Source organism: Niabella yanshanensis, assembly GCF_034424215.1.
In the GTDB taxonomy this organism is placed as follows: Bacteria; Bacteroidota; Bacteroidia; order Chitinophagales; family Chitinophagaceae; genus Niabella; species Niabella yanshanensis.
In genome coordinates, this window is sequence record NZ_CP139960.1 from 1,557,128 (window position 1) to 1,614,798 (window position 57,671).

A 57,671-nucleotide genomic window follows, 5' to 3' on the forward strand; every position below is an offset into this window, starting at 1 on the left:
CGTTGAGGGCATGAAAACTTCCAGTAACTTTCCATCTATAAAATCAGACCAGGTAGTTCCAGCCAATACGACAGCCGTTTTATTGCTCGACCAGTCTTACCTTACGAATGCATTCCTGACCTTACAATTTAGCGGTGGAAAAAATGCGGGTATCTCCATCAGCTATGCTGAATCGTTATTTGATGATATCGATAAGTTCGGTATGCGCAAAAGCAACAGGAATGAAATAGATGGGAAGGACTTCTCCGGACGAAAGGACAGTATTATTTCGAATGGCAATAGCGGGCAAATATTCACACCGTTTAATTTCAGAACCTACCGATATATCAGGCTATTAATTAAAACCGGTGACGATCCCCTTGTAATCAATGATATTTATGGCTTATACACGGCTTACCCCTTTAAGCAAAATGCAAGGTTTGTCAGTAATAGCGATACATTACAGCAAATACTGGACATTGGATGGCGAACCTGCCGTTTAAATGCCTACGACACTTATACCGATTGCCCTTATTACGAACAACTGCAATACATAGGCGACACCAGGATACAGGCGATGATATCGTACTACTATAGCGGAGACGACCGGCTGGCAAAGCACGCCTTAAACCTTATCGATAATTCGCGGTTGCCGGAAGGCATTACCCAAAGCAGATATCCAACACATGGCACCCAAATCATCTCCACTTTCTCACTGTGGTATATCGGTATGTTACACGATTTCTGGTATTATCGCAATGATCCAAAGTTTGTTCAGCAAAAACTGATGGGGGTAAGAGCCATATTACATTTTTTTGAAAATTACCAGAATGCGGACGGCTCGTTGCAGCATACACCCTACTGGACTTTTGTAGATTGGGCCAACGGCGCAGACTGGTTTGTGGGCGCTCCCCCAAAAGGAAAAGACGGCAGCTCTTCTATTATCGACCTGCAGCTTCTTTGGGCTTATCAGTGGGCGATGGAAATGGAACAACAACTGGGGGTTTCCTACTATGCCAGCTTCTACCGCCAAAAAGCGGAACAGCTAAAAGCAACTATTAAAACTAAATACTGGGACGCCACTAAAATGCTATTTGCAGACACCCCGGACAAAACAAGATTTTCGCAACATGCAAATACCCTGGCCATTCTTACCGGTACAGCAAATGAAAAAGACTACGAAAACATATCCCGTCAACTACTCAGTAACACCGCACTTACCCAATGCACGATTTACTTCAAATATTATCTGCACATGGCTTTGGTAAAATCAGGTAAAGGAAATGGATATCTGGACTGGCTCGACGTTTGGCGCGACAACATAAAAATGGGCCTCACTACCTGGGCTGAGATCTCCGACCTATACACTTCCCGGTCTGACTGCCATGCCTGGGGAAGTAGCCCCAATATTGAGTTCTTCAGAACCGTCCTGGGCATCGACAGTGACGCGCCGGGATTTCAAAAAATTAAAATAGTGCCTCACCTGGGCAACCTTACCAATGTTAGTGGCGAAATCCCGCATCCTGCTGGAAAGATAAAAGCTTCCTATCAGTTAAAGAGCAAACAATGGACTATAGCGGTTACCATTCCACCTGGCATCAAAGGCCGGTTCGTGTGGGGCGGAAAAAGCTATCCGCTCACAAAAGAAACCACCCATTTAAGACTGATTAAGTAATCAGCCCGATAGATTTTGTTATATAGCGAATAGCAGGGACCGGGCAGCTTTTGATATCTTATCAGTGTAAACCTAAAGAACGTTCATCCGGTTAAAATTCTTAAAGGCCCGTGAGGTGGCGGTTATCTTTTCGTTTATGATTTTTACATACCCGTCATCATACGCCAGAATGTTTTCTTTAAACTCATGAGTAGGTATATAGCGTGCACCTGTTGCTTGTTTTTTCAATTATTAATTCTGCTTGCTTGACTTTGATACTTGCGAGGGCTCCTTATTATGTTGCTGCTCTAAAGCTATTTTTTGGCTTAGCGTACAAATAACTGGTGAATGGGACATGTTTCAGCCCGTATATGTTATCCAAATAAGATACAAAATCTTTACGCAGAGATAATAGCCGGCTGTATGTCATCGCACGGGTATCAGACATCCAAAGAAATCTTTGATCTTTAAATATTCTATCGTGCCCCAAACGGGACAAAATCAGTTATACACTTCGCCTATCATTATGGCAAAGGCGGCACCTAAACCCAATTGGGGATCAAATATTACATGACAAAATGTGTCAAACGTATCGCAATCTTTAAGGGAACGGAGTACTATGCTCCTTTTTCAAGTGCAGCACGAAGGCGCCAGTGCGGAATACTTTGCGCAACTTGAAAACCTGGAAGCGCTAAAGACCCGCATTATTGTACAAGTTGCTCAGCCTACTATAACCTCATTAGTTTGGCTGAGCAACTCAATATTGCCCGTCAAAAATTGCGCTTAGCGATAGCACTTTGACCATGTTGCGACTGCAATTTAATGCGGGGCAAATCAATTCGCTTGCTGTAGAACAGGCAGAAGCACAAAAAAGACTGCCGAGCTGATTCTACCACTTTACAAGACAAAACATTACGGTTCAGGAAAGTGCGTTGAGCATCTTATGCGGTAGCTACCCCGCTGTGCTTGAACAATAAAAAATACGTATTGAAGCTAATGAAGGGACCGCCTCAAAAAAAAATAATTGTAAAAAGGACAAAAAATAATTTTTTAGGTTAATTTTAGGGAGTTCCTTGCTCATTGCATTTACATTATAAAGTGCATCGTGAGCAGATTAGATTGCTTATAATAATTTGTCGCCAATTCCAAATACTGATGACGCATATTAATACGATTGATGCATTAAAAGCAAGCGATGAAGTAGTATTCGGTGAACTTTTTCGCGATTATAACTTCAGGGTGTACTCCTACATTTTATCTAAAACTAATTCTCCTTATATAGCAGAGGAAGCTACCCAACTTACTTTTATAAAGTTGTGGGAACACAGAGATAGCTTACAGGAACAGCTTCCGTTATCGGGGCAAATATTTCGCATAGCTAAAACCACCTGTATCGATCTTTTAAGAAAGGAATCTGTCCGGCTGCGGCATTTGGCAAAGCAGAAATCTGGCGTCAAGCCAGGAGATGCAATGGATGTATTACATGAAAAAGAATTGCAGAATAAGTTGGATGTAGCTGTAAAGCAAATGCCACCGGTGAGAAGACTGATTTTTAACTTAAGCCGTTTTGAAGCCAAATCACATAAAGAAATCGCCTATATGCTTTCATTATCTGTGAGAACAGTTGAAAGTCATATTCATTTAGCTCTTAAGCAGTTAACTAATTTATTTTTCGCACTGCTAGCCCTATTGTTCCTTTTTTAAAAAATATTTTCCACCGCACTAAGTGTTTGCTTAATTTCAAACGTATTCATTATTGTTCATCTCAATCATCATTTTATAATAATTGCCAGTAATTATTCCGAAATGACACGCTGTTAAAATGATAACGCAGGATTTAATCAAAAAGTTTTTCAGGCAGGAGTGTACACCAGAGGAACGCGATGCTGTATTGAAATATTTTGAGACCAATCCTGAGGCGTTTGACGGTTATTGGGATGAGCAGGAATGGGAACATCTTGAGGGGCTGAAGGAAAGAGATGCAAGGCTTACAGAGAAGATGTTTTCAAAGGTGAGCAGGCGTACTACCAGGAAAAAGAGTTTGCTCTTACTGAAGAATGCTGGTATTGCTGCATCTGTTTTGTTGCTGCTATTGGTTGGTGGATCGATACTTTATAACACCCGTAATGATAGCAATGTAGTGTCAATGCGCGGGCAATCAGCGGCAATGTCTGGCAGGTGGCTGCAACGTGAGAATACCGGTAATACGCCGTTGGATATTTTGCTGGACGACGGATCTTTAGTCATTGTGAAGCCTGGTGGGTGTATCAGTTATCATCAACCGTTTGATAAAAATGGAGAAAGGGTAATTTGCCTGGAAGGAGAAGCATTGTTTAAAGTGGCAAAAGATAAGAACAGGCCTTTTCGGGTCTTTTCAGATGCATTGGTTACAACAGCGTTGGGTACATCCTTTACTATAAAAGCAATTGCTGGCAAAGAATTGATCACGGTTGCGTTACATGAAGGACGCGTTGTGGTGAAACCATCACGCATGCTCAAGGCAGGTTGGGAAAAGGACTTCTTTTTGCTGCCGGGGGATCAACTGCTTTATAATAAAACCTTGGAGACTGCAATCTTACAGGTAGGCAAAAAGGTTCGCCACCTTGCAATAACAACAGCTGTTGAGAAGCGGGATGCGGCTTCCGAAGTAGTAAAGCCCGATTGGTATAAGTTTGACGGAATGCCGCTCAAAAAAGTAATTGAACAATTAGAAGTTTATTATGGAGTTGACATACGATATGCTTCACCAGATATGGAAGATAAATACTTTACCATACGGATTGATAAACATGACTCCATTGAAAATGTCCTAAACGATATAGCACTGCTGAACGATTTTATTTTAACAAAGAAAAACGGCGTTTATTTTCTACTAAAAAAATAGTATAAGCCTTTAAAAATTTACTTCGTAATAGTTAAATCATTGTGTACCGCACAGTGACAGGTATCTTATTATATCATCTTAAACGAAAAGCTGCACATGAACACAAAATTGTTATTGGGGCCATATTTCTTATGCACATTATTTATCTTTCTTTTTATCCCGATGTTGGTCGGTGCCCAGGACGGTAGAACTGATGTCCGGGGCGTTGTTAGGTCGGAGGGCGGCGACTTACTGAGAGGTGTCACCGTTGTTATTAAAAATGCCAGGGCCGATTTTACAGTTTCAACCCAAACAGATAGCCTGGGAATTTTTCGCTTCTCTCAATTACCTGCCGGCGAGGGGTACAGTTTTTCTATTTCTTCCGTGGGTTTTGAGCCGCAGGAGCTAACCGGGTACCAGCTTAAAGCTAACGCTAACTTTACACTCTCAATTAAACTGAAAGAAACCGGGCAGTCGCTCAACGAGGTGGTAGTGATTGGTTATGGTACCCAGCGTAAAGGCGATATTACCAGTTCTGTGGCTTCAGTTAAGGCTGAAGATTTTATCAAAGGCGCGGTAAAAGATGCCGGACAGCTGATCCAGGGTAAAGTAGCTGGCTTAACGGTGATAAATCCCAGCGGTGATCCAACCGGTTCTACGCAATTGATTTTGAGAGGCCAGTCTACTTTAATGGGGGTTAATCAAAATCCTTTGGTATTAATAGATGGTGTTCCGGGAGATCTGAGAATGATAACACCGCAGGATATAGAATCAGTTGATGTGCTAAAAGACGGATCCGCAGCCGCTATTTACGGAACGCGCGGTACAAATGGTGTTATATTTATTACTACGAAACGGGCGGGAGCTAATAACCGTACATCCGTAGAGTACAGTACATACGCGGGGATTCAAAAAATTGCACGCCAGCTGACTATGTCAACGGCTGCCGATATGCGCGCGCAGATCGAATCGGGGCAACGTAAGAATGAGCTTATTGATCAGGGCGCAGCTACAGACTGGCTGAAAGAAATTACCCGTACTCCGGTGATTCAGGACCATAATCTTACTATTAGAGGTGGTAACGGTGTGACCAACTACCTGGCAAGTTTAAACTATGACAATGCCCAGGGTTTGTTTCTTAAATCTTTCAATCAAATATTTTCAGGAAGATTTGATATCAATCATAGCATGTTTGATAACAAATTAAAATTGAACGTTAACGCTTTTAGCTCATCAAGGCGTTTGAATGGCTTCAATTCAAATATTTACCGGCAGGCTTTGATGCAAAACCCCACGGCCCCGTTAAAAAATGAAGATGGTACCTGGTTTCAGGAGTTGACAAAGTTCGATTATCAAAGTCCTGTGTCGGATATTATGGAGTCAGATGGGGAAACCAGTGAGTCATTATCAAGGTATAATGGTACCATTTCATTTTTGCCGGTAAAAGGATTGAAATTTTCAGCCCTGTTTTCTTACTCAAAATGGATGCAGAAATATGGATATGCAGAAACCAAGCAGCATGCCTCCACCCTGAGAGATGGCCGCAACGGATATGCGAACGATGGCGGGGCTCAGTCTATTGACCGGTTGACAGAATTGACAGGCGAGTATACGAAGTCGTTTAACCGGCATAACCTTACGGCTCTTGCCGGTTATAGTTACCAGGAAAACGATTATACCAATCACTACATGGAAAATTGGGATTTTCCCACAGATATTTTTAGCTGGCATAATATCGGTCTGGGCAGAGCTATCAGCAGTGGCGAGTTTGTTGGCTTGATCCGTAATTACAAAACGGAAACCAATTTGGTAGGTTTTTTTGGTAGGCTATCCTATAATTACGACCAGAGATACTTGTTGATGGCAAGTTTGCGGAGAGAAAAGGCAAGCCAGTTATGGGGCACGCGTAATCCATGGGGGGTGTTTCCTGCAGTTTCAGCAGGTTGGAGAATCAGCCGCGAAAAGTTCATGCAAAATCAGAATGTCTTCGATGATCTTAAATTAAGAGTGGGGTATGGAGTTACCGGTTCACAACCATCCGACCTTTTTCGAGGTGTAGCATTGCTGGGCTACAGCGGTTTTGTATTGTCTGATGGCAAGTGGGTGCAAACAATTATTCCCACGCAAAATGCTAATCCGGATTTAAAATGGGAAGAAAAAAGGGAAACAAATATTGGCCTTGATTTTAGTATGTTAAAGGGCCGGTTGTCCGGCAGTATAGACTTGTACAACCGCCAGATACATAATTTGCTTTATTTGTTTGAAGTACCCAGCCCTCCTAATCTATATAACAGAACGCTTGCCAACGTAGGTACACTCGAAAATAAAGGGTTGGAAGTGCTGGTCAATTTTACCCCGGTGATGCGCAAAAACTTTCAATGGAATTCAATGGTTAACTTCTCCACGAATTCTAACAAGCTTAAAAGTCTTTCCAATGACTTGTATCGAACATCAACCGACTACCTGCGTGTAGGCGCTATTTTCCCTCCCATCCAAACTTTTTCGCATTTGTTAAGAGTAGGAGGATCTGTTGGCGATTTCTATGGCTATAAGGTGGTCGATATTGGTAATGATCCTGCAGATGCTGCAAATTATGGTCAATGGATATATGAAGGACGGGATGGAACTCCGGTAAAATATGCCGATTTTGCTCATGCCTTTGAAGATAAAAAAGTGATCGGTAATGGCTTGCCCCGCTACTATCTCACCTGGAATAACAACCTGCAATATAAAAGCTGGGATCTGGGAATAACACAAAGAGGCGCTTTCAAATTTCAGGTAGCTAACCTTCAGCGTATGATGTTTGAGAATCCCACACAGGCACAATATAATTTGCTAAAGAATGCTTACGACCCGGTTTATGGTAAAGCAGTATTGAAGTCGCCAGTTGAGTTCAATAGTTATTATATAGAAAACGGAGACTTCTGGAAGATTGACAACATAACCCTGGGATACAGTATAAAAACAGATAAAATCAAATACATTAAATCAGCAAGAATATATATAGCTACGCTCAACACATTCATCATTACAGGCTATAAAGGTATTGACCCGGAAGTGAGCCTGCGAAATGGTACTTCATCAGCCCAGTCCGGTGTATTGCAGGTTCCCACCTCTGGCCTCGATCCGGGTATGGACTCACCGTATAAGTATCCAACTACCAGAACATTCAGTATAGGCTTAAACGTTAACTTTTAACTGTAATAAAAATGAAAAAGAAATATTTCAATATAAAGTTTTGGATTTCGTGTACCCTTATTTCCCTGTCAATTTTCTCTGCATGTACTAAGTTAAAGGATACCTCATACAGCCAGATCATTTCAGGGGGCTTTTCACCTACAGCGTCAGATATAAGCGCGCTGGCCGGTGCAGCCTACGTAGATTGGCGTGGTTTACTTTTGCAATGGAATACCGTGTACAGGGCACAGGAGGTTTCGGCCGATCAGATGCTGACTCCTGCGCGGCCAAATGGTTGGGTAGACGGTGGTGTTTACCGCCGGATACATGAACATAAGTGGACTACCGAGGATGATATTGTTGTAAACGTTTGGACCAGGGCTTATCAGGGTATTACCAATTGCAATCGCATTATCTACCAGGTCCAGTCCAGTGCAATTCCTGTTGCTCCTAAAGACACCAGTTCTTTGGTGGCAGAGTTGAAGCTGTTGCGTGCATCTTATTACTGGATGCTATGCGACATGTATGGTAATGTTCCGATAGTTGACAGGTTTGATGTACCTGCAGGTTATTTACCGCAGCAGAATACAAGACGGGAGGTTTACAATTTTATTGTAAATGATCTGCTGGCCAACATACCTAAAGTAACTGACGAAGTAAGCGCTAAAACGTATGGCAAGTTTAATAAATGGGCAGGTCTTACATTACTTGCAAAAATGTATTTGAATGCTCAGGTTTATAGTGGTACTCCTGAGTGGGAGAAGTGTAAAGCAGTATGTGATACTATTATCAATTTTGCTACAACCAGTGGAAAGATTACTTTAGAAGCCAGCCAGAAAAGTGTTTTTGCTACAGAAAACGAGAATTCGAGGGAGATAATATTTGCGCTACCCTTCGATTCAAAGTATGTAAATGAGTGGAATTCATTCGATGTACATATGCAAACGCTGCAGCCGCAAAATCAAAAAACATACAATCTGCAATCCTCTCCCTGGGGGGGCGTTTGCGCGGTTCCTCAATTTATCAGCACCTTCGATCCACAGGATAGCAGGCTTACAGAGAATTATATATTCGGACAGCAATTTTCAGCGGCAGGCGACAGCCTTTTTGGCTCGATGGGGGCTTTTGTAGGTAAGCCACTGGCGTATCGTAATTATGTAGCCGGAGTTGACCAGTCAGAGGAGGTAGATGGTTATCGTCTCGGTAAGTTTGAAATAGCCATGGGAGCTACTAATCGACTAAGTAACGACTGGCCGCTTTTAAGATATGCCGACGTACTGATGATGAAGGCCGAATGCTTATTGCGTACCGGCGATGCCCCTGGTGCTGCAACGTTAGTAACACAGGTGAGGCAAAGAGCATTCCGTTCCAATGCGGCCAAGGCTGTTGTAACCGGCGCGCAGTTGCTGCTGGGAAGCGGTTACGATTACGGTTTAAGAAACCATTTGACATCAACCCAGGAAGGTGGCGCAGATGTTCAGTATGGACGTTTTCTTGATGAGCTGGCCTGGGAGTTCAATCAGGAGGCGCGGCGAAGAACCGATCTGATTCGGTTTGGTGTTTTTACAAGAAAGTCATGGCTATCTCACTCTCCCAATGGAGATTATCGCGCCCTGTTTCCCATTCCGAAAACAGAGATTGACAAAAATGCTAATCTGAAGCAAAATCCGGGCTATAACTAAAGCATTTTTATTTAAATGGATTTTCTGGTGCCGATTTTCCATGATAAATATGGGTTGCGTGACATCGTTTGGAAATAGTAAAAATAAATAGTTGAATGTATGGTATTTCATCTATGATAAAAACGCAGATAGAATTATCGCCGGCATGCGGGATCTCACAGGATAAGTACCCATGTTCCGCTTTGGGCCTGAAAAAATTAAGCAGCAAGGTCTGTGCTGGCAGATTTCTTACGGAACCGTTTGTCAAAACGCAGAAAAAGGATGAGCCAAATGAACCGGAAAAAAATGAAAAAATGAACGCAAACATTTGCTAAGTTCTCAAACCTGCTTTCATTCAGCATTGAAGGCAACCCCTATGATTTGAACAAGTAAAAATCGGACACACCTAAAATAAAAAAGCCTTGTAAATCAAATGATTACAAGGCTTTCTGGTGCCCCAGGCGGGACTTGAACCCGCACGGACATTGCTGCCCACAGGATTTTAAGTCCTGCGTGTCTACCAATTCCACCACCAGGGCAATGTTTAAAGAACTACTCCTACAATATCAGATTTTATAGGATTTTTACGCCTCGTGTTACCTCCCGAAGCTTCGGGACCACCACCAGGGCTGACGGAATTCGTCAAAAAAAGTCCTCCCTTTCGAGAGGACTTTTCAGAGCGGAAGACCGGGCTCGAACCGGCCACCCCGACCTTGGCAAGGTCGTGCTCTACCAAATGAGCTACTTCCGCTTATAAAGAACTTTTTGTTTTTGTGTTACTGTATTTCGTAACGGGATGCAAAAATAAGAGGTTTGTTTTAAATAACAAAATAATTTCAAAAATTATTTGTATTTCGGAGTATACAAAGTACTCTCCTGAATTTGCACTTTTGGTTTCTCAAATTTCTTGGTGTACAGCCTGTAGCAACCACCCCAGGTCATTAAAAAAAAGCAGGCAATACTCAGGTAAAAGATATATGCAGAAGCTCTAACCCAGCTTTGGCCAAAGTCTTTCTTTTCATAATTCTGTAAACTCTCCTGATACTCCTGTTCCTTTAACTTTTCTACATCAAACGGTTCCATGTAATTATAATGTTGTGGTGCAAAAATAAAGGAAACAACCTAAAATAAACAAGCATTTACTTCATTTTTTAAAGGTCACTATTATTGTCCTTCACTATTTCTGAAAACTTATTCTTACCTCCTGCAAAGTGAGCCCAAATGACAGATTTGCGAAGATAACCGTCAAGCGCTGCCTTCCTGTTTTTAGGAAACACACTTTTTTTCCGATCGGCTATTATCCATTTCGCAAAAGAAAGATGCGCACTGAATACCGCTACAAAGTATCCCCCATCCCCTTTCAGCAAACTTTTAAATGCAGATACCGCATCCAGAAAAAACCGGGCCAGCAAAACATACCCCTTTCGATATCCATACATGTTCTTATAGATCATGATATTGTTATTACGAAAGTTCAAATAGGTTTTTAAAGAATTACCTTTAGGTAAAGTGCCCCCTCCTACATGATACACTACGGCGGCAGGACAGCTGTAAATCCGGTATCCGAGTAACTGTATTCGCCAGCAAAGGTCAATTTCTTCCTGGTGTGCGAAAAAATAATTATCAAATCCGCCTGATTCGCGAAAGACGTGAGCACGTATCAGCAAAGCAGCCCCCGAGGCCCAGAATATTGGTACACTGGTATCATATTGCCCCTGGTCTTCCTCCGAAACATCAAAAACACGCCCCATTGCAAAAGGGTAACCATAATGATCCAGCCATCCTCCTGCAGCACCTGCATATTCAAAAAACCGGGGATGATGATACGACAGGAGTTTGGGCTGGCAGGCAGCCAGCTGTTGATCCTGCTCCAAAAGATCCACCATCGGCTCTATCCATCCAGGCGTAACCTTTACATCCGAATTCAATAACAAATAGTAATCAGCTTCCACCTGCTGTAACGCCAGGTTATACCCTTTTGCAAATCCGTAATTTTCGGCAAGCCGGATAATTTCTATTGAAGGATAGGCTTGCTGCAAAAAACTCAGTGAATCATCAGTTGAACTATTATCAGCAACGATGATCCGGAAATTTTCATAGGTAGACAACAGTAAGTGAGGCAGGAACTCCTCCAGGTACTTCTTACCGTTCCAATTCAAAATAACTATTGCTACTGATGAATGTTGCATGCTGTGGGCCGCAAAAATAGGAACTTGTGAACTTACTTAGGTTGTAGTGCATTTTTCTTGTTAAAAAACAAATGGTATAATTGAATCAGTGCTATTAGTCCGTTACTGATAATAATAGGCCATTTTAACCCAAGCAGCACCCCATAGACCACAAATACCAGGCATGCAAAAAAGTTAATCGTACGTATAAAGCGCACATTTCGGGGTAAAAAAGAAATAACCAAAAATACCGTAGCGAGGTACCCAACAATTTCGACAGTATGGTTCATAAACCAAGAGTTTAGGTTTTATAGCCCAACTTAAAACAAGTTATACTAATTTTGCGGGCAACGTTTTATTGAAAAAACTAATCTAAGAAAAATAAATAGATTTAGTCATGAAAACTCTTTTAATCGTACCACTATTCTTCTTAAGCACCGGTTTGTTCGCTCAAATAACGGGCAGCGTAAATGTTTACAAAGATCCGCGTATCGACATCCTGTTAAAAAAGCAGGCCGAAACCAATGATCTTTCTACCCGTAATACCTCTAAACGCCGCACGGCAAAGGGCTATCGGCTTCTAATAATAAGTAGTAATAACCGCGGTGAAGCATTAACAGCCCGCACCAAAATTCTCACCAATTTCCCTGAGCTAAAGGCCTATATGTGGTATCAATCACCCTACTATAAAGTAAAAGCCGGCAATTTCACTTCGAGAAGTGAAGCAGAATCTTATCAGAGAAGAATGTCTTCAATGTTTCCTGGCAATATATTTATTATGAATGATACGGTTGAAGTAAAGCCAGAAGAAGCCGATGCCCAGGAATAATCGGGAACCACTGTTTAATTTAGGCGGCACATGGTATACGGTAGCAAAAGTTCCGGAATATTGCTATCAAACATTTTTGCGAAACGCTTTAGCGCCTTCTGACTTTTAATGATCGTATGAAACTATGAGTCAACAAGAAACAAAGACATCAAGACCTACGCCGTACTTTATCATTAAAATCATTATTTCTTTAATATTATTTGCGGTTAGTGTTTACATCCCTTCTTTACAGCAACACAAATGGATCACACAGCTGATCAACGGCGCATGGACCTTTCTTATTCCCAGTACTGCCGTATCTGTCCTTCGGTTTATTTTGATTTCCTTTTACAATAGAAGGCATGCTAAAAAAACAGTCAGAGGAAATTTTGTCTTGGGCATCAGCCAGCTCACAGCTATATTGAATGTTGCCTTTTTCCTGTTGGCTTTCATGGTGGGCCTCGGCATTAATCCGGTTGAGTTTTTAACCAGCATGACCATCGTGGCTATGGCGATAGCGGTTACCTTCCGCGATTATATAACTAATATGATCAGTGGCTTGCTCATCATGTTTTCAGAGCAGCTTTCTATTGGCGACCGTATCAGAATAGGCAACGAAAAAGGCAGAGTGGAAGACATTACTTTATCCAATATCGTATTAAAAAATGAAGACGATGATATTGTTATGGTCCCCAATAATTTCTTTTATAACCAGTCTATCACCAACTTATCCGTTCACCGGTCTAAATTTTTCTATGTAAAGTTTGAGTTGCCTCTGACTGTGGCCCATCATTCGGATGAGCTGGAAACTGATCTGCAGGAATTACTTCGAACACATCCGGGGCTTGAAAAAGAAAATGAAGTAAAGCTCTCGGTAGAACAGATAGGAAAAGACTTTGTGAAGTTTAAAATGGAATTGATAGCCATTAATAACAGCGACCGGTTACACCGCCAGATAGAAAACGATGCTTTGAAAAGAATACTTCTTTTCAAATACAAATATGCCTAGACTTCCTGCCGGCTCACTTTATCACCCTTCATTTTAACACCCCGGGTAACAGCTATATTAAACAAACATTAAATTTTTCTGTACGTTTGCGACATGGTTGAAAAAATACAATCGCTGGCGAAACAGTATGCTCCTGAATTCATACAGGTAAGACGCCACCTGCATGCGAATCCGGAACTAAGTTACCAGGAGTTTAAAACGGCCGAATTTGTAAAGAGCCAGTTAGCTGCTTTAGCCATTCCCTTCGAAACCAAAGCACAAACCGGTGTGATAGGATGGATCAAAGGCAGGAATCCTGATAAAAAACTAATTGCGCTGAGAGCTGATATGGATGCGCTCCCGATATTGGAAGCTAATGAGGTTTCTTATAAATCACTGGATGAAGGGGTAATGCATGCCTGTGGTCATGATGTGCACACCACCTGTCTTTTGGGGGCAGCGAAAATATTAAGTGAGCTAAAAGATGAGTGGGAAGGTACTGTAAAACTGATTTTCCAACCTGGGGAAGAAAAAAACCCAGGAGGCGCCAGCCTGCTTATCAAAGAAGGTGTGTTAGAAAACCCCAGGCCTGATGCAATATTAGGATTACATGTTCATCCCGGTTTAGCTACGGGCAAAGTAAGCTTTAGAGCCGGCAAGGTGATGGCCAGTGCCGACGAGCTATATTTTACCGTCAAAGGAAAAGGAGGGCACGCCGCTGCTCCGCAATCAGCAGTCGATCCTATCCTGATCGCCTCTCATTTGGTAATAGCATTGCAACAGGTGATCAGCCGCAGAAAAAATCCCTTGAATCCATCGGTATTGTCAATAACTGCGTTTAATGCCGGTACAACCACTAATGTCATTCCGGGTGAAGTGAAGCTGATGGGCACTTTCAGGGCTATGGATGAAGACTGGCGTTTTGAAGCGCACGAAATAATAAGAACTATTTCGCACAACCTCGTTACAGCAATGGGTGGTGAGCTGGACCTGCATATTGACGTGGGTTATCCGAATGTATTTAATAACGAGGCTTTAACAACGAAAGCCAAACAAAAGGCCATTGACTTTTTAGGAACTCATTATGTAGAGGAGACTGAAATAAGAATGGGTGCAGAAGATTTCGGCTATTATACACAAAAAATTCCAGGCTGCTTTTATCGCCTGGGTGTGATGAGTGATCCTGCTAACATCAGGAATGTACACACTCCTACTTTCGATATCAATGAAAACGCCATTGAAACGGGCATGGGCATGATGGCCTGGCTGGCTGTGTCAGTTGACAAATATTAGCCAACCTTTTGAAAAATTTAAGCATCTGGTATAAAAGGACAAAAATGAAAAATTTATTATTGGTTGTACTATTTTCGACGGCGAGTTTTGTTACGCAAGCACAAACGGGTAAGGATTCTGGTAAAAGTGCCAGGGATTTTATTATAGAGAATGAGAATGGAAGAACCACTCGTCCGAATATAGTAAACCCTGAAGTAAAAAAATTAATGCCCCAGAATGATTCCGTTGTATTAGCTAATCAAAAAACAGAGAAAGCCAAAAATTGCTGCAATGGTTCCTGTTGCAAAAAAAAGAAGTCCAGGAAAAAAAATATGCGCTAATCACCTCTGCCTGGGAATAGCATATTATCCTTTAAATTTTGCTTGCGTAAGCGCTCTATAGGCCTTAAGCTTTGAACAGAGCGAACAGTAGTTTGCGACTCGGATTTAGCAGCAACCATTCCCCCATCAATCAATGTAATTGCGGCCGCAGTACAATCTTCGGTAATATCTCCCCAGTTTTTATCAACGCCATCATATACTTTATAATCAGGGGTAAAGCCATTGTAAGAAACCGAATCATTTACACTATTGCGTGTCATAAAAGACACTGTCCAAAAAGTAACTTTCTTGAATAAATCTATCGGGAAAAAACCAACAGGTTTTCCGCGTGTATTTTTATCACCGATAATAACAAGGTTGCTTCCTAATACCGGTTTCAAACTATTAATAAATAATTCACTTGATGAAGCAGTCATACTGCTCACTATAACATAAACTTTGGGTATGTTCAGTGAGGTCGATGTATTAAAATTAACCGTGAGGTACTGATTCCCCGTAAGTGAGAATTGCGATACAGAAGGATATCTGGTTTTTAACACATTAAAATTACCCGCCTGCAAATTACTATTATAATAATACTTATACATAATACTACCATTCGCCGAATTGGGTGCAATATGATTGGTTAAATAATCCTGTGTTTGAGTATAGCCGCCATTATTACAGCGCATGTCTATAATAATAGAAGATACCGACTGATTTTTAAATGATTGAAATACTCCATCCAGCTCAGACTGACTGTCTGATAGCTTGTCAAAGTTTTTATATACCAAATAACCCGCTTTTCTACCGCCGGGAGTTGATAAAACTGTTGAGTATAAAACTGATTTGATTGTATGAGAATTATCGCTAATAGTAATTTTTAAAGTATCTCCGTTAGCTTTTACAAATTGTGCCTCAACAGATTTTAATGTTTCATATGCAAACATATTATTTAGGATATCGATGGAGGCCTGCGTGTACCCCAAAGTTGTACCATTTACCTTTGCTAATTTCATACCACGTAGCACGCCTTTCTGCCCTGCATCGGAATTAGGGTAAACATAATTCACATACCATCCTGAAAAATCGGCCGGACGATAAGATGGCGTAACCGATCTGTTATTCCATGCATCTTTTACATCAAATCCGTAACCGGTTTCTGTGGCAGCCGAACTTATGTCGCCCCCACTATAGGCTTCAGCATAGCTGTACTTTTTTTGCTGATCGTATGTATTATAAGTACGGATGGTTGCCATAACTGACTCTGCCGTTTTCAATGGGTCACCCGTAGTAACATACTGCCTTGGATTAAAAGCATCGTACGTTACCGGCCCAATCTTATCTTGCCAGTAATACATCTCCTTGGAAAATAAAAAAATGGAATCTGCAATCAATTGTTCTGTTGTAGCAACAGGTCCTGTTGGTGTAGGATCAGGATCAGGTTTAACCGGATCTTTCTTACAGGAAAAGATGCTAATCGCAATAAAACACACCATCAATATCCTCATATATGAATTTATAAACATAAAATTAACTCTTCCTTTGCACTGAGAAATATTTTTATCTTTTATTTATGAGTCTCGGCTTTTGGCAAAAACGCTATTTTAGCGATCTATTTAGGTTATATGAGACACAAAGAAGAAATATTATCAATACGAAAAGCTAAAAATCAACCCAATATCCTGGTTATAGGAGACATCATGGCCGATCGCTACATATGGGGATCTGCCAGCCGCATCTCACCGGAAGCGCCTGTGCCGGTGGTGAATGTGAAAAATGAAACCGTTACATTGGGAGGGGCAGCCAACGTTGTCCAGAACCTTTTCAAGCTCAATGCGAAAGTGTCCATCTGCGGCATAATGGGCGATGACCCCATTGCTTCAACGGTATTAGATCTTTTGAAAAGCGGAAAAATTGATGCATCTGGTATTGTTGCAGATAAGTCAAGACCCACCACCTTAAAAACGCGTATCATGGCCGGCAATCACCAATTGTTACGTGTAGACAGGGAAACAACTGCCGATATCCAGGAAAACATCGAAACAAAGTTACTCAATAAGATAAAGGCAAAACTCAGGCATACCGACATAGTATTACTTTCTGATTACAATAAAGGCTTACTTAGCTACAGTTTCACGCAAAAGTTATTAACGCTCTGCCAGACCAATGGTAAAAAAGTAATGGTGGATCCCAAGGGCCTGCATTATGAAAAATATACGGGTGCCTGGTTAATCAAACCTAACAAAAGAGAACTGGCCGAGGCCACCGTTACAGAAAAAATTGAGACGAATGAGCAACTGATTAAAGCAGCACGTAAGCTTATTGCAAAAACCAAATCACAATACCTGGTAGTAACCCGCTCAGAAGAAGGCTTATCGCTGATTTCAAAAAAATCGCATGAGGATTTCCCCGTTAAAGCCAGGGAAGTATTTGATGTTACCGGCGCGGGTGACACTGTTTTTGCATCTTTGGGATATTTTGTAGCTTGCGGGCTGGACCTGGCCACTGCTTGTGAACTCGCCAATTATGCAGCAGCCATCGCTGTAAGTAAGGTAGGTAGCGTTGCGGTAACTATTGATGAAATACTATCTTTAATCAATGAGCATGAATAATCCTGTCGAAGCTGCTGTTGAAAGTAAAATTCTTTCCCTGGAAGATGCTGTGTCTTTACGAAAACAATGGAAAGAAGATAAACAAAAAGTTGTTTTCACAAATGGTGTTTTTGACATCCTGCATGCTGGTCATGTAAAGTCACTCACCAATGCAAGGGCTAACGGCGATAAGTTAATCATCGGCTTAAATGCGGATGCTTCGGTAAAAAGACTGAAAGGCGATGCGCGACCTATCATCAGTGAACGCGACAGGGCGATACTTTTAGCTGGACTACAGTTTGTAGACCTGGTAGTTTTGTTTCCTGATGATACTCCTCTTAAACTGATTGAGGCTTTATTACCTGATGTACTGGTAAAATCGGCAGACTACAACGTGGAGACTATTGTTGGAGCTAAAGAAGTAATAGCGAATGGCGGCGAAGTAAAGATCATGCCTTTTGTGCAGGGATTATCAACCACTGCTATTATTACTAAAATAAAGAACGAATAAGTATTAGCATCAAGTATCGGTATCTAATATCTAAATACTAATATCTATATCCTTTGTCATCTCCCCTTAAAATACTGGTCATCCGCTTTAGCTCACTAGGCGATGTGATTTACACCACTCCTGTAGTACGTTGTTTAAAACAGCAATTACCCGGGGCTGAGGTTCACTTTATCACGAAGCCACAATTCAAATATATTTATGAGGACAACCCCTACCTCGATAAACTATTATTATTAAAAGAAAAGCTGAACGATACTATAGCTGAAATCAAAGCTCAAAACTACGATTGTATTATAGACCTGCATAGTAATTTAAGAACAAGTATCATCAAGCTTAGAACAGGTATCAAATCGTATACCTACAACAAGCAAACCATACGTAAATGGCTTAGTCTTAAATTAAGAAAGCAACTAGTTCCACCAGTACACCTGGTAGACCGGTATTTGAAAGCTGTGGTTCCTTTGGGTATTGTCAACGATAATAAGCCAATCGATTATTTTGTAAAAAACAATTATGATATTGCCACCCTTTTGCCCGCTACGCATCATAACGGTTATATAGGGTTTATTATCGGAGCCGCACATTTTACCAAGCGTATGCCGAATGAGAAGATCATCTCGATATGCAGGCAATTGAATCGTCCTATCGTATTGCTGGGAGGAAATGATGTAAAAGGAAACGGATCAATGATTGCAGCCGCTGTCGGCCCCAACGTATATAATGCCTGTGGCGTAACAAGTCTCGACGAATCGGTTTTCCTGGTGTCAAAGGCGGAATCAATCATTGGTTTCGATACAGGACTCACCCATATTGCAGAAGCATTTAATAAACCCATTGCCTCTATCTGGGGGAGTACGGTTCCTGAACTGCTGGGCGTTCAGCCCTATAAGGTAGATAACGTACTTATTTCAGGCGTTAATCTTAGTTGCCGGCCCTGTTCGAAGTATGGCCTGGCCCAATGCCCGCTCCATCATTTTAAATGCATGAACGACATCAACGAAAAAGAAATAGTTGATTTTTGCAACGGATAGGTGCCTGATTCTGGATGCAGGATACTGGATGTTAACATAGTGTATCAAGCATCGCCTATCCAGCGGCTAATCTACGCTTCTTCGTAGTTCAGATCTTTATGAAAGGTTTCTTTAGAGGTAAGCACCGCGATAGTGCATACAGCAAAAACAATTATACAGGTATAAATTCCTCCGTTTATATAACCCACGCCGGGTAAGCTTCTCAGGAACTGGAATAACATCAGCATCAACGGTACCGTTCCTCTTACCATATTGGGAATGGTAGTAGCTGCAGTTGCACGAAGATTGGTGCCGAATTGCTCGGCGCCAATGGTCACAAAAATGGCCCAGAATCCCGATCCAAAGCCTAAGGCAGCACATAAGAAATACATTAAAGAAGCGCTGCCATTCCATTGAAGCGTAAAATACAAAACCATACACAAAGCAGTAATGGCATAAAAAACATATAATGCTTTTTTGCGGCTTTTCATCCACTGACTTACCAGCCCTATGGTTACATCACCTACGGCCAAACCCGCATAGGCAAACATAATAGATTTACCCGGGTCTATCTCCCCGGTGATTCCAAACTCCTTGGCGAACTCCTTACTAAAAGTAACGAGAATACCAATTACCAGCCAGGTAGGAACGCCAATCAAAATGCTCTGTATATAACGTGTCAGTCTTTCGCGGCTGTTCAATAACATAAAGATCCTGCCGCGTTTCACATCCTTCGCTTTCATTTTCTGGAACATTCCAGATTCCAGTACAGAAACTCTAAGTAACAACAGGGCCAGACCTAATCCGCCACCTATAAAATAGCAGGTTCGCCAATGAAAATTCTCTTTTATAAAGAATGCTACCACCGCCCCTGTTATACCAAAGCCTGCAACAATGGAAGTGGCTATTCCTCTTTTTTCTTTGGGTAATAGTTCGGCAACCAATGTTATGCCCGCACCCAATTCTCCCGCCAGACCAATACCCGCCACAAACCGGATCCATTTATATTGTTCTACGGTCTGTACAAAACCATTGGCAATATTTCCCAGTGAATACAACAATATCGATCCAAACAATACACTCGATCTTCCTTTTTTATCACCGATGATACCCCACACTATACCTCCCAGCATTAATCCAAACATTTGCCAGGAAAGAATGCTTTCACCATCTGTGGTAATCTGATCGGGCGTTAAGCCCATCTCTTTTAAACTGGGAATACGTATAATACCAAAAAGCAACAGATCATATATATCTACAAAATAGCCTAATGCGGCTACTACAACAGTTAGGTTAAAAATCGAGACGGGTTTATTACCGGGCTGCATCGTTTGTTAGTTTGTTTTATCCGCAATTTATGAAAGGGCATAATACCCTTAAACTATAATGCCTGGCTATTTCAGGATAGTTATTCATTTGAAGCTCTCCTCCATCTGCCAGCTATCAACTCCTGTTAATAAAATACTCAATTGCCAGCCTGTAGCCATCCAACCCTAAGCCACAAATAGTACCTGCGGCTTTGGCGCTTACATGAGATAATTTCCTAAAATCTTCCCTGGCATGCACGTTACTGATATGAACTTCCACTACCGGTGTTTTAATAGCCGCAATACAATCTCCGATTGCCACCGAAGTATGCGTATAGGCTGCGGGATTCAACACAATACCATCAGCTTCATTTCCAAATCGCTGAAGCGCATTAACCAACTCCCCTTCCACATTGCTTTGAAAGTACTGAATTGTCAAATCCGGGAAACGGGCTCTCATCGCTTCCAAAAATGAATCAAATCCTTGTGAGCCATAAATACCTGGCTCTCTCTGTCCCAGCAGGTTTAAATTAGGGCCATTTATAATTGCGATCTTCATCTAAAAGCTGTTTGTTTTATTTATGAAACGAACAAGCTAATATAGATCAATTGTTCGAAGTATATCAAAATGGTTAAAAATAAGAATGGTTATAGCCGCACAGACTGGTAAGCCCCCGGCGTAATACCTTCGATTTTCTTAAAAAGACGTACAAAATAATTAACATCATTAAAACCACACTGTAGACTCACCTCGCCAATACTGTTGTTTTTATCAGTCAGTAATTGTTTTGCAAGGCGAATGCGTTCCTGGTTGATATATTCCAAAGGCGTAATACCTAACTGCTCTTTGAACCATTTAAAAAAATGATTTCTGCCCAGGTAGGCTTTGCGACTCAACAGGTCTACAGATATTTTAGAACTTAAATGCTGCTGTATGTAATTAAGTACGTAATGCAGCCGGCTGCTGTTCGAGTGAGACAGGCTTTCTGCCGAGGCTACTTTCAGGTGCTGGCTTTGCATCAGCCGTATCAGCAATTCCTTCAGGTTCAGGTCTGCGTATACATTTTTTGCCAGGTCATCACTGCAACAAATGCGTATCAGCTTGTTCAATGATGAAGCGATCTCGTTGTTATTCCGAAAATGATAATGATCAAATGTCAGCTTCCAGGAACCAGCTTCGCTGGTGTTATTGTAATGGTGATTTAAGTACTGAACGGTTTCAGCTATGTAGCCTCCATCCAATGTCAATGCAATACACTGGCTCGGATTCAGCTCTGAAGCCTCAGGGAAATCGATCAGCATTTCCTCCCTGGCATTAGCTATAACTGTTTCTCCGGGTAAATAATCAAATGATGGTTTATTGGGTAGATGCATTACTTTTTTACCCGCGATCATACTGGTGATCACCACATCATTAAAAGTAAGCGGTACCTGGTAAGCGGTTTCATAGGATTCAAAAATATTAAGCTCACAACCGTTCAGGTTGTAGATACGCCTGTTCTCAACGAGTGTTTGCAACTCTTTGTGTTGCGTAAAAGCGATTTTATTTAAATGATGTACCATTGGGCATAAAGCAATCCTGCCAGTTAAGTTAAGAAATTTTATCGCTTTCAAACCATAAAAAAAATTTAAATTATTGAGGTACAATTGTGCTACAAATAAATACGATTATCACCGGTACTTGATCATAATAATTGAACCTTAGAGCATTATTTAACGATAAAAATTCTTGAAATATGAGCACTACAACTGCCGCAGCGCCTACGGTCTCTAACCCGGCCGCCCGGCCCCAATTTAAAGATCGCTATGAACACTATATCGGTGGCGAATGGGTAGCACCCAGCAGCGGTGAATATTTCGACAACATCTCTCCTATTGATGGCAAAGTGTTTACACAGGCAGCGCGCGGTAATGCGGAAGACATTAGCAAAGCAATTGAAGCGGCGCAGGAAGCTTTTAAAACCTGGAGCAAAACCGGCGCCGGAACCCGGAGTAATATTTTATTAAAAATCGCACAGACTATTGAGGATAACCTTGAATACCTGGCAACCGTAGAAACCATAGACAATGGTAAGGCCATCCGGGAAACACGTGCAGCAGATTTACCTCTGGTGGTGGATCATTTCCGGTATTTTGCAGGTGTCATCCGGAGCGAAGAAGGAACTATCAGCGAACATGACGAAACTACCGTGAGTATCAACCTGCATGAACCTATCGGCGTGGTAGGACAAATCATTCCCTGGAATTTCCCTTTACTGATGGGCGCCTGGAAAATTGCGCCCGCGTTGGCTGCCGGCTGTTGTGTAGTTGTAAAACCGGCTGAGCAAACGCCAACCAGCATTATGTGCCTGATGGAGTTAATTGGCGACTTATTGCCCAAGGGCGTACTTAATATTGTTACAGGCTTTGGCGTGGAGGCCGGAAAACCTTTGGCACAGTCCCCTCACGTACAAAAAGTGGCCTTCACAGGTGAAACTACTACCGGCCGCCTGATCATGCAATATGCATCGGAAAACTTAATTCCTGTTACGATGGAACTGGGAGGTAAAAGCCCCAATATATTCTTCGAATCTGTAGCCGATGCCGATGACGAGTTCTTTGATAAAGCAATTGAGGGTGCTGTGATGTTTGCCTTAAACCAGGGTGAAGTATGTACCTGTCCCAGTCGTATTCTCGTTCATGAAAATATTTACGAGAAATTCATGGATCGTGTGGTTCAACGAACAAAGGCTATCAAGCTGGGCAATCCCCTGGACGGATCTACCATGATGGGTGCTCAGGCTTCCGAAGATCAATACAATAAAATTCTCAATTACCTCGATATCGGCAAACAGGAAGGTGCCATTGCTTTAACCGGCGGGGAAGCATTCCATCAAAACAGCGGACTGGAACATGGATACTATATTCAGCCGACCATCTTTAAGGGTCATAATAAGATGCGTATTTTCCAGGAAGAAATTTTTGGCCCGGTTACCTGCGTTACCACTTTTAAAACCACAGAAGAAGCGATCGCCATTGCTAATGATACGTTGTACGGATTAGGCGCTGGTGTCTGGACCAGGGATGCGCATGAGTTGTACCAGGTACCCCGTGCGATACAGGCTGGCCGGGTTTGGGTAAACTGTTATCACGCTTACCCTGCTCACGCTCCTTTTGGAGGTTATAAAAAATCCGGCTTTGGCCGGGAGACACATAAAATGATGCTCAATCACTACCGCCAAACCAAAAACATGTTGATATCTTACGCTAAGCAGAAGTTAGGTTTCTTTTAAAACGTTTAGAGGTTCGCAGGCCGTGCTGCCCTGTGCAGTGCGGCCATTTTTTCGTTTAAATGTACGACTATGATCGCAAGAGTTTTAATCACACCGGAAGCTGAAGCAGTAGTAGAAAAACTGAGGGCGCAACATGGGCCGTTGATTTTTCATCAGAGTGGTGGCTGCTGCGATGGCAGTCAGCCGATGTGTTTTGCTTCAGATGATTTCAAATTAGGTAATATCGATATTTGTTTGGGCGAAGTCGCCGGTTGTAAATTTTATATGGCTGCTGATCAATTCGAATACTGGAAACATACCCAGCTGGTATTGGACATTACCCAAGGTCGTGGCAGCAGCTTTTCGCTGGAAATACCGCTGGGCCTGCGCTTCCTGATTCGTTCAAGAATTTTTACAGAAGCAGAATTGGAAGAACTGGCCCAACAGGAATAAGGAGCCTAGGCCTCCCTTACCCCTAAAAACAATACTGGTTTTAAGAAACCCATCATATCCCAAAACCAGCGATTGCTGTCATGAGCACTATCCCCGCAATCAATATGACAGGCATTTAGAGAAAACTTTCTGAATATCTTTAGATCTGCCACCTTTCTTAGCTGCAATAAAACTCTATAGGCATAAGCATGCCCCAGCACTTCAATAATCAGGGAGTTAATCGGTACTTTTAGTGATACTCCAAAATGCTGTTCATGCAAGTCCAGCACTTGCCGGCAAAGTTTTTCTACATTCCCGAAACTGGCTTTCATCGCCTCCATCAATTCAAAATTGCAGACCAGGTGAACTGAATATTGCTTCAGATTCACCTTTATACAATAACCACTAATATCAACCCGGGTATCCAATAACAAATAATTAAGACGACTAAAATACGGCATCTTGTTTGGGAAATGTGCTTATCCATTAAATTTGCCCCGTGCTGCAACATTTATCTATACAGAATTACGCTATTATCGATATGCTGGAAATTGATTTTTCCCGCGGGATGAATATTATAACCGGTGAAACAGGTGCCGGAAAATCGATCATTATCGGAGCTTTAAATCTCATACTGGGCGAACGTGCCGATATTTCTTCTTTAGTAAACAAAGAAAAAAAGTGTGTGATCGAGGGGCATTTCCAGGCGGAAGGCAATGAGCTGGTAAAACATTTTTTGGCTGAAAATGACCTGGACGACCCAACCCAGCTTGTAGTAAGACGTGAAATAGCACCCAATGGCAAGAGCAGGGCGTTCATCAATGACACTCCCGTTAATCTTTCTCAATTACAAAGCCTAAGTGAGTTACTGGTGGATTTGCACCAGCAATTTGACACCTTATCCATTGGTGACAATAACTTCCAGGTAAATGTGGTAGATGCACTGGCGGATACGCATGAAGTGCTGACCGATTATAAGAAATCCTTCCGGCTTTGGAAACAAACAGAAAAAGACCTGGCGCTCCTGCAACAGCAACAACTCCAGTTTGAAAAAGAAAGCGATTATAACCGCTTTCAGTATGATGAACTGGCGGCCCTGAATTTGAAAGAAAATGAGCTGGAAACTATTGAAGCCGAACTCAAAATACTTTCCAATGCAGAGGGTATTAAAAATACACTGAACCGGGTTTGTGGCGAGCTGACTGAAGGTGAACAACCTATTACGCAACAGCTGAAAAGTCTTTCCAATTTATTGAATAGTTATACCGGCTTTCATAAAGATCTGCCGGAGATCAATAAGCGGCTTCAAAGCGCCCAGATCGAACTGAGCGATATTGCGGATGAACTTGAACGCCTGAATGATCATATCAACTACGACGGGGAAAAGATCGAAGAATTGAATGAACGCATGTCAGCTGGTTATAAGTTGCAAAAAAAACACGGCGTTCAGTCTACCAATGAATTATTAACAATTCAAAAAGAACTGGAAGAAAAACTGGACGCCGTTCTTAACATCGCTGGAAATATAGCATCGCTGGAAGCCCAGGTGGCTAATCATCAGAAAAAAGTACTGGCATTGGGTGAAAAAATATCGCAGGCCCGTAAAAAACAGGTACCTGCTTTCGAGAAAAGTGTGAATCAGTCGCTGGTGCAGGTAGGCATGCCTAATGCCCGGTTACAGGTTTCTGTATTGCCACAGGTTCCTGCTAATAATGGCGTTGACGCTATTGAATTTTTATTTGACGCCAACCTGCCTACCGGACAGGCAGGTAAAAGCGGGCAGTTTAAGCCGGTTAACAAAGTAGCCAGTGGCGGGGAATTAAGCAGGCTGATGCTTTGTGTAAAAAGCCTGGTGGCCGAAAAAATGGATCTGCCTACGTTGATATTCGATGAAATAGATAGCGGCATTTCGGGCGAGGCCGCCAAACAGGTGGGCATTATCATGAAAACCCTGGCGGCCAACAGGCAGGTAATTTGCATTACGCACCAGCCGCAGATTGCCGGAAAAGCAGACGCCCATTTCTTTGTTTACAAGGAGCTGTCTGGCGAAAAGGTAAAAACCAATATCAGGCAGCTAGGTACCGACGAGCGCATTACAGCAATTGCCCGTATGTTAAGTGGAGAAAAGCCAACGGCGGCGGCGCTGGAAAACGCAAGGGAGATGGTTCAAAATTAAAATATTCGCCAATGGCAGGACTAAAGCTTACGCTGATTTTATGCGTTATACCGATCATGTTGATCGGCGGCATTTACACCTACCGTTTTTTAAACAATAAACTCACCTCCAGTTCAAGTACTTTTGGCCTGATCTTTTATGCCCTCGCCTTGTTTTGCGCTATAGCGGCTATATATGGCGGAGGTTTAACAGTAATAGCCTTGCTTTACGATTATCTTTCGATATAATCTACCTCTAAATAACAAACGTGATTCGCTCAACACGGTTCCTATTCAGCTGTTCTCTCTTCATACTCCTTTACGGGAGCTCGTCTATACATGCTCAAACCTTACCACAAGACAGTTTAATTCAACAATCTATAGTGAAAGACAGCCTTCCACCGGCTCGTCACCAACTGGAGAGGTTAAATAAAGATTTTATTGTAACCGGTATAAAAGACGGGGCAGCTATTGCTGCAAGCCCTTTGCGCTGGCAGAAAAAAGACTGGATAAAATTCTCTGCTTTAGCGGGCAGTGCCGGTGGACTGATGCTTCTGGATAAAGAGATTAAAAGTGTGCTCCAGCATAATCAAAATAACTTTACCACCAGCATGGCCCGGGGAGTAGAACCTGTGGGCAACATATATGGGCTGTTTGTCTTTCCTGCCATTTACGTTACAGGTCTGGCCATAAAAAATCCTCATGTTGAAAGTATAGGATTACGGGGTAGCAAGGCTATGGCCATTTCATCTATTATCTGTTTTGCCGGTAAAAATCTGATCCGGAGACAAAGGCCCGATGCCTCAACAACGCCTTTTAACTATGCGCCACCGTTTTCTAAAGTCAAATACAACTCTTTTCCGTCGGCACATTCAAGCATAGCTTTTACACTGGCTACGGCATTGGCCATGGAGTTCCCTGATAAAAAATGGGTTGCGCCGGTGGCCTATTCCATTGCTTCCCTAACCGCTTTATCCCGTGTGTACGATAACCGGCATTGGGCCAGCGATATTATAGTGGGTGCGGCTTTGGGGCATTTTGTAACCAAAGCGGTGTATAACAGGGGACAAAAAAAACACCGGCCAGCCAAAACATTCATGTAATCCCGTTAATCTTCAGGTCTGGTTTATTGCGCGCTACTACTATTGAGTTTCTTATTCTCTTTTATTCAAGCTTACAGAACCCATCTATATATTACTTACAAATCAAAAATCATTCTTACATTTACCCTCTAATTTTTATCTAATGGCTTATAATCTTTTAAAAGGAAAGAAGGGAATTATATTTGGTGCGCTGGACGAAAAATCCATTGCCTGGAAAACAGCCCAAAAATGCTACGCTGAAGGAGCAGAAATCGTATTAACGAATGCGCCGGTAGCGCTTCGCATGGGTGCTATTAATCAACTGGCTGCTGAATGTGGCAATGCGCCTGTTATTGGTGCCGATGTTACCAGTTTGGATGATCTAAAAAACCTGATCGAAAAATCGATGGAACATTTTGGCGGAAAGATCGATTTTATTCTTCACTCTGTAGGCATGGGCCTTAACGTACGTAAAGGCAAACATTATACAGAGATGAATTATGAATGGAATCAGAAAACCTTCGACATTTCTTCTATGAGCCTGCATAAAGTATTGAGAACAGCCTGGGAACTGGATGCCTTAAGCGAGCATGCCAGTGTAATTGCATTGACTTATATAGCTGCACAGCGTGTATTTCCTGATTATAATGAGATGGCGGATGCCAAAGCCCTGCTGGAAAGCGTAACCAGGATGTTTGGTTATTACTATGGAGAAAAAAATAAGGTACGGGTGAATACCATTTCCCAATCTCCTACTCCAACTACCGCAGGAAGTGGTGTTAAAGGTTTCGACAGCTTTATTAACTACGCTGAAAAAATGAGCCCTTTAGGCAATGCTCCTGCTGAGGCATGCGCAGACTATATTGCGGTAATGTTCAGCGACCTGACTAAATATGTTACGATGCAAAACCTTTTCCACGACGGAGGTTTCAGCTTTACCGGTGTAACACCTAAGGTACTGGAAGCAATGGGTGGTGAATAGGCTTAATTTATTCCGAAAATATAATAAGGCCGCGATTCAAAACCGCGGCCTTATTTATGTCATCGAAAAACCATAATTCAGATCAACTGTAGTTTTGCAACTTTAGGGTCAACTTCCACTATATCATCCTCAAAGTTGAGTTTGATACGCCATTTCTGAAGCGTAGCGGCACCAATGATAGCTTCTTCACCAAGGTTGGGTACTACCAGGAACTCATCTGACAACAGTACACCATTGATATAAAAATCGAGTCTAACCGCATATTTAACCTCTATAAAAAGCCCTTCACTGGCTGTGGCCAGTTTCCTCACGCGCCCGAGCGGCTCTAATACTGCAATATCTTCAATATTATCCGGATTAACACAGGAAAGATTAGCGCCGCTGTCAAACAAAGTATATAAATGCTTTTCGCCTTTGGAGCCTGCATAAAGGAATGGAAGTTTTAAAATAGACATAGGTTTGTTTCTCCAAAGTTATGACTTATAAATTGTAAAACTTTGTAGCATTTCCTCCATAAAAAGCGGCTTTTTCACTTTCCGTAAAAGAAGCAAAATAGGCATCTACAATCCCTTTCATCTTTTTATAAGATCCGGCTACCAGGCAAACCGGCCAGTCGCTTCCATACATAATGCGCTTAGCGCCAAAAGCCTCCACCACCGTATCCAGGTAAGGTGTAAAGTCTTGTGGTTTCCATCTTGTCCAGTCAGCCTCCGTAACCATACCACTGATCTTACAATATACATTAGGCAGTTCGGCTACTGCCTGTATATCTTGCTGCCAGCCATCTACCGTACCTGCTTTTACATACGGCTTTGCAATATGATCGATTACAAACCGCTGATCAGGAAAAGCTGCTGCCAGCTTGCGGGCGTACTTTAGCTGGTCGGGGAATATCAAAATATCGTAAGTATAATCGTATTTGTGTAAGAGACTGATACCATTCATAAACCTCTTCTTCAGCATCAGGGCCCTGTCCTTTTCCCCCTGCAATACATGACGGAAGCCTTTCAGTTTCTTATAATAGCAGTAATGGGCGAGCTTGTCTTCTATATTTTTTGCCTGCAGATCTACCCATCCTACTACACCTTTCACAAAGTTGTTTTGTATAGCATTAGCAAGCTGAAAAAGATTCTCTACTTCAGACTGATCACTTTGCACTACCACACATCCATCCAAACCATTTTCCACCAATACCGGCTTCAGATCTTTGGGTAAAAAGTCCCTTTGTATCTTTTTCATCGATTCATCGATCCAGCTATCCCTTACCGGATCAAATATCCAGAAATGCTGATGTGCATCTATTCTTAAAGCCATAACTATTGTTTAAACGACCAAAAATAACAGAGGACCGTCAACTAAATCACAGTCAACCGTCCTCTGTCATCTTTACTTCATAATATTATTTACTCCACGCTACGCAGGTCTGGCTGGATGTTCCGAGGCCATCAATACCTAATTCAATTACGTCACCAGGTTTCAAATAGATCGAAGGATTAAAACCCATGCCCACGCCAGCCGGAGTTCCGGTAGATATTACATCTCCTGGTAACAGAGTCATAAACTGACTTACGTAGGAAATAATATGTGGCAATTTAAAAATGAAATTGGCCGTAGTCCCGTCCTGCATGGTTTGTCCGTTTACTTTTAGCCAAAGGCGCAGGTTATCCGGATCCGCGATCTCGTCTTTGGTAGCCAGAAACGGGCCTAAAGGTGCAAAGGTATCGCAGCCCTTACCCTTATCCCAGGTACCACCCCGCTCTAACTGGAACGCGCGCTCGCTCACGTCATTGTGCAACACATAACCAGCAACGTAGTCCATTGCATCAGCCTCTTCCACATAACTGGCTTTCTTGCCAATTACTACGGCCAGTTCTACTTCCCAGTCTGTTTTTAAAGAATCCCGAGGTATTATAATATTGTCATTCGGACCTGATAACGAAGTGGATGATTTCATAAAGATAACCGGCTCCGTAGGTACAGTAGCACCCGTTTCTTTTGCATGATCGGCATAGTTTAAACCGATGCACAATATCTTGGAAGGACGTGCTACAGGGCTGTCCAAACGCTCCTCCTCACTGATCGTTACCAGGCTACTTTTATTATCCTGTATATATTGGGCCAGGCGTGCCAAACCATCGGTTTCAAAAAATTGTTCATTATAATCCTCTCCAAAACCTGAGGTATCATATTTCACATCATCTATAATAACACCGGTGTTAATACTGCCCGGTTGGCCATAACGTATTAGTTTCATTTTGTAATTTAAAATTTATTATTAATTATTCAGCTTGATAAACCCTCCATCAATAGGATAATCGCTACCCGTAATAAAAGATGCTTCATCGCTGCACAGGTACAAAATAAGGGCGGCAATTTCCTCAGGCTTTGCCATACGGCCGATGGGCTGGGTTTGAGAAAGCTTCTCAAACATTTCGGCTTCTTTACCCGGGTAATTTTTTGCCAGGAAGCCATCTACAAATGGTGTATGCACCCGCGCCGGAGAGATACAGTTACAACGGATATTATCTTTTACATAGTCTTTCGCTGCAGATAAAGTCATAGCCAATACAGCTCCCTTGCTCATGCTATAAGCAAACCGGTCCGGAATACCCACGCTGGATGCTATAGATGCCAGGTTCACAATAACCCCTCCGCCGTTTTCCTTCATCAACGGAATTGAGGCGTATAAACTATTATACACACCCTTTACGTTTACCGCAAATACCCGGTCAAAATCCTCAGCGGCGGTTGTTTCAACTTTACCAATATGAGAAACGCCCGCACTGTTTACGAGAATATCAAAAGCCCCTACCGAAGCATAAGCCGTCAACACTTCTTCCTGGCTGGCCACATTTACCGGTAATGCTGTGGCTTTCCCCCCGGCGGATTCAATTTCGTGAACGGTTGCCGCTGCGGCCTCTTTATTGAGATCAGCCACAAAAACATGCGCACCAGCTCTGCCAAACACAAGACATACTGCTTTACCGATACCGCTGCCACCGCCTGTAACGATGGCCTTTTTATTGTCTAACTTAAACATTTAATGATTTTTAAAATGGGCATCAATATACTACTTAATTGATTATCGTCTATTGATTTCGGTCCAATCGCATTCGCTATCCCAAATCAAAATGGGCCCGCACAAAGTACGGACCCATTTTGATAAAAAGATGGAAATATTAACTAAACAAATCTTTTATTTTATCGAAAAAGCCTTTTTCTGTCTTTTCCGGTTGAGGTTTTAAATTAGGAGAGTCTGAAAGTCCTTCTAAAGCCGCCTTTTCTTCGTCGCTGAGGTTTTGAGGCGTCCAGACACTAACATGTATTAACTGGTCACCTTTTTCATAGTTTGAATGTACATTGGGAAAACCTTTGCCTTTTAACCGGAAAATCTTACCACTTTGTGTACCCGGGGGTATTTTTATCTTAGCCCTGCCGTCAATTGTCGGCACTTCGGCATTCGTGCCAAACACCGCATCTGTAAACGACACATACAATTCATAAACCACGTTTAGCCCTTCCCGTTGCAATTCTGTATGTGTTTCCTCTTCAATTAAAACAATAAGATCTCCGGCAGCGCCACCGCGCTCGCCCGCATTTCCTTTTCCGCCAATACTTAATTGCATGCCTGCCTGCACGCCTGGTGGCACATCAATGGTGATCGTTTCCTCACCGTAGACCCTTCCGGCCCCTTTACAATTAGAGCATTTGGATGTTATGGTAGTTCCTTCTCCGTTACAATCAGGACAGGTGGTAACGGTTTGCATCTGCCCCAGGAAAGTATTCTGCACTTTCCTCACCTGGCCACTACCCTGGCAGGTACGGCAGGTTTGAACGCTTCCTTTATCTTTAGCGCCATCACCGCCACAGGTAGTACAGGAAGTGTATTTTTTTACTTTAATGTTTTTAGTAACCCCTTTCGCTATTTCTTCATAATTCAGCTTCAATTTCACACGGAGATTACTTCCCCGTATACCACGCGCCCTGGCGCCACCGCCCCTGGCCCGTCCCCCGCCGCCAAAGAAGCTTCCAAAAATATCATCACCGAACACATCTCCAAACTGGCTGAATATATCTTCCATATTCATACCGCCGCCACCGCCAAAACCGCCACCACGACCAGCTCCACTTAAGCCAGCATGCCCAAACCGATCATACTGCGCCTTCTTTTCTGAATCGCTTAGCACCTCGTAAGCTTCGGCCGCTTCTTTAAACTTTTCTTCTGCGGCTTTATCTCCCGGATTCCTGTCGGGGTGAAATTGCATCGCTACCTTACGATAAGCCTTTTTGATCTCCTCCGCAGTTGCTGTTTTGGACACGCCTAATATCTCGTAAAAATCTCTTTTTGACATCTAGTATTTTTTGAAAACATTCAATTTGAAAACCTGAAAAATCATAGGCGGCAATCAATTCGTCCCTTCAAACTTTCAAATTATTTACCTACCACTACTTTGGCATGACGAATAATCTTATCATTCAGGTAATACCCTTTACTTATTTCATCCACTATCTTCCCCTGCAAATCCTCGGTAGGCGCGGGAATTTCTGTAATAGCTTCATGTAATTCCGGGTCAAAAGCAACACCTTTTGCCTCCATTGCCTTTAATCCCTTTGATTGTAAAATATTTTTCAGCTTGTTAAAAATCAGGCTCACCCCCTGCTTCAAATGCGCATCACTGGACTCTTCTACCTCTTTCGATGCACGATCTACATCATCTAACACATCTAATAAATCTGTAATAATATCTTTTCCCGCAGTTTGAAATAACTCTATACGTTCTTTTGCGGTTCTTTTCCGGAAGTTGTCAAACTCAGCAGCAAGGCGCAAATACTTGTCCTTACTCTCATTTAATTCAGCCTCTAAAGCGTTCAACTGGGTTTCTTCAATGGGGTCGTTCAGGTGCTCTGTACCACTTACATTTTCGTCAGCATTAATGTTTAAACCATCCTGCTCTGTAAAATTATCATTGTTTTGATTCATCATATTCTAATTTGTTGGCAAAACTAAGCATGACAATAATATTGCCAATGAAAAAAAGTAGACAAAATGTCGGTCATTCCATAAAAAACAGGCGTTAAAAATAAACTTCCTGCATTTTTTATAGTCATTTACTTTATTTTCATGTACTTATTTATCTGTATGAAAAAAATCCTGCTTTCTCTACTGCTTTTGGCAACCACCTGTTCGCTAACCTCCGCTCAAACCCTTGAAAATAAGCTGGCTGCATGGACAAAAACCAATCCCGTAGAAAAATTGTATCTACACCTGGACCGGGAGAGTTACTTCGCCGGGCAAACCATTTGGTTAAAAGGCTATTTTATGACCGGGCTTATACCATCCGGACAAAGCTCTTCCTTGTACGTAGAACTAATCAACAGCGATAACGATATTGTATTAAGAAACATTTTTCCAGTTTATTATGGAACAACAATCGGAGGACAAATAGATATTCCCGAAAGCCTGGTGGCAGGTACCTATCAGATAAGAGCTTATTCCTCCATAATGCTCAACCAGCCCGGATTTGTGTTTCACAAACGGGTTTCCATATGGGGAAAAGAAGACAAAAAGAAAAACAACGATGAACCAAAGGGTAAATCTCAGCTACTCTTCTTCCCTGAAGGCGGTAACATGGTTAAAGGATTATTGAATATTGTTGCCTTCAAAGCCATCGACAAATATGGAATGCCATTATCGGTGGAAGGAGAAATCAAAAGCGAAACCGGCGAATTAGTAACCAGCTTTAAAAGCCAGCATGACGGCATGGGTAGCTTTCCTATTATTCCACTGCCGGCAGGCAGCTATTTTGCCACATTGAAAGGTTCTGAAGAGAAGTATCCGCTACCACCATCTACTGATAACGGAATCTCATTCAGTGTCAGAAATACAGCAAAAGGCAAGCAGTTCCGTATTCAATATAATAGCACTGACGAAGCGTTTAAACCCGCCTATTTGGTGGGACAAATGGAAAACCAGGTGCTCTTTAAACACCCGATTGGCGGAGACAAAAAAGAGATAACAGGAGTTATTCCTACCGCGGATTTCTACTCAGGTATTTTACACTTAACTGTATTCAATAAAGACGAAATGCCCCTTGCCGAACGCCTTACTTTTATTAATAATAAAGATTACGTACTACCCGCAACGCTCAAAATCGACACTTTAAATATTGAAGCAAGAAAAAGAAACAGGTTCTCAATTGCACTTACGGACACTATTATCGGTAACTTTTCAGTATCGGTAACCGATGCAGACAGTGAAACAGAGCCCTTCCGATCACAAACCATTTATTCCTGGTTTTTGCTTAACAGCGACTTGCGCGGATATATCCATAATCCGGCTTACTATTTTAGCAGCAATGCTGATTCTACACATGCTGCCTTAGACCTGGTAATGATGACCCATGGCTGGACCCGGTTCAAATGGACAGATGTGGCCCAGAATAAATTGGCGCCGGCTAAATATAAGGACGCCGGATACATTAGCTTAAGTGGCCAGATTGTATTAGAAGGTACCAAAAAACCTTTGGCCAACAGGGACGTTATCATGATGCGCTCAGCTGTTGATACAACCGTTGCGAAACGGGGCACCACTACATTACTACAAACGGATTCAATGGGCCGTTTCAAACTGGATTCTTTGTTCTTTACGGAAAAAAATAAAATACTTTTTTCTGAAGTAAGGGGTAATAAGAGCAAGTTTATCAGGGTAAAGCTGGATGCCGATTCGCTAAACAGGAGATTTGGAATTGAGCCGGTACTCATGCCCCAGGACAGCAGCGCCATTATTAAAAACAACGCTATTGTAAACGCTTATGATGACTATGTAAAAGCCCAGGGGCTGTTACTGGAGAATGTAGTTGTAAAGGTTAGACAAAAATCAGAGGTGGAGAAGCTGGACGAGCAATATGCCAGTGGTTTGTTCTCAGGTGGAATTAACAGCCGAACCATTGACCTGAGAAATGAAGTTTTTGGGGGCGATATCTTCCAATACCTGCAGGGACGGGTTGCAGGTCTTACCGTTAGTGGTACTCCGGGCAATTATGTATTAAATTACCGCGGTGGTGGATTGGGGGGAGGGAATGTGGCTTTATTCCTGGATGAGATGCCGACTGATGCCACGATGATTGAAGGTATACCTGTTGCAGAACTGGCATTTATTAAGCTTATGCCTAACACTGTTGCAACGGCCGGTGGTGGCACAGCGCTCGCTATCTACCGCAAGAAAGGCGCTGACCTCAGGGCAGCAATGGAATCGCCCACAGATATCGTAAATTATAATGGGTACACCGTTATGAAAGAATTTTATAATCCTGATTATGACAAGCAACCTGATAATAGCAAAGCGGATAAAAGGATGACACTGAACTGGAATCCGGCTATTTTTTTAGCGGAAGTCAATCCAACCATTCCGGTTATATTTTACAATAATGACCAAACCAGGCGTTTTAAAATAGTTGCCGAAGGCGTTACCAACGACGGCCGTATGCTGATGATTGAGAAGATCATTGAGCCAGGTGCTAACTAACTGCTGAGACATGTTTGTGCAAAGGCGCTGTTAAATGCATCCTATAATAGTGAAGGGTAAAACACACTTCGCCATTTTTTTTGTAACTTAACAATGCCCGATGAAGATTTATAAACAAATATTATCCGTTTTCTTCTTATTATCATTCCATGTTGCGCCGGCCCAGGAAAAAATACTGGAAGGCTGGCATCAGTCTACCCCTATTGAAAAGGTATACCTGCACATGGATAGAAAAGATTATTTCGCAGGACAAACCAGCTGGTTTAAAGGGTATTTTATTTCAGACTTCAAACCTTCTGCCCGTAATTCAACGCTTTTTGTTGAGCTGATCAACCGGGCTGGTGCAGTGATCAGCCAAAAAGTACTCCCGGTATTTAATGGCATTACTTACGGGCAGATTGATATACCCGATACATTGTCAACGGGAACCTACCAGGTAAGGGCCTATACTCCTTTAATGTTGAATCAGGAGAAAGTATTCCTCTACAATACTCCCATTCGTGTACATGGAAGAAACAACAAGCCTGAAGTTCCGTCAAAGAATACTCATGCACTGGCATTCTTTCCCGAGGGTGGCACTTTACTGGCCGGCGTGGAAAACAAGGTTGCTTTCAAAGCCACATCGGGCGAAGGTCTGCCGGAAAATATTACTGCCAGTATCGTAGATAATACGGGAGCAACCGTTACGCAGATTGAAAGTCTTCACGACGGCATGGGCGTGTTTAAGCTTAAACCAGCCGACGGCACAACCTACCAGGCCGTATGGAATGGAAAAGCATATCCGCTACCTGTTGCTTCAGGCAAGGGCATTGCCATACAGGTAGAAAACACGAGTAGCACTGTTAACTATTCTTATACTTCTTCCGGCGATGAAAGCTTTACACCTTCTTATATAATCGGGCAAATGCAGCACGAGGTGATGTTTAAACTACCAGTAAACAACAACCAGCCAGGCACTATTAACACATCGGCTCTTCATTCAGGTATTTTACAAATCACTTTTTTCAATAAAGACGGTATGCCATTAGCCGAACGTCTGGTCTTTGTTGATAATAAAGAGTATATTGTTAATGCTGTTCTTAATCCACAACAGATCAATACCAAAGTCCGGGGTAAAAATCATTATAGTATTGATTTTAACGAACCGGTAAATGGCAATTTCTCTGTGTCGGTAACAGACGATGACTACAACGAACCTGGTCTCCGTAAAGAAAATATCATTTCCTCCCTTTTATTAACCAGCGATATTCCGGGCTACGTACATCATCCAGCTTTTTATTTCAGCAGCGCTCCCCAGGCTAAAGAGGCATTGGACCTGGTGATGCTTACCAATGGCTGGCGACGCTTTAACTGGAAGGAACTCATCGGCAGCAAACCGCCCACTCCGGGCTACACAGACCCAGGGTATATATCTTTATCGGGCCAGGTAAATGTGCGCGGCTCTAAAAAGAATTTTGCGGATAGAGACCTGCTGGTTTGGGTGGCCACTTCTGATTCGGGGCGTGCACTTGAGTTGGTTAAGACGGATGCAGAGGGACGATTTAAAATGGACTCCGTTGTATTTTTTGATAAGGCTAAAATCCTTTTTAGCGATGTGATGGGCAATAAAAGTAAGTTCCTGACAGTAAAGTTGGATACAGATTCGCTATACAGGACTTTTAATTTGCCCGCTTTACAGATGCCTCCTGCCATTAACACAGGCACCTCTTTATTAAATAATATGCAAGGAGCGTATAGCTCTTATGCAAGAGGTGGTGGCGTGCTGCTGGATAACGTAAATATAGAAGGAAGAAGACTCACACTGGAGGAGTTGGAGAAAAAGTATGTGAGCGGACTTTTCTCAGGAAACATAAATGCGCGAACGATTAATCTAACCGGGCAGTTCGTACCTCAGATCAATATATTTGAATGGCTGATTGGCCGTGTACCCAGCCTGGTGGTACAAAGAAATAGCCAGTTTTTTGATGGGTACCAGCTTTATTTGCGCCAGCAACCCGTACAGCTTTTCCTGGATGAAATGCAGATGCAGGATGCCAGCCTGATCTCTACTATTCCGCCGAATCAAATTGCGCTGATTAAGATCTATCCCCAGTTTATAGGAGCCCGGGGTAATGGAGCAGCCATCGCCATTTACACCAAGCGTGGTGAGGATTTAAATGAAGAAATGGAAGCCTCGGGAGACATCGTGGACTATGATGGTTACAGCATCATTAAAGAATTCTACAGCCCTGACTATTCCACCCCTCCGGATGTGGATTACCGGGACAACCGGCTTACCCTGGCCTGGCAACCTGAGGTAACAGTATCCTCCGATAAGAATGCGTCCATTCCCGTTCAATTTTACAATACCGATCGTACTAAAAAGTTTAAAGTGGTTGCAGAAGGCGTAACAAAAGAAGGCAAGCTTTTATGGGTAGAACAAACAGTTGAATAGTCCTTAAATATTTATTTTTGCTGGCTATGACAATTAAACAGATCATTTCTTATTTAGAATCAGTAGCACCTCTCACCTTGCAGGAAAGTTATGATAATGCAGGCCTGATTACCGGCGATGCCAACCGGGAATGCACCGGGGCCCTGTGCTGTCTTGACGCTGTTGAAGCTGTAGTAGATGAAGCGATCGAAAAAGGATGCAATCTGATAATAGCGCATCACCCCATTATTTTTAGTGGCCTCAAGAAAATAACAGGTAAAAACTATGTTGAACGTACCATTCTCAAAGCCATAAAAAACGACATTTCGATTTATGCAATTCATACTAACCTGGATAATGTATTGACCGGGGTAAACGGAAAAATTGCGGAAAAACTGGGCCTGAAAAACCTTTCCATCCTTGCACCCAAGGGAGGTCAGCTCAGCAAGCTATTCTTTTATGTACCTGCTTCTCACGCCGGTAATACTATGAATGCCTTATTTGAAGCGGGTGCCGGTTATATCGGTAATTACAGCGAATGTAGTTTCCGTGTTAACGGGATTGGCACTTTCAAGCCTAATGAAGCGGCCAACCCTTTCAGTGGCGAACCAGGTAAAAGGCATGAGGATGAAGAGGTGAAAATAGAAGTACTTTTCCCATCCTGGCTGGAAAGCCATATCCTATCGGCCCTCAAAGCCAACCACCCCTACGAGGAAGTGGCTTACGAGGTGATCGGCCTTAACAACAGGCACCAGGATATCGGTTCCGGCATCACCGGTGAATGGGAAATACCCTTAACAGAAACGGAGCTTTTACAAAAACTAAAGCAAATTTTTAAGATTCCCGTAATCAGGCACACCGCATTTACGGGTAAAACTATCAAAAAGGTAAGTATTTGCGGTGGTTCAGGCATTTTCCTCCTGAAAAACGCAATCAATTATGGATCAGACGCTTATATAACCGGAGACATTAAATACCACGAATTTTTTGATGCGGACGGACACTTGCTGCTGGCAGACATTGGCCACTACGAAAGCGAGCAGTTTACGACAGATTTGCTGGCGAATCTTTTAGAGCAAAAATTCCCTAACTTTGCCGTCCTTAAAACAGGAGTAAATACAAATCCTGTACAATACTTTTAAAGTCTTAATTTGAAGGGTTAGGATTTTAGAAGAATTAATATTTTAAACATATGGCACAATTAAAAGAATTTTCCATTGAAGAAAAATTAGGTTCATTGATCAATTTGCAGAAAATAGACAGCAAGTTGGATGAAATTAAAATTTTAAAAGGCGAGCTACCTATGGAAGTAGCTGACCTCGAAGACGAGCTTCAGGGATTGCGTGCAAGACAAACCAGAATAGAAGAAGAAATTAATGGTGTAACTGAATTTATTGAAGAACGTAAAAATGCCATTAAAGAAAGTGAAACGCTGATCAAAAAATATGAAAAAGATAGCGAGAATGTAAAGAATAACCGTGAGTTTGAGGCTATTAACAAAGAAACTGAAATGCAACAGCTTGAAATTAAGCTGGCCGAAAAGCATATTAAAGATGCAAACGAAGAAATTGCAGATAAAGTAATTCTTTTAGACAAGGCTAAAAAGAATATTGCAACTAAAGAGGGCTCTTTGGAGTTGAAGAAATCAGAATTGGAAAAGATCATTTCTGCCAACGAAAAAGAAGAGAAAGAATTTGCAAAATTATCAGAAGAAGCCAAAAAAGAAGTTGAACCACGTTTATTAACGAGTTACGAAAAAATCCGCGGTAACTTCCGTAACGGTTTAGCCGTTGTACCGGTTGTGAGAGATGCCTGCGGTGGTTGCTTCTACTCTATCCCTCCTCAAAAGCAAAGTGAGATCAAGCAGCATAAGAAAATTATTGCTTGTGAAAACTGCGGCCGTATTCTGGTGGACGAAGAGCTACACAATAATATCGAAGTAAACTAAAATATTTTTTCTTTTTTTTATTTCTCCAATCCCAAAAGGGTTGGAGTTTTTTTTTGCATTCACTGCATTAAAAAAGGACCTGCTTTCGCAAGTCCTTTCTAAATAATATTCTCAATCTTATTTCTTTAACTCATCTTTTGCGGCATCCACACCTGCTTTGGCTGCGTCTTTGATTTTCTGCGCTCCTTCCTTCAGCTTTTCTACACCTTCATTCGCTTTCTGCTTGGCAACATCACCCAACGCCTTCGTTCTTTCCTTTATTTTATAGGTGGCGCTATCTATATCAGCTTTTAATGAATCTCCTATGGAAGACAGGGCTGTATCTATTTCCCTCGAGCTATCCGTTACTGTTTTATCAATAAGATCCATAGAATCCTCTTCTGCTTCTTTTGTAGTAGAAGCGGTTTCACAGGAAGCCAAAAATAAAATGCCGGTGCTCAACAGAATAAAAGATATTTTTTTCATTTTCTTTTTTTAATAAATCCGAAAAAGAGCAAATGGTAACCTTAAAGAATTCTTAATTATTTTTTTCTAAAGTATAACCTCACCGGCACACCGCTAAGATCAAAGTTCTTACGTAGCTGATTTTCCAGGTAATTACGGTAAGGCGTTTTAATATCATCAGGAAAATTACAGAAGAATGCGAATGAGGGAACAACGGTAGGTAACTGCGTTACAAATTTTATTTTAATGGCATGTCCGCGCACTACGGGTGCATGGTGCGCCTGTACAGCCTTCAGCATTACATCATTTAATTTGGAAGTAGGTACTTTACGGCTGCGGTTCTCATACACTTCAAGCGCCGTCTCCATCGCCTTAAAAATACGTGTTTTCTCCAGGGCGGAAATAAATACTACCGGTACATCGCTAAACGGAGCCAGGCGCTTCTTTAATTCGTTTTCGTAGTCGCGGGCAGTATTGGTCTCCTTCGCAACCAGGTCCCATTTATTCACCAGCAACAAAACCCCTTTTCCCTTCCGTGCTGCCAAACTGAATATGTTCAGATCCTGTGCGGTAATACCTTTTTCTGCATCAATCAATAGCAAACATACATCAGCCTCATCTACAGCTTTAATAGCCCGTATAACAGAATAAAACTCCAGGTCTTCATGCACCCTGGCTTTGCGGCGGATACCGGCCGTATCGATCAGGGTAAACTCTTTCTGGAATAGATTGTAATGTGTATGAATGGTATCTCTTGTGGTGCCCGCAATATCACTTACAATTGTACGCTCCTGCCCCACCAAAGCATTTAACAAAGAAGACTTGCCTACATTAGGCTGCCCGATGATCGCAAATTTGGGAAGTTCATCTTTACCTTCTTCATCCTTCTTCTCCTCCGGGATCAAATCGGCTACAGCATCTAATAATTCACCGGTACCGCTACCGCTGGCTGAGGCGATAAAATATACCTGTTCAAATCCCATGCTGTAGAACTCCGTGGCATCCAGCATACGATCATTGTTGTCTACTTTATTTACCGTTAAAAAAACAGGTTTGATGCTTTTACGCAATACATTAGCCATTTCTTCATCGAGGTGTGTAATGCCTGTGCCGGCATCTACCATAAATACAATGGCATCCGCCTCTTCCACTGCAATCATTACCTGCTTAGCGATCTCTTTTTCAAATACATCCTCACTGCCATGCACAAAACCTCCCGTATCAATTACGTTAAAATTTTTACCATTCCAGTCGCTGATACCGTACTGCCTGTCGCGCGTAACACCACTTACGTCATCTACGATTGCTTTGCGCTGCTCCAGCAGGCGATTAAACAATGTACTCTTTCCCACATTTGGTCTGCCGACTATGGCTAATGTAAAACCCATTTTATTATTTTGTTTTATTAATATATCGCCGCCCTGCGGCTATTAATATATCGCTGCTACGCAGCTTGCTTTTAAATTATGTGGAGGCGACCGGGATCAAACCGGTATCCAAACTTTTTCAGCTAACCGGCTTCCCTTCTCACTACTCACCATTCACTCCTCATTCGCCATTCTCCACCCTATATCCTACTAGCTACTCGTCAAACCCTACTCGCTCGTCTCACTGCCCATACCCGTACTCTTTCAGATGCAGATCATTGTCTCTCCATTTAGGCTTTACTTTTACAAACAACTCCAAAAATACTTTTCTGCCCAAAAATGCTTCGATATCCAATCTTGCCGAAGTTCCCAGCTTTTTGATCATCGTTCCTTTCTCGCCGATCAGGATCATTTTCTGCGTTTCACGATGTACTATGATATCTGCTACAATTTTAGTAAGCGTTTCTTTTTCTTTAAACTCCCGTATTAAAACGGCAGTATGATACGGAATTTCATCATGTGCCTGTTCATATATCTTCTCCCGGATTAGTTCACTTACAAAGAATTTCTCGGGCAGATCGCTGATACTATCGTCTTCGTAAAAAGGTTGCCCCTCAGGCAATAGCTCCAATATGGGCTGCAGGAATTTTTTGTAATTAATACCTGTTAAGGCCGATATTGCCACTGTCTTTTTTACATAAGACTTTGACGAAAAATAAGCTTCGGCTTCTGTTATACGCTCCTTATTGGTTCGATCAACTTTATTCAATACCAATACGGCCGGCACTCTTAATTTTAAGGCGCTGAAAATAGCATCACATTCATCCCAGTTGTCATTAATATCAACGATCAGCAATGCCACATCTGCATCTTCCAGGGCCCCCTTAACAGATTGCATCATTTTTTCGTGCAACTTGTATTCAGGCTTGATAATGCCTGGTGTATCGCTGAAAATGATCTGGTAATCTTTCTCATTAAGAATGGCTTTAATGCGATGCCGCGTGGTTTGTACCTTATGCGATACAATTGCCAGCTTCTCGCCCATGAGCGCATTGAGCAAAGTGCTTTTACCCGCATTGGGCCTTCCGAATATATTTACAAAACCTGATTTCATATTATATCACGCTCCAAAGGAGTTCTTCGTACAAAGAACGCCAAGATTAAAAATACAATTCGCTCTCTACCAACAAACGATGACATTTATCCTTTTGCACAAGAATGCGACGCAATATTGATGATCCTTATTTATTGTTGGCGCAAAAATACAAACCCTTACTTCAACAAAAAAGCCGTTCACATTAAAGCGAACGGCTTTCTTTTTTAGTTGCGAGACTAGGGATCGAACCTAGGACCTTCGGGTTATGAGCCCGACGAGCTACCGCTGCTCTATCTCGCACTGCAAATGTACGAGATATTTTTGACATAGCAAACGGTTTCCCAAATAAATTTTATTTAGCTGGTGTAATCGTGATATTTCTGAACTCGATCGGGCCATGATCGCCCTGGAAATAAAGCGGTCCGGGTTCACCCTCATTACTATCCAAAGCACCACCTGTTATACCCGGAATTTCCTGGTTGCTGATCACAGTTTTACCATTTGCAACAATCGTAACCATTCTTCCTATTAAAGTAATATCATAACTCTGCCACTCGCCAGGGCCTTTCGAGTTGATCTCACTTGGCGCTAAAAAGCCATAAACACCACTGTATAATACATTAGAAGGGTGTTCGCTTTTATCGTTGTCTAATATCTGCACTTCATACCGGCCACGCAGGTATACACCGCTATTGCTTCCTTTCTGATACCTGAACTCTACATGCAGCTTAAAATCTTCAAACTTCTGATCAGAGATCAGGTTGGCTCCTGATTTAGGACTGGACAAGATGCCGTCTTTTACTATCCATTGATTCGCAGCTCCTACAGCCTTCCATCCCGTAAGGTCTTTACCGTTGAATAATTTTACCGGCGTTCCCCAAACAGGCGCTTTTTCTCTTTTTAAATAAGGCGCCCTTACGCCCGTCCAGCTGTATTTTTTCCCATCAGGATACACCATCGTGCCTTTCAGGCTTCCACCGCTCAACTCACCTTCTACCACCAGGTCGTTATCCTCTGCCTGCCATTGGGGGGGTATGGCGAAAGAAAATTTACCATTTTCCAATTTTACTTTTGAAACAGGGCGCGCACTGCCGTCGTCGCCAACAAAATATCCTACCAGGGTTTTCATACCTGATAGCTTTACTTCCAGCCACGATGGCTTGGCTTTACCATCTTTATCAAGGGTTATATCCCATCGGCCAATTAAATCGTCTGCATTCATAGCCCAAACATTTAATGAAACTAAACCGGCAATAGCAAAAGCAACAACTTTTTTAAACATAAAAAAGGTTTAAGTTTTTTGAATCAATATATTTTTAGAGATGTGAATATAACAATAGTATCTTTATTAACCGGGAACAGCAGGAAAAAACTGGCAGATAAGGTTAATTCTGTTTCAGCCTCCGCCTCCTTTGTTTCGTGGCAAACAGAAAGTAATGAAAGAAAAAACTTATCAATTCTCTTATACGGTTGTAGAAGACAGTTCAGCTCTGGAGCAAAATGACGCTAACCTTTTAGAGGAGGCCCGCGCATTGACGTCTGTAGCTTATGCACCTTATTCCAGGTTTCATGTAGCCAGTGTAGCCCAATTGGCAAACGGGCAAATAGTAAAAGGTACCAACCAGGAAAATGCTTCTTTTCCTGTAGGTATTTGTGCAGAACGCAGCTTGCTGGCAGCTATAGGCACTTTATATCCTAACGAGATTATTGAAACCATGGCCATTACTTACCAGCCCCAGGAGGGAGAAAGTAACCGCCCCATCTCTCCCTGCGGCATGTGCAGGCAATCATTGGTGGAATATGAGAACAGGGTAAAACATCCTATCCGCCTGGTATTAGCCGGCTCGGAGGGTCCTGTTTATATTATTGAAACGGCAAAAGATCTGCTGCCCTTCGCATTCAGCGAAGGTGATCTGAAGTAGTATGTCTTAGTCTTTTCTTTGAGGACTAACAGCCCTGGCATCAGTTACGTTTTTTGTAAAATCTTCGATCACTATCTTACGGCCATCGCAGTTGTAGCCCTCCCCAGGTGGCATGGTATTACAGGCAGCACAAACAATATTCATAAAATATATTTCCTCCCCCTTGTAAATCCCTTTGGCTAAATAGTAACAAGGACCCATGGTCGGAATTTCGGTACAGGTGATCTGGTCTTTAAACTTAGCAATCATTTTGGCATCGCAGTCCGACTCTACTTTATTATCAGATTTGGAGCAAGCAACTAAAAAGATGGCAATTAAAAGTACAACGGTCGTTCTCATATATTATAGTTTGTATAAGGTACAACGCGGATTGATATACAAGCGCAACACTTTTTGAAAAAAAATCAATACTCTTTTTCTATCTCCACCCCTATTCGCCCCTGGAAGCTGGTAATAGGCATTTGCAGTTTGTACAGGCTCATCTTCAACTTCACCAATTCAGGAAACCGGCTTTTTATCTTTTCTGCCAGCTGGGAAAGAAAGGTTTCTAGCAATTCACGGGGATCAAGCATTTCTGCTTTAGCCAGCTCGTAAATTATCGCATAATTAATCGTTTGGTCTATTTCGGTTATAACGGGTTCGGTCGAAAAAAACGAAGCCGAAATATTCAGTTCAAACTCATTCCCCAATTTCTTTTCTTCTTCATACAAACCATGATGGGCAAAGAATTGTAATTTCTCCAGGTGTAAAGTAATCAACATTGTAATTGTTTAAGATTATTGCCATACCTAAATTATAAAAAGTTCCCGGTTGGGAACTTTTTAATTATCATTCTATATTATTCCAAATTATAGACCCTTCTCGCCCAAATATCTTTCTGCATCCAAAGCAGCCATACAACCACTACCCGCGGCAGTTACTGCCTGGCGATAGATCTTATCCTGCACATCGCCTGCTGCAAATACCCCCTCGATGTTGGTCTTGGAGGTACCCGGAATTGTTTGAATGTAGCCCGTTTCGTCCATATCCAAAAAGCCCTTAAAGATATCCGAGTTAGGCTGGTGACCAATAGCCACGAAGAACCCACCTACCGGTATCTCGCTCACTTCCTGGGTTTGATTATTGCGTACTTTTACTGCATTCACTGTCTTCTCTCCTAATATCTCTTCCGTTTCGGTATTGAAGTGAATTTTGATATTAGGTGTGTTCAATACACGCTCCTGCATTACTTTGCTGGCGCGCATTTCATCTTTACGGATCAGCATGTGCACGTTGGTACATAATTTAGAAAGATATAAAGCCTCTTCTGCTGCTGTATCTCCGGCACCTACTATCGCTACATCTCTTCCTTTAAAGAAGAAACCATCACAAACCGCACAGGCACTTACCCCAAAGCCGTTGTATTTCTCTTCACTAGGTAAGCCCAACCATTTGGCCGAAGCCCCGGTAGAAATGATAACAGCATCTGCTTCTATCAGCTTCTCCTCATCAATCCATACTTTATGCGGGTGACCCGAAAAATCGACCTTGGTAGCTAATCCATAGCGGATATCAGCACCCATGCGCTTTGCCTGTTTTTCAAAATCTATCATCATCTCCGGCCCCTGTACACCTTCTGCGTAGCCGGGGTAATTTTCTACTTCTGTAGTGATCGTTAACTGACCACCGGGCTGAATCCCCTGGTATAAAACCGGTTTCAGGTTAGCACGTGCCGCATAAATAGCCGCTGTGTACCCCGCCGGTCCCGAACCTATAATTAAACAATGCACTCTTTCTATACTCTCGTCTGCCATATATTTTTTGATTTGAATAAATACAAAAATAGAAGGAAAAGGTTTAGTATGGGCTATAGGGGCTCAAATTGATGCCCTATCGTTAACATCCGGTGTATAAGTTTTTTACGGGTGATTTTTTAATGCTCCTGAGATGTCTTCCAATAGCTTATCGTAGCCTTTGCGGTCGGTAAAAACAGATGGGTTGTAAGCATCGCCTTCTTTTCGTTTGGAATGCAGCTGAAACTGGCTGGCGTGAGCAGCTACCCAAAGCTCAAACTGCAGCTCTTGCATAGCCTGAAGGGTGTATGCGTAATCTTCACGAATACGGGGATAGGCAGGAATCTTCGAAAAAGGTTTATCAGTGATAATGCTGGGTATATTTGCAATCAACACCTTATACAGCCGCTTTCCGTCAGCAACATCGAGTAAAAAACTGCAGGAACCTTCGGTATGCCCAGGGTGATGCAGCAAGGTAAGCCGGGTATTGCCCAACCGGATCACATCTTTATCTTTTAGCAATTTATCCGGGATAACCGGTTGAAAGCTCATCCCCAAATGCCCCATTTCATAATCATTGGCGCCCCCGGCCTTACACACTTCAGCATCTGCTGCATCTACATAAAATTGAGCGCCAGTTTGTTTTTTAATAGCTGCCATTGCACCCAGGTGGTCGTAATGCGCCTGGTTGGTCAGTAATATTTTGATATCAGAAAATTTAAAGCCAAGCGTTTCAATGTTCTTCTTAATAAGACCGGCTGAGCTGGACAAACCCGTGTTGATCAGTATATTTCCCTTATTGGTAACAATAAGATAAGAAGCCAGGTCATAAGTACCCACATAGTACAGGTTGCCCGCAATTCTAAAGGGCTTATAAGGTTTCGCCCACTCCGGGTTGCCTGCAGGCTCATTCACTTTTTGAGACCAAGCAGATACTGAAACACACAATAACGCGCATACAATTGCTAATAGTAATATTCTTTTCATAGTATCAAATAATCTTTATAATATATCGCTGATGCGAACTTATAAAAAAACGCGCTTTCGCCCGTTTCAAAAATGCTAACCGCAAAGAAGAACAGGACGCAGAGGATACGCAGAGATTTAATCTCATTCCTAAAACTAATGTCGGGGATTTATAATACCCAAACTCTGCGTGCGCTATCTCCGCTTCTCCGGTTCTCAGCGCCTGCCCGACTGATTACACCGTTCAGGCGGGGTTAATCTATACATCAATCTTTATAATTCATTCCCAGGTTATACATCGTAAACGCCCATATATCCGCAGCTTCTTCAATTACCTTACTGGTAGGCTTACCCGCGCCATGTCCTGCATTCGTTTCAATACGGATCAACACCGGGTTTTCTCCTTTATGATATTCCTGTAACCTGGCTGCGTACTTGAAAGAGTGCGCGGGTACTACACGATCATCATGATCACCGGTAGTAACAATGGTAGCCGGATAAGATACGCCTTTCTTTAAATTATGATACGGAGAGTATTTATACAAATAAGGGAAATACTGGGCAGAGTCTGCATTGCCATACTCTACCGCCCAGCCCCAGCCTACCGTAAATTTATGATAACGCAACATATCTAACACTCCTACCTGCGGAATAGCCACTTTAAACAGGTCAGGACGTTGGGTCATTACAGCACCGACCAGCAATCCACCATTACTACCGCCCCGTACCGCTATCTTACTGCTGTTGGTGTATTTGTTTTTTACCAGGTATTCAGCAGCGCCAATAAAGTCATCAAACACATTTTGTTTTTTCAATAGCATACCCGCTTTATGCCATTCTTCGCCATATTCGTTACCACCCCTCAGGTTTACCACTACATAAATACCGCCCTGCTCTACAAAGAAAGCATTGCTTACACTAAAACCGGGCGTCATTGGTATATTGAAGCCTCCATAGCCATATAATAAAACAGGGTTATTGCCATCTTTCTTCAACCCTTTTTTGTATGTCAAAAACATCGGCACTTTAGTACCATCCTTACTGGTAAAGAAAATCTGTTCGGTTACAATATCAGCGGTGCTCATATTGATCTCAGTTGTTTTGTACAACTCCGATTTACCGCTTGCTATATCGTACTTATAAATAGACGGAGGTGTAGCGAAGGAAGAATAGCTATAATAAAATTCTTTATCTTCTTTCTCAGCGCCAAATCCTCCTGCAGAGCCAATTCCAGGCAATTTAATCTCCCTGATCTGCTTGCCGCTGTAATCATACTGATACACCCTGCTGGAAGCGTCTTTCAGGTAGTTGGTAAACAGGTTCCCACCGCCGGTACCTACACCCAGCAACACTTCTTTCTGCTCCGGTATAATGGTTTTCCAGTTTTCACGGGCAGGATTTTTAGGATCCACTACCACTACCCTGAAATTGGGCGATTGATAATTGGTTTTAACCAACAGTTTATCGCCATCATTATCTACCACGTCCGATTCGGTGTCAAAACCTTTTACCAGCAAGCTAAAGCCTGTTTGAGCCGGATCTTTCAGGTCGCGGAACCAAAGTTCGCCGCCACTCGTGCCTTCAGAAATGCTCAGAATTAAAAAACGCTCGTCTTCTGTCAATCCACAGCCGAAATAACGTTTAGGATGCTCTTTATCTTCGTAAACCAGTTGATCTTCCGACTGCGCCGTACCCATTTTATGATAATACACTTTCTGAAACTCGTTGGCCTTACTCAGTTTCGATTTTTCATCGGGCTTATCATAGGCACTGTAATAAAAACCCTCTTCTCCTTTCCAGGCAGCGCCGCCGAACTTGGTCCATTCAATTTTATCGCTCAGCAGTTTTTTGCTTTCTACGTCCATTAAAAATATCTCGGTCCAGTCGCTACCGGCTTTCGACAGGGAATATGCCAGTAGTTTACCCGATTTGCTAAAAGACAATCCGCTTAATGCCACAATACCTTCTTTACTCAGGGTATTAGGATCCAGGAATACTTCAGGTTCAGCCTTCAGGTCTTTCGTACGATATAAAACCGACTGGTTCTGCAACCCGCTGTTTTTATAATAATAATACCAATCTCCTTTTTTAAAAGGGGCTCCCGATTTGGGATAGTTCCATAACTTTTCCAACCTGGCTTCTATTTTATCCCTGAAAGGGATTTTAGAAAGATAAGCGTCGGTTACTTTATTCTGCTCTACTACCCATTTTTTGGTAGCATCGGCATTATCATCCTCCAGCCAGCGATAAGGGTCTTCTACTTTTGTTCCGAAATAGTCATCTGTAACTGTTTTCTTTTCAGTAACAGGGTACTGAATCTGTGCCTGCATTTCCATCGTTGTAAATATCGCAATAAGCGGTAAAAGCTGCTTCATATGCATTTGTTTAAAATATGTTCAAAAATATCTATTTAAAATTTATTTCTTTTACCGGTCATCAAAAATCAAATTCCCTTAAAGTGTTTTCTACACACAACGGGATTTTTAATATATTTGAAGCTTACAATTATAAAAACCAATATGCAACAAAGTATTTTAATTCTTGCTGCGGGAGGTCCCGCTCCCGGCATTAACAGTGTTATTAGCTCCGTATCCAAGATCTTTTTAAAAAGCGGATACAAAGTAATTGGCCTGCACGATGGTTATAAAAACCTTTTTACCGGAAAAGCATCTACTGTAGATATAGATTTTGAACTGGCTGACAGCGTGTTGACAAGAGGTGGTTCTGTATTAAGAATGAGCCGCTACAAACCTAAAAACGAAGAGTTTACACAGGATTTCTTTGTAAACAACAATGTAAAGTTGCTGGTTACCATTGGTGGTGACGATACTGCATCTACAGCCAACCGGATTTCCCTGTTTTTAACCGAGAACAAATTTCCTATTCAGAATATACATGTTCCTAAAACAATTGACAACGATTTACCACTGCCCGATAACCAACCAACCTTTGGCTACCAGAGCGCTACCGAGGAAGGTGTAAGAATTACCAAAACCGTTTATGAAGATGCTAAAACATCGGCTAACTGGTTTGTAGTATCTGCAATGGGTCGTGAAGCCGGTCACCTGGCCTTCAGCATTGGCAGCTCTTGTCATTTACCTATGATCGTAATGCCGGAAATGTTTACCAAAGCTACTTTGAACTTTGAGAACATTACCAAACTGATCGTTTCAGCTATTCTGAAAAGAAAGATCTTAGGCATTAACTATGGCGTGGCTATTGTAAGTGAAGGTATTTTCCATTTTATGAGCGATGAGGTGATCAAAGAATCAGGCGTTCAGTTTACTTATGATGCGCATGGTCACCCTGAATTAGGTAACGTAAGTAAAGCTCATATCTACAACGTTTTACTGCAAAACAAGTTAAAAGAGCTGGGGCTGGATATTAAATGTCGTCCTGTAGAGTTAGGCTACGAGCTGCGTTGCTTACCTCCGGCTGCGTTCGATCTGCAATATTGCACCATGCTGGGAACCGGTGTTAAAAAACTATTTGACCAGGGATTGACCGGTTGCGTAGTAACCGTGAACAATAAAGGTGAAGTAAATCCGTTGTTCCTTAAAGATGTAACGGGTGAAAACGGTAAAGTAAAAACAAGGCTGGTAAATATTGAAGATGCTAAGACCAAAATGGTGTTGGAAGATAATCTTCAGTATTTAACAGCAGAAGATGTTGAAGCGGCGAAGCAATTCGTAAGCAATCCTGAAGAGTTTGTATTTTCAACCATCTTAAACTGGAATTAATTAAAATGTTGATATAAGAGCTGCAAGGTTTGCGGCTCTTATGCTTTTAGAACGGTAGTTTAAAGCCCGGTTATATCAAAAAGATAAACAAACAACCACTCAAAAATATTATGGCTAAAAAATTAGCAACTACAAAAAAAACAGCTACAAAAAAGATTGCAAAGCCCGACCAGACCTTTGCAAGAACTAAAATTGTAGCAACCGTAGGCCCTGCTTGTAACACATACGACAAATTATTAGCGCTGGTACATGCAGGTGTAAATGTATTCAGGCTCAACTTCTCTCATGGTGCCCATGAAGAAAAGAAAGATATCATTGAATACATCCGCGAGATCAACCGCGTAGAAGGCACACATGTGGCTATATTAGGCGACTTACAAGGGCCTAAATTACGTGTAGGAGAAATTGAGGGTGGCGGCATGCCGGTAAGCCCTGGCGATAAATTTATTTTTACCAGCCAGAAGATCATCGGTAATAAAGAAAAGCTGTACATCCATTATCCTAACTTTCATACAGATGTGAAAGTAGGTAACAAGATCATGATCGACGACGGAAAGCTGGAAGTGGTAGTAAAAAAGATACTGCCTAATAATGATGTACAGGTAGAAGTATTATTGGGTGGTTTTATCTCTTCCAAAAAAGGGGTTAACCTTCCTGACACCAAGATATCCTTACCTGCTTTAACGCCTAAGGACCTGGCCGATCTTGACTTTATCATTCAGCAGGAACTGGACTGGGTTGCATTGAGCTTTGTACGCCAGACAGAAGATATTAAGAAGCTGAGAAAGATACTGGATAAGAAGAAGAGCCGCAGCAAGATCATTGCTAAAATAGAAATGCCTGAAGCGATTCCTAATATCCGCGACATCATTAATGCGTCGGATGCGATTATGATTGCACGTGGCGACCTGGGTGTTGAGCTTCCGGTTGAAAAAGTACCTTTGATCCAGAAAAATATCATTAAAAAATGTATTCACCGTGCGAAGCCTGTAATTGTGGCTACGCAGATGATGGAAAGCATGATAGACCGTACCAAGCCCAACCGCAGCGAAATTACGGATGTGGCCAACGCGGTATTGGAAGGTGCTGACGCGGTGATGCTGAGCGGGGAGACCGCTACTGGTTTACACCCAACATTGGTGGTAGAAACCATGCGTAAGATCATTGTAGAGATTGAGCGTACGGAGTATAACTACGACCTGGATGAGGTATTGCAGCCTCAGCCGCACTCCCCTACCCTTACCAGCGATGCGGTATGTTATAATGCCTGCCACCTCGCAAAGGATGTAGCGGCTAATGCCCTTATAGGTATGACACAGAGCGGCTATACCGGCTTTATGCTCAGCAGCTATCGCCCTAAAGTGCCTTTATACGTATTCACCAAGCACCCCGGCCTTATTAACCAGATGAGCCTGGCATGGGGCGTACGCAGCTTCTTATACGATGATGATGAGCGTAGCCTGGATACCATCTTCTCCGAGCAGATCGAAATTTTAAAAACCAATGGTTATTTAAAGAAAGGAGATATTGCGGTAAGTACCGGTAGTACGCCTGTACATTTAAAAATACCTACTAATACGATTAAGATCACTAAGATCGAACAATAATTGATTAGGTTTAGATAATTGAAACGCCGCCTGCGAGGGTGGCGTTTTTTATAACTGATGGGTTTGCCACGAATACACGAATGCTTCTTGCCTGTAAGAGCAAACGGGTATATATGAATCTATAATCGCTCGTAAAATTCGTCTTACTAATACCGGAGTATTTATTCGTGCATTAGTGGCAAAAAAACTTTTGGCCTTTGTTGGTGTTTTTTCACCAACAGCAAATAGCATTCCATAGGAACAGGTATAGAACGACATCTCAATAACTAGCTATCCCGTCCCACCCTTCAGTTGTCAATCAAAAAGACACAACAACGGCAGTGCGTTGAACAGCAGAGGGAGAAGATAAATCTATAAGAATTCTATATCAGAACCCCATTTGAAATCCCGCAGTAATAAGCTCATTCCAGCTAAAAATCTATCAACTTCTTCACCAACAAATGTACTAACCTGCCCCAACATTCTTTCACCCCATTATTCTGCCATTTCATCACATTTCATAATAGGAGCATGATACAAAGAATCACCTTTGTAAAAATCAGTTATTGTATTAAAACATAGCGTATGCCCAATGTTCGCCACAAGATTACTCTTAAAGCTCTCTTGATTAAAAAGCTTATAGCAGCTTGCATCTTCCTGTTTTGGAATGTGCCCAGTTTTGCTCAGTCAACGGCAGACAGCTCAATTGGTAATAATGCATTTGTAAGCTGGGCCCACAAACATGCTTATCCTTTGCAGGCGAGCGATAAAGCTACGGATGATAAAGACCTGTACCCTATAAAGCAAATGATTGGCGATGCCCGTGTGGTGGCTTTGGGAGAACCGGCCCATGGCTTTCACGAGCCACTTGCTTTTAGAAACCGGCTCTTCAAATTTTTAGTGCAGCATTGCGGCTTTACCACCATTGCCATTGAGGGCGACCTGGCCCAATCGCGGCTTGCAGCAGATTATATTGCGGGCGGCAGAGGAACGGCCAAAGATGCAGCGGCGGCATTAAGTATTGGCGAGCCTGCAGCTGAAAATATAGAACTGCTGAACTGGATGCGGCAATACAACGCCGATAGCGCCCATACCATAAAGCTCAGGTTCTATGGTATGGATATACAGATGATCGGCTTCCCGGGAGGTACCACCCCTAACCATGCTGCGCTGGACCATGTACTGACTTACCTTCAAAATGTTGATGAGGGTGCGGCCCGTCGGGCCAACGTTGAACTGGCCTTCTATTTAACGCAGATGTCTGTGGCGAAGTATCCGGCACTTTCTTTAAAGGACCAGAATGTCCTTACCATAATACTGGAAAATATACTAGCCCTGCTGGAACGCCAGCGAATGGTTTTTATTAACAGGAGTTCCAAAGACGCTTATCAATGGGCGCACCGTAACGCCATTGCCGCATTGCAGCGGGACCGGATGATGCGCGTGATACCGCCGGATCAACCAGGTAAAATACCGCCCAACGCATGGAAAGCCATGAACGCACGCGATGCTGCTATGGCCGATAATATTAATTGGATACTTCATAACGGGGCTAATGGTGGAAAGGTATTGGTGTTTGCACATAATGCCCACGTAAAAAATGCGCCCACCACCGGTGGCGTATGGGATGCATTTGCACAGCCACCCAACAGTGCAGGCGAATACCTGAGGTCCATATTAGGCAACAATTTTTTTATCATAGGATCCAGCATTGCTCCGGAAACGACTACACTGCAGGCAAATAGTCTCGACAAAGCACTATTACAGGTAAACCGGCCGCGGTATATACTGGATTTGAGGGCGGCTGCACCTTCTCCGGAAGTTGCTCACTGGCTTTCGTTAAACCGGCCTATGCAGGCCAATAAAGTGAGCTTTTTTATGCTGCCCGTTAGTACGGCGTTTGATGCGTTACTATTTTTGGATAAAGATGATGGGAAGTGATAGCGTAATCCTATCAAGATTGTTGCCGTATGGCCGCTGTTGGTGTTTTTCACCAACAGCAAATATATACAACAACTGATTAGGGGCGGAATAGATCAATTAATTAAAACACGCATGCTCCAGTTGTTGGTCAAAAAGACACAACAACGGCGAGGCACCAACCTGCCTTTGTCATTTTCGTCACTGTTGGTATTTTTAAACAACGGCAATATATTATTTAACAATAGCTGATACAAAAACACACACCCAACAATTAACTATCCGGCCGCCCTTCAGTTGTTGGTCAAAAGACACAACAACGGCAAGGCGCCAACCTGCCTTTGTCATTTTCGTCACTGTTGGTATTTTTCACCAACAGCAATATATTATTTAACAATAGCTGATTCAGAAATACTGCCTCAACATTCAGCTATGCTGCCGCGCTTCAGTTGTTGGTCAAAAAAAAACAACAATGGCAGCGAACGGATTTTGCTTCAACAACGCCTTCTTCCGTGTCCTTCGGCCGCTGTTGGTGTTTCTCACCAACAGCAAAATACCATCATTTCAGTCTGCATGATGCGATAAAAAGCCCCAGTTATCCACTCCCGTTCTATAAAACTGTGCTGATGAATATAAATACTCTTCCGGATACTTACATAAGCCGGCGCGAACCGGATTGAAATGTATGTAGTCGAGTTTTTGCTGAAAAAAAATGTGACTTCTCAATTCAATACTTAAAGGATTACGCTCCCAAAACTGATACATCCTATCGGCTGCTCCTACAAAAAACGCTTGCAACATTTCCGGGTCGTGTTGTTGCATATGATATTTTATCTGCTGTGCTGTATACTTTAAAAAGTCTCTTTGTACATGGGTAGGATGAATAAGCGGCTGCATCTGCCATATAAGGTGTAGGTGATTGGGCATTATAACGAATGCATACAGCTTTATCCTTTTATTTTCGACGAGAAAGCGGAGACTACTTATTACTATTTCTTTATTCGCTACTGTTTTCAATAATGGCTTCCACTCCAAATTTGTAGCTGTAAAAAATTGTGGGTATTCAGTGATTAGCGCAACCATGATATGAATATCTGATACCTAAAAATAAGCAAAATCGACCGTAAAAATTTGTTGGTGAAAAACACCAACAACGGCATCAATTTTCTTTTAAGAGATACTTGCTGCCGTCGTAGCCATCTTTATGAAAATAACACTTTTTCTCTTTTTTGATTCCAGCGACAAATGCTCTTATTCCATATAGGAATAGAAGAATACCAATTATACAATAGATAATTAGCTCAATCATATCTGAAAACGGTTGACACTATGTATCCTTTAACCAATTTAATCAATGTCTATTTGTTACACTACTTTAAAAATATCAATAATTTCAGGATCCTGGTATAACGAATCACTATTATAAATGGTAGCGATATAATTTCGATCTTGCTGATCTTTAAAAGTTATAATATCCAGAAATTCTTTTATATCTGAACTTCTTGCGGGCAATTGAACATCATCCTTACGTTCTATATGGTCAATCTTTCCTGCTTCAATCAGCGCCACTATTTCGGGATACCTGTCCCTATCAAAAGCTATATATTGCACTTGCTGTAGACTATTGACCGAATCAATACCAAACTGGTTATCGCTAATAATTCCTTGAATAACTTGTCTGTCATATATCGACATATAATTTGCATCCTCCAACATCTTATCCTTTTTGATCCTATTGTCAGGCACTATTTTTATTTTTCATCGATAGCAAGCAGCTTCTATTGCCTTGCGAAAAGAAGCAACAACGGCAACTCTCTAAATACTTGCTACGTAAAAATCATTCAATCAACCTTATATCGGTCGCATAAGCAAGCAGGTTACTGCACGCCAGATACTTCTTACTATTTTTATCTAATATATAATATCCACAACTTTTTTCCATTTTTCTTCTAGGCATATCTACCAACTGCATAGTTAGTTCGCAATAAAAATACAGAACTGAATCCTTCACCTCCTTTTTTGAGTAATGTCATAAAACGAAATGATCATTTTATTGCCTTGACTGCTGACATCTCTTAAACACGTATATCCAAGGTCATTAACCATATCCTGAACAAAAAATGATTGGCAATTTAGCGACTCTAAAATTTGTTGGTGAAAAACCACCAACAAAGGCATCAAAAATCGCCGTCTTTAACTATAAATAAAGAAGAATTCATGCCTAGATGTAAATTGCAGAATCCAGATGATAGCCTTCATCTATATTTCTGTATGCATAAACATTAGGAAAGTTGATTACAAATTCTTTGGTTACAGCATCAATATTTTCTTTAGCGTCATACAAAGAAATCGTGATTCCCCTTTCATCATCGGCAAAACTCTTTAGTGACATTAATTTTGGTAAATTGTCCAAAGGTTGCCAAATGCAAGTATCTCTTCCTATCATAGGATACAATTTTATACGTTCTATATCCATCATATGTTAATGAAACATGGAAACCAGACATTAAGCCTCGCTCCTTTAGTCAAAAAGACACAACAACGGCAGCACACGGATTTTACTTCATTAACACTTTCTTCCCCGTCCTGGCCGACTCTTTTGCCGCCGCAAGGATCTTTACCACAATTATGTTATTTGTTAATGAAGACAGATCGTCAGCAGCTGCAATTTCTTTGCGTAATAAGGCGGTGACATAAGCCAGGTAACTTTGATAAGGCGCCTGCGGTGACGTAACTTCATTGATCTCGTAACCTGTTTT

Annotated in this window: 53 protein-coding genes and 3 tRNA genes (2 of these 56 running past the window's edge); 26 read left to right on the forward strand and 30 right to left on the reverse strand. The window is 42.1% G+C overall.

Features of this window, described 5'->3' with window-relative positions:
- The 5 genes from U0035_RS06000 to U0035_RS06020 all read left to right on the forward strand — a co-directional run.
- Nucleotides 1-1,654, forward strand: partial view of an alpha-L-rhamnosidase-related protein gene (locus U0035_RS06000; protein WP_245957568.1) — the 3' portion only. Its footprint begins 740 nt before the window's first position; the window shows 1,654 of its 2,394 coding nt (coding positions 741-2,394); its start codon lies beyond the left edge, outside the window; it ends in the stop codon at nt 1,652-1,654.
- 1,134 nt (nt 1,655-2,788) lie between these two features.
- Nucleotides 2,789-3,337 carry a sigma-70 family RNA polymerase sigma factor gene (locus tag U0035_RS06005; RefSeq protein WP_114789120.1) on the forward strand — a complete coding sequence of 183 codons (549 nt, stop codon included), beginning with the start codon at nt 2,789-2,791 and terminating at the stop codon, nt 3,335-3,337.
- 118 nt (nt 3,338-3,455) lie between these two features.
- Nucleotides 3,456-4,517 (forward strand): FecR family protein, encoded by a 1,062-nt coding sequence (locus U0035_RS06010; protein ID WP_114789121.1) that lies wholly within the window; start codon nt 3,456-3,458, stop codon nt 4,515-4,517.
- 96 nt (nt 4,518-4,613) lie between these two features.
- Entirely contained in the window at nt 4,614-7,694 is a 3,081-nt protein-coding gene (locus tag U0035_RS06015) for a SusC/RagA family TonB-linked outer membrane protein (protein ID WP_114789122.1), read from the forward strand.
- 11 nt (nt 7,695-7,705) lie between these two features.
- Nucleotides 7,706-9,355, forward strand: coding sequence for a RagB/SusD family nutrient uptake outer membrane protein (locus U0035_RS06020; RefSeq protein WP_114789123.1), 1,650 nt, complete (start codon nt 7,706-7,708; stop codon nt 9,353-9,355).
- Between the two features lie 429 nt (nt 9,356-9,784).
- On the opposite strand, the gene U0035_RS06025 is transcribed toward U0035_RS06020, so the two are convergent.
- From U0035_RS06025 to U0035_RS06045, 5 genes are all read right to left on the reverse strand, one after another.
- Nucleotides 9,785-9,873, reverse strand: a tRNA-Leu gene (locus tag U0035_RS06025).
- Between the two features lie 139 nt (nt 9,874-10,012).
- Nucleotides 10,013-10,085: transfer RNA gene (locus tag U0035_RS06030), tRNA-Gly, on the reverse strand.
- A gap of 92 nt (nt 10,086-10,177) precedes the next feature.
- Nucleotides 10,178-10,417 (reverse strand): hypothetical protein, encoded by a 240-nt coding sequence (locus U0035_RS06035; protein WP_114789125.1) that lies wholly within the window; start codon nt 10,415-10,417, stop codon nt 10,178-10,180.
- Between the two features lie 68 nt (nt 10,418-10,485).
- The gene (locus tag U0035_RS06040) at nt 10,486-11,523 is read right to left on the reverse strand and encodes a glycosyltransferase family 2 protein (RefSeq protein ID WP_114789126.1); all 1,038 of its coding nucleotides are present in this window, start codon (nt 11,521-11,523) and stop codon (nt 10,486-10,488) included.
- A gap of 32 nt (nt 11,524-11,555) precedes the next feature.
- A complete protein-coding gene (locus U0035_RS06045) occupies nt 11,556-11,792 on the reverse strand; it encodes a uroporphyrinogen decarboxylase (RefSeq protein ID WP_114789127.1) in 237 nt (78 codons plus the stop codon).
- A gap of 107 nt (nt 11,793-11,899) precedes the next feature.
- Here U0035_RS06045 and U0035_RS06050 point away from each other — a divergent pair, with 107 nt between their 5' ends.
- The 4 genes from U0035_RS06050 (at nt 11,900) to U0035_RS06065 (ending at nt 14,911) form a co-directional block, all read left to right on the forward strand.
- Nucleotides 11,900-12,331 carry an SPOR domain-containing protein gene (locus U0035_RS06050; RefSeq protein ID WP_114789128.1) on the forward strand — a complete coding sequence of 144 codons (432 nt, stop codon included), beginning with the start codon at nt 11,900-11,902 and terminating at the stop codon, nt 12,329-12,331.
- A 124-nt stretch (nt 12,332-12,455) separates the two neighbouring features.
- Nucleotides 12,456-13,319 carry a mechanosensitive ion channel family protein gene (locus U0035_RS06055; protein WP_114789129.1) on the forward strand — a complete coding sequence of 288 codons (864 nt, stop codon included), beginning with the start codon at nt 12,456-12,458 and terminating at the stop codon, nt 13,317-13,319.
- Nucleotides 13,320-13,412: 93 nt separating this feature from the next.
- Nucleotides 13,413-14,591 (forward strand): M20 metallopeptidase family protein, encoded by a 1,179-nt coding sequence (locus U0035_RS06060; protein WP_114789130.1) that lies wholly within the window; start codon nt 13,413-13,415, stop codon nt 14,589-14,591.
- Between the two features lie 44 nt (nt 14,592-14,635).
- Entirely contained in the window at nt 14,636-14,911 is a 276-nt protein-coding gene (locus tag U0035_RS06065) for a hypothetical protein (protein ID WP_114789131.1), read from the forward strand.
- Here U0035_RS06065 and U0035_RS06070 read toward each other — a convergent pair.
- A complete protein-coding gene (locus U0035_RS06070) occupies nt 14,908-16,401 on the reverse strand; it encodes a S41 family peptidase (RefSeq protein WP_162817741.1) in 1,494 nt (497 codons plus the stop codon). The genes U0035_RS06065 and U0035_RS06070 overlap by 4 nt on opposite strands.
- Before the next feature lie 117 nt (nt 16,402-16,518).
- On the opposite strand from U0035_RS06070, the gene rfaE1 reads away from it, so the two are divergent.
- From rfaE1 to U0035_RS06085, 3 genes are read left to right on the forward strand one after another with little or no spacing between them, the layout of a single operon-like run.
- Complete coding sequence (gene rfaE1, locus U0035_RS06075) at nt 16,519-17,505, forward strand: D-glycero-beta-D-manno-heptose-7-phosphate kinase (protein WP_211316330.1); 987 nt, start codon at nt 16,519-16,521, stop codon at nt 17,503-17,505.
- A complete protein-coding gene (gene rfaE2 / locus U0035_RS06080; protein ID WP_245957570.1) occupies nt 17,498-17,995 on the forward strand; it encodes a D-glycero-beta-D-manno-heptose 1-phosphate adenylyltransferase in 498 nt (165 codons plus the stop codon). The genes rfaE1 and rfaE2 overlap by 8 nt, the downstream gene beginning before the upstream one ends.
- Before the next feature lie 53 nt (nt 17,996-18,048).
- A complete protein-coding gene (locus U0035_RS06085; RefSeq protein ID WP_114789133.1) occupies nt 18,049-19,026 on the forward strand; it encodes a glycosyltransferase family 9 protein in 978 nt (325 codons plus the stop codon).
- A gap of 71 nt (nt 19,027-19,097) precedes the next feature.
- On the opposite strand, the gene U0035_RS06090 is transcribed toward U0035_RS06085, so the two are convergent.
- The 3 genes from U0035_RS06090 to U0035_RS06100 all read right to left on the reverse strand — a co-directional run bounded on the left by U0035_RS06090 (nt 19,098) and on the right by U0035_RS06100 (nt 21,875).
- On the reverse strand, nt 19,098-20,333 hold the full coding sequence (locus tag U0035_RS06090; RefSeq protein ID WP_114789134.1) for an MFS transporter: 1,236 nt from the start codon (nt 20,331-20,333) through the stop codon (nt 19,098-19,100).
- A gap of 115 nt (nt 20,334-20,448) precedes the next feature.
- Nucleotides 20,449-20,871 (reverse strand): type II 3-dehydroquinate dehydratase, encoded by a 423-nt coding sequence (gene aroQ, locus U0035_RS06095; RefSeq protein WP_114789135.1) that lies wholly within the window; start codon nt 20,869-20,871, stop codon nt 20,449-20,451.
- Nucleotides 20,872-20,960: 89 nt separating this feature from the next.
- The gene (locus tag U0035_RS06100) at nt 20,961-21,875 is read right to left on the reverse strand and encodes an AraC family transcriptional regulator (protein WP_114789695.1); all 915 of its coding nucleotides are present in this window, start codon (nt 21,873-21,875) and stop codon (nt 20,961-20,963) included.
- 173 nt (nt 21,876-22,048) lie between these two features.
- Here U0035_RS06100 and U0035_RS06105 point away from each other — a divergent pair, with 173 nt between their 5' ends.
- Together U0035_RS06105 and U0035_RS06110 are read left to right on the forward strand one after the other, a co-directional pair.
- Nucleotides 22,049-23,584, forward strand: coding sequence for an aldehyde dehydrogenase family protein (locus U0035_RS06105; protein ID WP_114789136.1), 1,536 nt, complete (start codon nt 22,049-22,051; stop codon nt 23,582-23,584).
- A gap of 69 nt (nt 23,585-23,653) precedes the next feature.
- Nucleotides 23,654-24,016 (forward strand): DUF779 domain-containing protein, encoded by a 363-nt coding sequence (locus U0035_RS06110; RefSeq protein WP_114789137.1) that lies wholly within the window; start codon nt 23,654-23,656, stop codon nt 24,014-24,016.
- A gap of 5 nt (nt 24,017-24,021) precedes the next feature.
- Here the strand turns inward: U0035_RS06110 and U0035_RS06115 are convergent, their stop codons facing one another.
- Nucleotides 24,022-24,423: a hypothetical protein gene (locus U0035_RS06115; RefSeq protein ID WP_327138731.1), complete on the reverse strand. Its 402-nt coding sequence runs from the start codon at nt 24,421-24,423 to the stop codon at nt 24,022-24,024.
- A gap of 71 nt (nt 24,424-24,494) precedes the next feature.
- Between U0035_RS06115 and recN the strand changes: the two genes are divergently transcribed.
- The 4 genes from recN to U0035_RS06135 all read left to right on the forward strand — a co-directional run bounded on the left by recN (nt 24,495) and on the right by U0035_RS06135 (nt 28,213).
- Entirely contained in the window at nt 24,495-26,171 is a 1,677-nt protein-coding gene (gene recN / locus U0035_RS06120; protein ID WP_114789139.1) for a DNA repair protein RecN, read from the forward strand.
- A gap of 11 nt (nt 26,172-26,182) precedes the next feature.
- Entirely contained in the window at nt 26,183-26,398 is a 216-nt protein-coding gene (locus U0035_RS06125; protein ID WP_114789140.1) for a hypothetical protein, read from the forward strand.
- A gap of 134 nt (nt 26,399-26,532) precedes the next feature.
- Nucleotides 26,533-27,252, forward strand: a complete 720-nt coding sequence (locus U0035_RS06130) for a phosphatase PAP2 family protein (RefSeq protein ID WP_114789141.1) — start codon at nt 26,533-26,535, stop codon at nt 27,250-27,252.
- Nucleotides 27,253-27,394: 142 nt separating this feature from the next.
- Nucleotides 27,395-28,213, forward strand: coding sequence for an enoyl-ACP reductase FabI (locus U0035_RS06135; RefSeq protein ID WP_114789142.1), 819 nt, complete (start codon nt 27,395-27,397; stop codon nt 28,211-28,213).
- Between the two features lie 77 nt (nt 28,214-28,290).
- On the opposite strand, the gene U0035_RS06140 is transcribed toward U0035_RS06135, so the two are convergent.
- The 6 genes from U0035_RS06140 to U0035_RS06165 all read right to left on the reverse strand — a co-directional run bounded on the left by U0035_RS06140 (nt 28,291) and on the right by U0035_RS06165 (nt 33,197).
- On the reverse strand, nt 28,291-28,668 hold the full coding sequence (locus U0035_RS06140) for a pepsin/retropepsin-like aspartic protease family protein (protein ID WP_114789143.1): 378 nt from the start codon (nt 28,666-28,668) through the stop codon (nt 28,291-28,293).
- A gap of 25 nt (nt 28,669-28,693) precedes the next feature.
- Nucleotides 28,694-29,527, reverse strand: coding sequence for an amidohydrolase family protein (locus tag U0035_RS06145; protein WP_114789144.1), 834 nt, complete (start codon nt 29,525-29,527; stop codon nt 28,694-28,696).
- An 85-nt stretch (nt 29,528-29,612) separates the two neighbouring features.
- The gene (locus U0035_RS06150) at nt 29,613-30,467 is read right to left on the reverse strand and encodes a fumarylacetoacetate hydrolase family protein (RefSeq protein WP_114789145.1); all 855 of its coding nucleotides are present in this window, start codon (nt 30,465-30,467) and stop codon (nt 29,613-29,615) included.
- Nucleotides 30,468-30,488: 21 nt separating this feature from the next.
- On the reverse strand, nt 30,489-31,253 hold the full coding sequence (locus U0035_RS06155; protein ID WP_114789146.1) for an SDR family NAD(P)-dependent oxidoreductase: 765 nt from the start codon (nt 31,251-31,253) through the stop codon (nt 30,489-30,491).
- A gap of 139 nt (nt 31,254-31,392) precedes the next feature.
- Nucleotides 31,393-32,565, reverse strand: a complete 1,173-nt coding sequence (dnaJ, locus tag U0035_RS06160; RefSeq protein ID WP_114789147.1) for a molecular chaperone DnaJ — start codon at nt 32,563-32,565, stop codon at nt 31,393-31,395.
- An 80-nt stretch (nt 32,566-32,645) separates the two neighbouring features.
- On the reverse strand, nt 32,646-33,197 hold the full coding sequence (locus U0035_RS06165; RefSeq protein ID WP_114789148.1) for a nucleotide exchange factor GrpE: 552 nt from the start codon (nt 33,195-33,197) through the stop codon (nt 32,646-32,648).
- 156 nt (nt 33,198-33,353) lie between these two features.
- On the opposite strand from U0035_RS06165, the gene U0035_RS06170 reads away from it, so the two are divergent.
- The 4 genes from U0035_RS06170 (at nt 33,354) to U0035_RS06185 (ending at nt 40,099) form a co-directional block, all read left to right on the forward strand.
- Complete coding sequence (locus U0035_RS06170; protein WP_114789696.1) at nt 33,354-35,738, forward strand: hypothetical protein; 2,385 nt, start codon at nt 33,354-33,356, stop codon at nt 35,736-35,738.
- Between the two features lie 100 nt (nt 35,739-35,838).
- On the forward strand, nt 35,839-38,172 hold the full coding sequence (locus U0035_RS06175; protein WP_114789149.1) for a hypothetical protein: 2,334 nt from the start codon (nt 35,839-35,841) through the stop codon (nt 38,170-38,172).
- Nucleotides 38,173-38,198: 26 nt separating this feature from the next.
- Nucleotides 38,199-39,293, forward strand: coding sequence for a Nif3-like dinuclear metal center hexameric protein (locus tag U0035_RS06180; protein ID WP_114789150.1), 1,095 nt, complete (start codon nt 38,199-38,201; stop codon nt 39,291-39,293).
- A gap of 50 nt (nt 39,294-39,343) precedes the next feature.
- Nucleotides 39,344-40,099, forward strand: a complete 756-nt coding sequence (locus U0035_RS06185; RefSeq protein ID WP_114789151.1) for a zinc ribbon domain-containing protein — start codon at nt 39,344-39,346, stop codon at nt 40,097-40,099.
- Between the two features lie 117 nt (nt 40,100-40,216).
- Here U0035_RS06185 and U0035_RS06190 read toward each other — a convergent pair whose 3' ends face one another.
- The 5 genes from U0035_RS06190 to U0035_RS06210 form a co-directional block, all read right to left on the reverse strand.
- The gene (locus U0035_RS06190) at nt 40,217-40,564 is read right to left on the reverse strand and encodes a hypothetical protein (protein ID WP_114789152.1); all 348 of its coding nucleotides are present in this window, start codon (nt 40,562-40,564) and stop codon (nt 40,217-40,219) included.
- Between the two features lie 56 nt (nt 40,565-40,620).
- A complete protein-coding gene (gene der / locus U0035_RS06195) occupies nt 40,621-41,931 on the reverse strand; it encodes a ribosome biogenesis GTPase Der (RefSeq protein WP_114789153.1) in 1,311 nt (436 codons plus the stop codon).
- Between the two features lie 220 nt (nt 41,932-42,151).
- On the reverse strand, nt 42,152-43,024 hold the full coding sequence (gene era / locus U0035_RS06200) for a GTPase Era (protein WP_114789154.1): 873 nt from the start codon (nt 43,022-43,024) through the stop codon (nt 42,152-42,154).
- 210 nt (nt 43,025-43,234) lie between these two features.
- A tRNA-Met gene (locus U0035_RS06205) sits at nt 43,235-43,306 on the reverse strand.
- Between the two features lie 52 nt (nt 43,307-43,358).
- Nucleotides 43,359-44,288 (reverse strand): 3-keto-disaccharide hydrolase, encoded by a 930-nt coding sequence (locus U0035_RS06210; RefSeq protein WP_114789155.1) that lies wholly within the window; start codon nt 44,286-44,288, stop codon nt 43,359-43,361.
- 154 nt (nt 44,289-44,442) lie between these two features.
- On the opposite strand from U0035_RS06210, the gene U0035_RS06215 reads away from it, so the two are divergent.
- Nucleotides 44,443-44,928 (forward strand): cytidine deaminase, encoded by a 486-nt coding sequence (locus U0035_RS06215; protein WP_114789156.1) that lies wholly within the window; start codon nt 44,443-44,445, stop codon nt 44,926-44,928.
- A gap of 6 nt (nt 44,929-44,934) precedes the next feature.
- Here U0035_RS06215 and U0035_RS06220 read toward each other — a convergent pair whose 3' ends face one another.
- The 5 genes from U0035_RS06220 to U0035_RS06240 all read right to left on the reverse strand — a co-directional run bounded on the left by U0035_RS06220 (nt 44,935) and on the right by U0035_RS06240 (nt 50,041).
- On the reverse strand, nt 44,935-45,267 hold the full coding sequence (locus U0035_RS06220; RefSeq protein WP_114789157.1) for a hypothetical protein: 333 nt from the start codon (nt 45,265-45,267) through the stop codon (nt 44,935-44,937).
- A gap of 65 nt (nt 45,268-45,332) precedes the next feature.
- On the reverse strand, nt 45,333-45,689 hold the full coding sequence (gene folB, locus U0035_RS06225) for a dihydroneopterin aldolase (RefSeq protein WP_245957572.1): 357 nt from the start codon (nt 45,687-45,689) through the stop codon (nt 45,333-45,335).
- 87 nt (nt 45,690-45,776) lie between these two features.
- The gene (gene trxB / locus U0035_RS06230; RefSeq protein WP_114789159.1) at nt 45,777-46,721 is read right to left on the reverse strand and encodes a thioredoxin-disulfide reductase; all 945 of its coding nucleotides are present in this window, start codon (nt 46,719-46,721) and stop codon (nt 45,777-45,779) included.
- Between the two features lie 105 nt (nt 46,722-46,826).
- Complete coding sequence (gene bla / locus U0035_RS06235; RefSeq protein WP_114789160.1) at nt 46,827-47,687, reverse strand: subclass B3 metallo-beta-lactamase; 861 nt, start codon at nt 47,685-47,687, stop codon at nt 46,827-46,829.
- A gap of 245 nt (nt 47,688-47,932) precedes the next feature.
- Nucleotides 47,933-50,041 (reverse strand): prolyl oligopeptidase family serine peptidase, encoded by a 2,109-nt coding sequence (locus U0035_RS06240; protein WP_114789161.1) that lies wholly within the window; start codon nt 50,039-50,041, stop codon nt 47,933-47,935.
- A gap of 144 nt (nt 50,042-50,185) precedes the next feature.
- On the opposite strand from U0035_RS06240, the gene U0035_RS06245 reads away from it, so the two are divergent.
- The 3 genes from U0035_RS06245 to U0035_RS06255 all read left to right on the forward strand — a co-directional run bounded on the left by U0035_RS06245 (nt 50,186) and on the right by U0035_RS06255 (nt 54,933).
- Nucleotides 50,186-51,406 (forward strand): 6-phosphofructokinase, encoded by a 1,221-nt coding sequence (locus tag U0035_RS06245; RefSeq protein ID WP_114789162.1) that lies wholly within the window; start codon nt 50,186-50,188, stop codon nt 51,404-51,406.
- A 110-nt stretch (nt 51,407-51,516) separates the two neighbouring features.
- Entirely contained in the window at nt 51,517-53,013 is a 1,497-nt protein-coding gene (gene pyk / locus U0035_RS06250; protein ID WP_114789163.1) for a pyruvate kinase, read from the forward strand.
- 603 nt (nt 53,014-53,616) lie between these two features.
- On the forward strand, nt 53,617-54,933 hold the full coding sequence (locus U0035_RS06255; protein WP_162817742.1) for an erythromycin esterase family protein: 1,317 nt from the start codon (nt 53,617-53,619) through the stop codon (nt 54,931-54,933).
- A 543-nt stretch (nt 54,934-55,476) separates the two neighbouring features.
- On the opposite strand, the gene U0035_RS06260 is transcribed toward U0035_RS06255, so the two are convergent.
- The 4 genes from U0035_RS06260 to U0035_RS06275 form a co-directional block, all read right to left on the reverse strand.
- Nucleotides 55,477-55,995: an REP-associated tyrosine transposase gene (locus U0035_RS06260; RefSeq protein WP_114789165.1), complete on the reverse strand. Its 519-nt coding sequence runs from the start codon at nt 55,993-55,995 to the stop codon at nt 55,477-55,479.
- Between the two features lie 282 nt (nt 55,996-56,277).
- The gene (locus U0035_RS06265; protein ID WP_114789166.1) at nt 56,278-56,628 is read right to left on the reverse strand and encodes a hypothetical protein; all 351 of its coding nucleotides are present in this window, start codon (nt 56,626-56,628) and stop codon (nt 56,278-56,280) included.
- Between the two features lie 505 nt (nt 56,629-57,133).
- Nucleotides 57,134-57,358, reverse strand: a complete 225-nt coding sequence (locus U0035_RS06270) for a hypothetical protein (RefSeq protein WP_114789167.1) — start codon at nt 57,356-57,358, stop codon at nt 57,134-57,136.
- A 112-nt stretch (nt 57,359-57,470) separates the two neighbouring features.
- Nucleotides 57,471-57,671 carry the 3' end of a Gfo/Idh/MocA family protein gene (locus U0035_RS06275; RefSeq protein WP_114789168.1) on the reverse strand. It continues 885 nt past the right edge of the window, so the window shows 201 of its 1,086 coding nt (coding positions 886-1,086); its start codon lies off the right edge, out of view; its stop codon occupies nt 57,471-57,473.

Bases quoted from the DNA above. Each gene is read 5' to 3' on its own strand.
- U0035_RS06005 (WP_114789120.1), top strand. From the start codon at position 2,789: ATGACGCATATTAATACGATTGATGCATTAAAAGCAAGCGATGAAGTA.
- U0035_RS06010 (WP_114789121.1), top strand. From the start codon at position 3,456: ATGATAACGCAGGATTTAATCAAAAAGTTTTTCAGGCAGGAGTGTACA.
- U0035_RS06015 (WP_114789122.1), top strand. From the start codon at position 4,614: ATGAACACAAAATTGTTATTGGGGCCATATTTCTTATGCACATTATTT.
- U0035_RS06020 (WP_114789123.1), top strand. From the start codon at position 7,706: ATGAAAAAGAAATATTTCAATATAAAGTTTTGGATTTCGTGTACCCTT.
- U0035_RS06035 (WP_114789125.1), bottom strand. From the start codon at position 10,417: ATGGAACCGTTTGATGTAGAAAAGTTAAAGGAACAGGAGTATCAGGAG.
- U0035_RS06040 (WP_114789126.1), bottom strand. From the start codon at position 11,523: ATGCAACATTCATCAGTAGCAATAGTTATTTTGAATTGGAACGGTAAG.
- U0035_RS06045 (WP_114789127.1), bottom strand. From the start codon at position 11,792: ATGAACCATACTGTCGAAATTGTTGGGTACCTCGCTACGGTATTTTTG.
- U0035_RS06050 (WP_114789128.1), top strand. From the start codon at position 11,900: ATGAAAACTCTTTTAATCGTACCACTATTCTTCTTAAGCACCGGTTTG.
- U0035_RS06055 (WP_114789129.1), top strand. From the start codon at position 12,456: ATGAGTCAACAAGAAACAAAGACATCAAGACCTACGCCGTACTTTATC.
- U0035_RS06060 (WP_114789130.1), top strand. From the start codon at position 13,413: ATGGTTGAAAAAATACAATCGCTGGCGAAACAGTATGCTCCTGAATTC.
- U0035_RS06065 (WP_114789131.1), top strand. From the start codon at position 14,636: ATGAAAAATTTATTATTGGTTGTACTATTTTCGACGGCGAGTTTTGTT.
- U0035_RS06070 (WP_162817741.1), bottom strand. From the start codon at position 16,401: ATGAGGATATTGATGGTGTGTTTTATTGCGATTAGCATCTTTTCCTGT.
- rfaE1 (WP_211316330.1), top strand. From the start codon at position 16,519: ATGAGACACAAAGAAGAAATATTATCAATACGAAAAGCTAAAAATCAA.
- rfaE2 (WP_245957570.1), top strand. From the start codon at position 17,498: ATGAATAATCCTGTCGAAGCTGCTGTTGAAAGTAAAATTCTTTCCCTG.
- U0035_RS06090 (WP_114789134.1), bottom strand. From the start codon at position 20,333: ATGCAGCCCGGTAATAAACCCGTCTCGATTTTTAACCTAACTGTTGTA.
- aroQ (WP_114789135.1), bottom strand. From the start codon at position 20,871: ATGAAGATCGCAATTATAAATGGCCCTAATTTAAACCTGCTGGGACAG.
- U0035_RS06100 (WP_114789695.1), bottom strand. From the start codon at position 21,875: ATGGTACATCATTTAAATAAAATCGCTTTTACGCAACACAAAGAGTTG.
- U0035_RS06105 (WP_114789136.1), top strand. From the start codon at position 22,049: ATGAGCACTACAACTGCCGCAGCGCCTACGGTCTCTAACCCGGCCGCC.
- U0035_RS06110 (WP_114789137.1), top strand. From the start codon at position 23,654: ATGATCGCAAGAGTTTTAATCACACCGGAAGCTGAAGCAGTAGTAGAA.
- U0035_RS06125 (WP_114789140.1), top strand. From the start codon at position 26,183: ATGGCAGGACTAAAGCTTACGCTGATTTTATGCGTTATACCGATCATG.
- U0035_RS06135 (WP_114789142.1), top strand. From the start codon at position 27,395: ATGGCTTATAATCTTTTAAAAGGAAAGAAGGGAATTATATTTGGTGCG.
- U0035_RS06140 (WP_114789143.1), bottom strand. From the start codon at position 28,668: ATGTCTATTTTAAAACTTCCATTCCTTTATGCAGGCTCCAAAGGCGAA.
- U0035_RS06145 (WP_114789144.1), bottom strand. From the start codon at position 29,527: ATGGCTTTAAGAATAGATGCACATCAGCATTTCTGGATATTTGATCCG.
- U0035_RS06150 (WP_114789145.1), bottom strand. From the start codon at position 30,467: ATGAAACTAATACGTTATGGCCAACCGGGCAGTATTAACACCGGTGTT.
- U0035_RS06155 (WP_114789146.1), bottom strand. From the start codon at position 31,253: ATGTTTAAGTTAGACAATAAAAAGGCCATCGTTACAGGCGGTGGCAGC.
- dnaJ (WP_114789147.1), bottom strand. From the start codon at position 32,565: ATGTCAAAAAGAGATTTTTACGAGATATTAGGCGTGTCCAAAACAGCA.
- U0035_RS06165 (WP_114789148.1), bottom strand. From the start codon at position 33,197: ATGATGAATCAAAACAATGATAATTTTACAGAGCAGGATGGTTTAAAC.
- U0035_RS06170 (WP_114789696.1), top strand. From the start codon at position 33,354: ATGAAAAAAATCCTGCTTTCTCTACTGCTTTTGGCAACCACCTGTTCG.
- U0035_RS06175 (WP_114789149.1), top strand. From the start codon at position 35,839: ATGAAGATTTATAAACAAATATTATCCGTTTTCTTCTTATTATCATTC.
- U0035_RS06180 (WP_114789150.1), top strand. From the start codon at position 38,199: ATGACAATTAAACAGATCATTTCTTATTTAGAATCAGTAGCACCTCTC.
- U0035_RS06185 (WP_114789151.1), top strand. From the start codon at position 39,344: ATGGCACAATTAAAAGAATTTTCCATTGAAGAAAAATTAGGTTCATTG.
- U0035_RS06190 (WP_114789152.1), bottom strand. From the start codon at position 40,564: ATGAAAAAAATATCTTTTATTCTGTTGAGCACCGGCATTTTATTTTTG.
- der (WP_114789153.1), bottom strand. From the start codon at position 41,931: ATGGGTTTTACATTAGCCATAGTCGGCAGACCAAATGTGGGAAAGAGT.
- era (WP_114789154.1), bottom strand. From the start codon at position 43,024: ATGAAATCAGGTTTTGTAAATATATTCGGAAGGCCCAATGCGGGTAAA.
- U0035_RS06210 (WP_114789155.1), bottom strand. From the start codon at position 44,288: ATGTTTAAAAAAGTTGTTGCTTTTGCTATTGCCGGTTTAGTTTCATTA.
- U0035_RS06215 (WP_114789156.1), top strand. From the start codon at position 44,443: ATGAAAGAAAAAACTTATCAATTCTCTTATACGGTTGTAGAAGACAGT.
- U0035_RS06220 (WP_114789157.1), bottom strand. From the start codon at position 45,267: ATGAGAACGACCGTTGTACTTTTAATTGCCATCTTTTTAGTTGCTTGC.
- folB (WP_245957572.1), bottom strand. From the start codon at position 45,689: ATGTTGATTACTTTACACCTGGAGAAATTACAATTCTTTGCCCATCAT.
- trxB (WP_114789159.1), bottom strand. From the start codon at position 46,721: ATGGCAGACGAGAGTATAGAAAGAGTGCATTGTTTAATTATAGGTTCG.
- bla (WP_114789160.1), bottom strand. From the start codon at position 47,687: ATGAAAAGAATATTACTATTAGCAATTGTATGCGCGTTATTGTGTGTT.
- U0035_RS06240 (WP_114789161.1), bottom strand. From the start codon at position 50,041: ATGAAGCAGCTTTTACCGCTTATTGCGATATTTACAACGATGGAAATG.
- U0035_RS06245 (WP_114789162.1), top strand. From the start codon at position 50,186: ATGCAACAAAGTATTTTAATTCTTGCTGCGGGAGGTCCCGCTCCCGGC.
- pyk (WP_114789163.1), top strand. From the start codon at position 51,517: ATGGCTAAAAAATTAGCAACTACAAAAAAAACAGCTACAAAAAAGATT.
- U0035_RS06260 (WP_114789165.1), bottom strand. From the start codon at position 55,995: ATGGTTGCGCTAATCACTGAATACCCACAATTTTTTACAGCTACAAAT.
- U0035_RS06265 (WP_114789166.1), bottom strand. From the start codon at position 56,628: ATGTTGGAGGATGCAAATTATATGTCGATATATGACAGACAAGTTATT.
- U0035_RS06270 (WP_114789167.1), bottom strand. From the start codon at position 57,358: ATGATAGGAAGAGATACTTGCATTTGGCAACCTTTGGACAATTTACCA.